Source organism: Pectobacterium zantedeschiae (assembly GCF_004137795.1).
Lineage (GTDB): Bacteria > Pseudomonadota > Gammaproteobacteria > Enterobacterales > Enterobacteriaceae > Pectobacterium > Pectobacterium zantedeschiae.
This window is the reverse complement of the sequence record NZ_NWTM01000001.1, coordinates 1840506-1898176: the sequence shown is the minus strand read 5'-3', so window position 1 is coordinate 1898176 and position 57671 is coordinate 1840506. Positions and strand designations below refer to the sequence as shown.

Here is a 57671-nt window from a genome sequence, read left to right as displayed (position 1 = left end):
GAATGCTCGGCATTGCTATTTCTTTTTGGGGTGTGGGAATTTTTTTCGGCCAGACCGAGTTTGCGAATAGTCGTAGTGTTGAGGTTTCCTACGCTGATATTGACGATGTTGTGACGGCTGCGGGTCAGTTAAGCCCGATGCAGTATGTCGATGTTGGGGTTCAGGTCTCAGGGCAAATTCAGAATATTGCTGTGACGGCGGGATCGATAGTCAAAAAGGGACAACTTGTCGCACAGATTGATCCGGCATTGCAAATCGCGACCGTTGAGGCGAATAGTGCGTTACTCGATAGTCAGCGAGCGGCTATTCGCCAGCAAATGGCACAATTAGAGTTGGCTCAACACCAGAATACCCGACAAAGGAAAATGCTGATTGAAGGGGCAACCAGCGAGCAAGATGTGCAGAGTAGCGAAGCTAACTTGCGGATTGCACAAGCACAGTTGGAAAGTCTCCAGGCTCAGGTGCGTCAAACGGAGTCGACGCTAAAAGGGGATAAAGTAAAACTGGGATATACCCAGATTTATGCGCCAATCGCGGGTACCGTTGTGTCATTACAGGCTCGGCCTGGGCAAACGCTTAATGCGGTACAGCAAACTCCCGTCATTATGCGGATTGCCGATCTGACAAAGATGACGGTATCCGTTCGTGTTTCTGAAGCGGATATTCCCCGTCTTCGTATCGGAATGCCCGTATATTTCAGTGTTCTTGGCTATCCGAAAGAGCGCTGGGAAGCCAAATTACAGCAGATCATGCCAGCCCCACAAGGAAGTCAGGATAGTACAATGAGTGGCGGAAACACTGGCGGTAATTCCATGATGGAAACAGTGTTTTACACCGTGCTTTTCGATATTGATAACGCAGACGGTCGCTTAATGTCACATATGAGCGCCCAGGTCTACCTTGTTGTGAATGCGGTGAAGCAGGCGATAAGTGTTCCGATCTCTGCATTAACGCTCCGCCCCGATGGTCATTTTCAGGTTGAGGTGCTTCCGCCAAAAGGCAGTCGCGCCAACGCAATTCCCCGTTTAGTCCAGGTCGGTATAAAAGGGCCTGTGCTGGCTCAAATTACTTCTGGGTTGGAGCTCGGTGAACATGTTTTGCTGCCCCCGTTGCCGCAAATTGTGGAAAGTCATCCCCTATGGTAAATCATCCTCCTCTAATCAGCTTATCTGGTGTTGGCAAACAGTATGGTGACGATGCTCGAGGTTACGTTAGCGTACTGCAAGATATCAACCTGACTATCAATGCCGGTGAGTTTGTTGCCCTGATTGGTCCATCTGGATCGGGGAAGTCTACACTCATGCACATCCTTGGTGCTTTAGACCGCGCAACTCAGGGCGTTTACCGCTTTGCCGGGCAGGATATTTCCCAGTTAAGCACTGACCAATTATCACAACTTCGCCGCACCGTTTTTGGTTTCGTATTCCAGCGTTACTTTCTTATTCCAGGGATTAGTGCGCAGGAAAATGTTGAGCTCCCTGCGGTCTATTCCGGCCTGGAAAAAAGGTTGCGTCATGAACATGCACAGACATTATTAGAACAGCTTTCGTTATTCGATCGCCTTGCCTACAAACCAGAGCAGCTTTCGGGGGGGCAACAACAGCGTGTGTCTATTGCCCGAGCACTGATAAACGGCGGGGAGGTGTTGCTAGCTGATGAACCGACAGGTGCGCTTGATAGTGCTAACGGTGAGTCGGTACTGGCGTTATTAGAGACGCTAGCAGCCTCGGGGAGAACCGTTATTTTAGTGACACATAACCCGGATGTGGCGAACCGCGCCCGCCGTGTTATCGAATTGCGCGATGGGCGCATCGTTTCTGATACCGTCCGTGCGGTTTCCTCTCCGGCGGTTGCAACACGCACGTATCAGCCTGTTACGGAGCGAGGGAAAACCGACCGTTATACATTATTGGGTCAGGCTTGGCGGACTCTGCTGTTCTCTCCATTGCGAAGTGCGTTGACGCTGTTGGGTATTGCCATCGGCATTGCTTCTATTCTCGTGATGCTCGGGATAGGAGAAGGGGCCCGACAAGAAATGTCAAAAACCTTATCGCGGCTGGGCAGTACGTTAATGACCGTCATTCCGCAGAGCATTGATGCCGATATGGTTGCGGGTCGTATCACTGATTCAGACATTGAGGCGCTCAAACGGTTACCAGATGTTGATGCGGTAGTTCCCATGCTGACAGGGCAAGCCACGGTGCGGCAGGGGGCATTTAATTTAAAAAGCTCCGTTATTGCTACGACTACTGAGGCGATGTCGGTCAACAACTGGGGGCTACGTGCAGGGACGTTTATCATGCCTTTGCACGAATATGCGAATATGTCGGTTACTGTGTTGGGGTCAGAGGTTGCTCAGCGCATCTTTCCGGCTGGAAATGTGGTTGGCCGCGACATTTTATTGAACAACATTCCATTCACGGTGGTAGGAATACTGGCTGAACAAGGCGGGGCCGATATGAACGGTAACCTTGATCAGGCGGTTATCGTGCCTTTTGGTGCGGGGCGTTTACGTGTAATCGGGCGTCAGAACATCGATAGCGTGACATTGAAGGCTCGCTCTTTACAAACGGTAAGAAGCGTGGAACGCGAGGTTAATGACCTGCTGACAGCGCGTCATCAGCGGCCTGATTTCACCATCATCAATCGAGCGGCTATTTTGCGTTCTCAGGAAGAGTCGATGGATATCATGACTGCCATGCTGGGTTCCATTGCGGCTATTTCATTGCTAGTGGGCGGAATTGGCGTGATGAACGTGATGTTAATGTCTGTCGCTGAACGTACACGGGAGATCGGTATTCGTCTTGCCGTGGGGGCTAGACAGCAGGATATTCAGTTCCAGTTTCTATGGGAAGCCGTCATTCTGGCGTTGAGTGGTGGCGTTGTAGGGTTACTGGCAGGATGCTTTCTTGCTCAAATTGTTCACACATTCGGTAAACCCGTACAACTGGGTTTTTTCCCTGCCTTGTTCTCCTTTTTTAGTGCAATTGCCACCGGGCTTCTGTTTGGCTACTTACCCGCTCGTAAAGCGGCACGGCTCGATCCCGTTATGGCCTTGAATCAGGAATGAAGGCGGTAACGAAAGTCAGCTATTTAGCCTCGGCGATGCTGTGTGCTGGTTGTACACTGCTGCCGATTCCTGATGATGCTGCCTCTGAGTTGCCAGATACCTGGTCAACTGATGCCGCTTCAGTACTGAAACCGCCTGCTAAGGCGTGGTGGAAGGCTTTTGGTAGTCAAGAACTGAACGCGTTGCTGGAAGGGGCATTGTTGGCCAATCGTAATCTCGATAATGTTCGCCAGAATATGGAGCAAGCCCGCATCCAATGGCAGAGTAGCCAGATGTCGAAAACGCCAGAAGTTAATAGTGCATTTTCTAAAAACCTTTCGGGTGTTTGGGGAGAGCATCAGCGCAACAAGAGTTATGGAACCAGCGTGTCGTTATCTTATTCTGCCGATGTGTGGGGAGCGAAACGCGCCGCATCTTATAGTAATGAAGCGCTGTGGCGAGCTGCATCCTATGATGTTGCTGCGACCGCATTAATGTTGCGATCGTCGGTGATTACCCAGTATTTAACGCTTCTCGGTATCCGTAATCAGATAACGTTGGCTGAGCAGAACCTAGCCATTAGCCGCAGGCTGCTTGCCTTGGTGGAAACGAAATACCGTGCTGGTGCTGTCGCGAGACTTGACCTTGCTCAGCAACAATCTTTTGTTGCGGGAATGGAGACCATGCTTTTGCAACTGCATCAACAATCTTTACTGGTGAGTAAAACGCTGGCGATGCTACTCGATAGAGCACCACAGGAACTCATGCCGCTCAGACAAAATATTGAGGATCTGCGTATCCCTGAGATTGGCACCGGTTTTCCTGCGGAGCTTATGAGCAAACGCCCTGACTTATTAAGTGCTGAAGCCAAATTGATTGCCGCAGGTGCCAATATTGATGCCGCACGAGCGGCGATGTTTCCTTCGGTTTCCCTATCGGCGACTTCCAGCCTGAGTGCTACGGCGCTAAATCAGTTATTTCGGTTAGCCCCAGGATGGGGGAGTGGTCTGGAGATCTCGTTACCAATTTGGGATCGAGCTGCACGTGTTGATAACCAGCGTCTCGCCTTAATTAACCGAAAAATGGCGGTTAACACTTACCGTGAAACGCTGTTGACTGCGTTTGGTGAAGTCGAAACTGCGCTACACACTATTCTTAATTTTCAGCAACAGCAGCACTGGCAAGATGCGCAATTGGCTGCGGCGCAGGACTCGTTGCGGCTTGCAGAAAGCCGCTATAGAGCGGGGGCCGATGACTTACCGCGCTTGTTAAACGCACAAAGTGTGTTTTATAGCACGGAGTTGGCATCCAGCACATTGTGGCAGCAGAGGCTGCAAGCCGCCAACGATCTTGCCGTAGCGCTTGGCGGCAGTGAATTGCAGGAGTGATTTTCTTTGTGCGGCGTCAGGCGGCAATTTCGTTTTTGGGTGAGTGGGTAAAATACCACTCGACTGTTTTCTTGATTAACTCTTCCGTCGCATCGACATAGTGTTGCGGTGACGTTCTGATTTCCTGTTCCAGAATCAGTGGAAGCTCGGTGCAACCTAAAATGATTTTCTCGACACCGGCCTGTAACAAGCGATCTTTTACTGGTGACAGCATGCTATAGGCCCCGGCAATATCACCGGATTTATAGGCGTAGATACTTTCCATTACCTGGTGTTGGTCTGCATCATCCGGCGTGTAGCATTCAATATTATCGACGCTCAGGTTGTCCTGATAAATTCTTGCTTTGACTGTCGCCGTCGTCGCTAATAACCCGACGCGTGTTGTATTGGCGTTCTTAATCGCCTGACAGGTCACATCAATAATGCTGATCATTTCCACGCGGCACTGTTGTTTTAATTCATTAAACCAATAATGTGCGGTATTACACGGGATAATGATGCACTCAGCGCCTGCATTTTCGAGAATTTTCATATATTGCAGCATCTTACCCAACGGTGAAGCGCTGTGCTGAAGAATGCACTGTGTTCTGTCAGGGATATCAGGAATAGAAACCGCAATCATTGGAATGTGGTCTTGATCCCGATACGCTGGTGTGTTTTTGATCAGTTTTTGCATCGCATCGACGGTGGCGCCCGGCCCCATACCACCAAGAATTCCCACGAGACTGTTCATGCTGTTAACCCTGTAGCATTATGAAATTAAAAGGATAATCGCATACTGTTGGGTAATGTGAATTGCTAAATTCCCATCTGCTATGTATGATTTGCATAACTATTGGCATCCCTATGCTTTTACTGGGTTTAACGACGTCCAGTGGGAAGAACCTTTGTTAGCGATGTAAAACGCGAGCATGGGGAACGAAAACATGATGCTGAGTATGTTGAGTGAAGGGTGATGCTGAACAATATCGAAACCAAGTGGCTCTATGACTTTATCGTGCTGGAAGAGCACCGGAGTTTTACGCTGGCTGCCGAGAAGCGGAATATCTCACAATCTTCATTTAGTCGGCGTATTCAGGCGCTGGAAGCGGCGGTCGGGTTTGATATTTTCGACCGCAGTGCGCTACCACTGCAATTAACCGAACAGGGGCGCGTGTTCCACGCCTATATCCGCAATACGCTGGACGATTTGGAGTATCAACTCAATAAGCTGCACGGCGGGGATAATTACAAAAATAAGATCACTATTGCCGCAGCACATTCGCTGTCAGTGTTTATCATGCCGGAGCTGTTAAAAGACGTGCCAGATCCGCAGGAAAAAATCTTCTATGTCGAATCGATCGATGTAGATGAAGCGGTGCTGAATCTTAAAGAAGGGCGCAGCGACTTCATTTTCTCATTTTACAATGAGGATCTGATGGGAGAACCCTTTATGCACGAGAAGATACTCGAATCCCGGCTTTATCCTGTCTGTGCGTGCGACAGTGCAGGAAAACCACTGTTTGATGTGAGCGCCTCATCGGTGCCGTTGCTCAATTATACCGAGACAAGCTACATGGGGCGTCAGGTCAGCCGTTACTTATCCAGCGTTGATAGCGATAAGTTCACCGTTAATTTTGTTTCTTCCATGAGCGACTTGCTCAAACGTATGACAAAGAAAGGGTATGGCATTGCCTGGCTGCCGGACTATTCGATTCAGGAAGAGTTGAAAAACAAAGAGCTGACAATCCTCAGTATGGAGAATGCCGTGATCCGCATGGGGGTTTATCTGTACCGCCTTGATGCGCGGCTGAATGTGGCTTCTGAGAAATTCTGGCGCTATATGAAAGGGCTGTCATCGACGTCTGGACTATAAACGTTGCGATAGCATGGATTGTGCTTACGAGAGACAAAAAAATAGCGGCCCGAAGGCCGCTATGATGAAACACTCATTTAGCATTAGCTATTTTGCGTTGCCTGCTGAGGTTCCTGATAGGCGACGACTTCGTCAACAGCGTCTTCCTCATCATCATCGCGGATGTCTTTTTCCAGACTGGCCACAACGGCGGTAGAGATACTGTTACCGATGACGTTAGTTGCAGTACGGCCCATATCCAGGAACTGGTCGATACCGATAATCAGCAGAATACCGGCTTCCGGCAGGCTGAACATTGGCAGCGTTGCCGCAACCACCACGATAGAAGCACGCGCTACGCCCGCCATCCCTTTACTGGTGATCATCAGCGTCAGCAGGATCAGGATTTGCTGGGTAATGCTTAGGTCGATGTTGTAAGCCTGTGCGATAAACAGAATCGCAAAGGACTGGTACATCATGGAACCATCAAGGTTGAACGAATAACCGAGTGGCAGCACAAAGCTGGTGACTTTTTTCGGTACGCCGAATTTGGTCAGTGCTTCCATGGTTTTCGGGTAAGCGGACTCGCTACTTGCGGTAGCGAAGGCCAGCATGGTCGGTTCACGAATCAGTTTCGCCAGAGTCATGATGGCTTTGCCCAGGAACAAATAGCCAACCAGGAACAGAACGCCCCACAGTACAGCCAGTCCGAGGTAGAACTCACCGATCAGTTTACCGAAGTCGTAAAGCAGTCCAAGACCTTGTGTGGTAATCGCGGAAGCGATTGCGGCAAACACAGCAATAGGTGCCAGTGCCATCACGTAGTCGGTCACGCGGAACATTACTTTGGTCAGTTCTTCGATCATGGAAATGATCGTGGTCGCGTGTTTGTTTTTACCTTTTACATAGGCAAGCGCGGAACCGAAGAACAGAGAGAAAACCAGAATTTGCAGGATTTCGTTGTTCGCCATCGCTTCTACGATACTTTTCGGGAAGATATGGCTGATGAAGCTCTTAAGCGTAAACCCGTCTGTATTCAGGCCAGTAGCTACCTGTTGTACAGGGATGTCGAGATTCATGCCTGAACCAGGCTGGAACAGGTTCGCGAAGAGCATACCGATAAGCAGAGAAATGAACGATGCGCTGACAAACCAGATCATGGCTTTCATACCGATACGGCCAACGGCAGAAGAGTTTCCTCCCATGCTTGCCAGGCCGGAAACCAGCGTAGCGAAGACCAGTGGCGCGATGATCATTTTAATCAGACGCAGGAAGATATCGGTAACCATGTTGAAATAAGATGCAACTTCTTTTGCTCGACTGCCATCAAGATACTGATGGCAGGCCCATCCGATTAATATCCCCAGGACGATAGCCAAGACTATCTGTACAAGTAACTTCTGCCTTTGCATATAAACCTCATGTTGATGAATTGATTCAGACAACACAATATTATTGCCGCGTGATGGCTGGTGGTTTCCCTGAATACACCAAACCCTCACCCGGACCTGTTATTGGGGTGTTGTGTCTGCCCGCCGATATTACAACGATTCTTGCTTTTTACATTTTTTTTCTGCGGATTGTTATGTAATTGTGATCTTTGTCATGCGAAAAATGCATATCCGTACCGCTTATAATGGTAAATAGGGATGTAGCGCGCAGTGCGAGAAAAAGGCATCATTTTCATTAACTGTTTATTAAACAATATGTTGATTTGATTTTTACAGAGCGAGAGAAGGTAGGGTAACGTGTTGAATTAGTGTTGCTAATGATGCGGTGGATTACATCAATAAAATACATGGTCAATTGATTAAAAACTAAGTAGTAATAAAGAAACAATCAACGAAAGAATGATATATAGCGCATTTCTTGATTACATTAGTTTTTTAATTATTTTAATAGTGACTTTTATTTATTGATAATTTTGTTTGGTAAAATCATATAAAATAAAGTGTAATTATTAATCAAATTGTTTCTTTTTTGTAATATTTACAGTGTTTCGGTTATTTAAAATGACGTCCATTGCTGCTTAACTTTCTGTTATCAGTTATTTAAAATAATGTTACTAATATCTTTCACTGGAAAGATTGCCGTTTACTCATGGTGTTCTGACCATGCCAAAACAGCCTTGCATCGAAAAGGATGAAACCACCACGTAAAAGAGTTCGTGGTGGTTCAGTGGGGCGCTATTGGTTAGCTGACGTTTTCTGCGGTGGTACGCAGGCGATCTTTCAACTGGCTATATTCCTGCTGTACATAGTTCTCTGCTGCCTGTTGATCGTCAATGGCTTCTAGCTTAACGGCGCAGTGTTTGTATTCAGGCGTTTTGGATACCGGATCGAGATGATCCAGTGTTAGCTCATTGCAGGCGCCGATCCACCACTGGTAAGTCATGTAGACAGCACCTTTATTGATACGCTCGCTGACGGCAACGCGAGAAATAACCTTACCGCGTCGTGATGAGATCCAGGCCAGTTGCTGATCGCGTATCCCTAAACGTTCAGCGTCATATGGGCTAACCTGCACATAGCCGGGTTCATCTGCCAGCGTTTGTAGGGCGGTGCAGTTGCCCGTCATGGAGCGGCAGGAATAGTGGCCAACTTCTCGCACGGTGCACAGTACCAGCGGGTAATCTTCATCGACCAGTTCCATCGGCGGCCGCCATTCGGCGGTTAACAGCAGACCTTTCCCACCGGGGCGATCGAAGTGATTGCCTGCGTACAGCCACGGGGTGCCGGGACTGTCTTCGGTCAGACATGGCCACGGCACATAGCCTAGCCCCGCCATTTTCTCGTAGGTTGCGCCGTAATACAGCGGGCATAGCTGTCGCAGTTCGTCCCAGATCTCCTGCGTATTGTTATAGTGCATCGGATAACCGAGTGCCGTCGCCATCAGGCTGATGATTTCCCAGTCGGGTTTGACATCGCCCTGGGGCTCTACGGCTTTATAAAAACGCTGGAATCCACGATCAGCAGCGGTATAGACCCCTTCGTGTTCGCCCCAGGATGTTGCCGGTAAAATAACATCGGCAATGGCAGCGGTTTTGGTCATGAAGATATCTTGTACGATCAGCAACTCCAGTTCGTTGAACGCATCGCGCAGCATCGACAGGTCCGGCTCGGTTTGCAGTGGATCTTCGCCCATCACGTAATTGGCTCTGATTTTCCCTTCTTTTATTTTGTGTGGGAGGTCGGTCAGCGAGTAGCCAATTTTGTCAGAGAGCTCAGGCACGCCCCAGGCATCGGCGAATTTCGCCAGCGTTGCCTTATCCGTGACGTTTTGATAACCGGGGAACATATTAGGCAACGCACCCATATCGCAGGCACCCTGCACATTGTTTTGCCCACGTACTGGCCCGACGCCAACGTTCGGACGTCCTAAATTACCGGTCAGCAAGGCTAAACCGGACAGACCTTTGACCACATCAACGCCTTGTCCCCACTGAGTCACGCCCATCCCCCACAGGATGGTGGCGGACGGCGCGGCGGCATATATCCGCATCGCGTCTCGGATCAATGTCGGTGATAAACCAGTAATGTCGGCGACATACTCGGGCGTGTATTTCGCGACGGTCTGGCGGAATTCCTCGAAGCCTTCGGTATGGCGGGCGACGTAAGCTTTATCGTAGTGACCTTCGTTAATCAGCACGTTAGCAAACGCGTTGACCAGCGCCATGTTGGAGCCGTTTTTCAACGGCAGCCACAGATCGGCGATGCGTGCGGTTTCAATATGGCGTGGGTCGCACACGATGATTTTTGCTCCGCGCGCTTTGGCCTTCAGGATCCGACGCGCCACGATGGGGTGCGAGTCTGCGGCGTTATAGCCAAAAATCAGGATACAATCGGTCTTTTCGATTTCGCAGATAGAGTTACTCATCGCGCCGTTGCCCAGCGTAACCTGTAGCCCGGCAACCGAAGGGCCGTGGCAGAGTCGGGCGCAGCAGTCGACGTTGTTATTGCCCGTTACCGCTCGAGCAAATTTCTGCATCACGTAGTTGGTTTCATTACCGGGACCGCGTGACGATCCCGTATGCATAATCGACTCAGCGCCGTATTTCTCTTTGATGGTTTTCAGTCGAGAGCTGGCGAAGCCGATGGCTTCATCCCAGGAGACTGCCTCAAAGGGCGCGCCTTTTTGACGGCGAATCAGCGGTTGTTTCAACCGAGGAGTGAGAATCTTGGTGTCGTTGAGAAAATCCCAGCCGTAGTAGCCTTTGAGACACAGCTCACCTTCGTTGGTGACGCCGTTTGCCCCTTCAGCACCAACCACTTTTCCGTTCTCTACCAGCAGGTTAATTTTGCAGCCTGACCCACAATACGGGCAGACGGTAAGCACTTTCTGCATGATTGTTCTCCAAAGCCAAATTTTGGATCGTAAGAACTGCAGGTGTGGATGCAGTTGTTTAACCTTCAATAATCGCCGATAAAGAAAATTAATTTACTGATCGTGGTCATGCTCAGCGCGTGACAAAGGGTCCTAACGCGGTGAAGGTAGGCGCTTTTTTCCATAGGATGTTTGTCTGAAAAATAACGCTGCGGCATATACATCCTCTTTACCCGTTAATGCCTATACTGTTTTTGACGATACTCATTTATGTGCCACCGACTAGGCTGATGTATTTATGCCTGTTGGCCGTTTAAAACAACGAGGACTGGCACCCCAGGGAAGATAACGCATTCTATTCGTTAATTTTTTAGGCATAACTTTCCATCCAATGGGTGATGATCAGGGAATTCCAGAACGTCTGTTAGATCGCGCGGGATAAAGGGCGCGATATGACGGGCGGCACCGTCATGAGCAAAAAAAGTAAATACTTTCCTGACCGCGTGGGCAGGCGGGAAATATTTGTTAACGTCGCGGAGTGCATTATGGAATTTCTAAAAAATGTCAGCATAAAAATGATGGTGCTGGTCATCGTGGCTTCCCTATTAGTGGCATGGGGAGTGGCATCCGGATTTAGTCTTTACTCGCTTTATCAGGTCACCAATTTGCTTGATAAAAGTGAGACTCAGCGCAAAACGTATTCCCATCTGGTTTATGGAGCCGATCAATATTTTCGGGCCGTAACGCGTATGGAAAGAACCATGGATTATTTACAGCGTAACGAGCCAGAAAACGCCAGGCAGACCTTGGAAATGGCACAGGTAGCGATAAAAAATACCAAGGATTCGCTAGAGAAATTCCAGACAGCGGAGCATGTTGGTGTCAATCAGGCAACGGTTGATGCAGTAAAAAATACCTGGAACACGCTGATCTCTTCTTCTATCGATCCGATGAATTCAGCATTGCAACGCAACGATCCTGAAGCATTCCGGCAAATTTTCCGATCCGTTTACCCTCCCATCAGTCTGACATTTGGCGACGATATTAAACGTTATTCGGATGGCATTACCGCCTCGTCATTAATTCCAACGGTGAATGAACATAATGATAAAAACCGTAATGCGCTTATTGTGGTTATGTTGATTGGGATTATTGTGCTGATTTTCACAGAGTATTATCTGAGAAATTATCTGGTGATACCGATTGCCGTACTTAAATCGCACCTGTCGCAGCTGACAGCAGGTCGTTTAGGCTGTGAACTGGCCGAGTTCGGCAAGAACTGTGCAGGGCGACTGATTCCCGATATCAAGAAGTTGCAGAAAAGTCTGCGTGATACGGTGACCGTCATCCGGCAGAGCACGACGGAAATCAATAACGGCACATCCAGTATTAAAGATGGCAACGATAATCTCTCTAGTCGCACAGAGCAGCAGGCTGCGGCATTGCAGGAAACAGCCGCCAGTATGGAAGAGATTAGCTCCACGGTACGACAAACTACCGATCATGTGCATCAGGTTCGCCAACTGGCAAAAGATGCTGCTGATATGGCGCAAAAAGGCGGAAATATCAGCACCAATGTGATGGCGACAATGGATGGCATCAGTGCCAGCTCCCGGCAAATTTCTGATATCACCTCGGTGATTAACGGCATTGCGTTCCAGACCAATATTCTGGCGCTGAATGCGGCGGTTGAGGCGGCGCGTGCAGGGGAACAAGGGCGAGGATTTGCCGTGGTGGCCGGTGAGGTTCGTACATTGGCGCAGCGTAGTGCGCAGGCGGCGAAAGAGATCGAGGCGCTGATTGCGGAATCCGTTTCACGGGTTGAAACCGGAGCCGGGCAGGTGAAGCAATCCGGTGAGGCGATGACGGCAATTATCACTTCCATTGCGCATGTGAACGATCTGATTGGTGAAATTGCGGCAGCAACGGATGAGCAAACGCGCGGTATTACGCAGATTAGCCAGGCTGTTCACGAGATGGATAGCGTCACACAGCAGAACGCGTCGCTGGTGATGCAATCGGCAGAAGCCGCCGCTCGTCTCGATGAACAAACGAGCGAACTGTCTGCCGTGGTGGACGTGTTTAATCTGGACTCGGATAGCGATCTGCAAACTGCCTTCTCTCGCCCGGCCGTTGCCGCTCCGACTCACCGCGCTGTCGGACAGGGCACCACACCGCTATTGTCGGTGCATGGCCGTCACGGTGAGGGATGGGAAAAATTCTGATTCGCATGGAGTTGAACACGCGATAGACGTTGAACGCATGCCGAGGTTGGGTACAAGGTCGTCAATGAGTCTGGTAATGAACAAGGCGGAAAGGAATCTGCCAGGTTCCTTTGGTGTCGGGTTACCGTGTGAAGGGCTGTTGAGTGATGAGCCAAAGATAGTGGTAGAAAGCGTTAACATAAATATGCCTAATGCTTTGGATTACAGGGGGAAAATGGCATTTTCTCTGTAAATCTGACTCTGCCAGTGTAAAGAAACATTATTTTAAGACGACTGTCTCTAGCGCTGGGCCGATTTTATTTAAATAATGGTATGTTTATTGCTTTGGTTTTATTGGGTATATTTTGCCGTTTTTGCGATCAAAAAACGGTATTTCTCTGCTGGATTAATAAATGGAGAGGTTCTTTTGGCAAAACCAAAGGTTGGAAATCTTTAGTTACATATAAAACCCTTTATTGCTTATGTTTTCGTGACGTAAATCAAGACAGATGGCGACTTCAAAGTGATAATAAGAATAAATATCATTTGTGCTTCATCACACGCTTATGTCTATCTGGCAAAAAACGCTTCTGTTGTTGTGTTGGCTATTTAGCTGTTCAGTGGCAGTTGCCGCGACCGATTACGCCTCATTCATTCAAGATATCGAAACCCGGCTGGATAAAACTGCTCAGCTCTATGAGAAGCAAAAGCCGGATGACGCCCGCACGGAAGTTCAAATGGCTTATTTTGAGGTATTTGAAAACCTCGAAGGCCCTATCCGCATCAATATTTCCGCGCAAAAAAGCTATCAGCTAGAAGCGACCTTCGGTGAAATTCGCCGCATGATTGGCGAAGGGAAACCACAGGCCGATGTGCAGGCAAAAATCTCATGGCTGAAGGGCGAACTGGATGCCGTTCTGCCGGTGCTGTCGGAAGGTCACAAGCTGGTTGCGCAGGAGCAGCACGGTGCCTATGACAACTCCGAGATCGCACCGTACTGGCAGCAGAGTTTTAAAATCATCGATGACCAGCTTGCGCTGGCCGTGACTGAATATCAGGCTGGCGATTACAAAAAGGCCAGCCAGAGCGTGCAGCAGGCGCACTATCAGGGTTTTAAAAACTCTGAAATGGAAATGTCGGTCAGACAGAATCGCTCGGCGCAGCAGGCCGCTTCCATTAATCAACAATTCTCCGCACTGATTACGTTAGCCAGCCAGCCCGATCAACTGACAGACGTTGCCTATCGGGTCACTACGCTGTTGCAGGATATCGAAGATGCCTTGCCGGGGTTGCCGACAACGCGCGATAGCCAGCAGGCGACGGCAACACCTGTCGCGAACGCCGATACCGGCGCAGTGCCAGATGCGAACTGGGCAAAAGTCTCCGACGATATCAATCGGGCCATTGCCGCCGCGATCGCACAATATCGTCAGGGCCAGGTTAAGCCTGCCATCATGGCGGTGCAAGACACCTATTTCGATCTGTTTGAAGCCACCGGCATGGAGAACAAAATTGGTTCTCGTGATGCGGCGTTCAAATCTACGCTGGAAGGGTATTTCACTCGTCTGGTAAGCCTGATGAATGCCAAACAGCCCGTTGAGCAACTGCAAGGGCAGGCCGATGCGTTGCAGCAGGAATTGGCGAAGGCGGTCACCATGTTGGGCGACGGCGGTGAAACGCACTGGAGCCTGTTGATATACAGCCTGCTGATTATTGTGCGTGAAGGGTTAGAAGCCTTACTGATTGTGGCAGCGATTGTGGCCTATCTGGTGAAAAACAATCAGCAGGACAAACTGCCGCTGATTCGCCAGTCGGTTTACGTTGCGCTGTTGTGCAGTGTGATTACCGCTGTCATTTTCCAACTTGTGTTCACCAATTCCGGTGCCAGTCGTGAACTGCTGGAAGGCATTACGATGCTGATTGCCGTAGTGATGCTGTTCTTCATGAGCTACTGGTTGTTATCCAAAGTGGAGGCACGGCACTGGAAGGCTTATTTGGAAGGCAAGCTGTCCCACTCGCTGAGTAGCGGTTCCATGATCGGGCTATGGTTAACCAGCTTTCTGGCCGTGTACCGCGAAGGCGCGGAGACGGTGTTGTTCTACTACGCGCTGGTGGGGGATGCCAACAATATGGCAGGGCACCTCTCCATTCTGGCTGGGTTTGCCATCGGCTGTGTGATCCTGCTGATCGCTTACTTTGTAATGCGTTACACCATCGTCAAATTACCGCTTAAGCCGTTCTTCATGTTTACCGGCTGCTTTATGTACCTGATGGCGTTTGTGTTTGCAGGCAAAGGCGTGTTGGAACTGATTGAAGGCAAACTGTTTGAGCCGACATTGCTGACCAGCGTGCCGGAAATCAGCTGGCTGGGTATTTATCCTTATGTGGAAACGCTGATTCCACAAGGGGTGTTGGTTGCCGCTGCATTACTGGCTCTATGGGTGATACGGCGCAGAGCGTCTGCCGTCTGATAAAAAGAGTATCTGACGGTAATGTAATACTGAAAGCAATAAGAGCAGAAAATAACCATAACAACCCCAATCGCCTAGCGACACAAGTGTGAGGGGAGACGACTGAGATGAGGATGGGTTTGATGAATATGCAAAAAAGTCTGATTGCAGGTGCCGTTATTGCTGGTATTTTCACCGCGCCTGCTGCATTGGCGTTTAAAGAATATCCAGCGGGTGAGCCTGTTTCCCTGAACGAAATGGAAATTGCAGCTGTTTATCTGCAACCTATCGATATGGAACCACGTGGCATGGGGCTGCCTGCGGCTAAAGCAGATATCCATCTGGAAGCGGATATTCACGCGGCTGAAGGCAACAAGAACGGTTTCGGTGCCGGTGAATGGATGCCGTTCCTGACAATTGCTTACACCCTTACCAACACCGATACCGGTGCCAAGCAGGAAGGAACCTTTATGCCAATGGTTGCCAGCGATGGCCCACACTATGGCGCGAACATCAAAATGATGGGCGTGGGCAACTATAAAGTGACTTACCACATCGATCCGCCATCAAAAGCGGGTATGCACCGTCACACCGATGGTGAAACAGGCGTTGGTCGCTGGTGGAAACCGTTTGATGTCAGCTTTGATTTCAAATATGTCGGCATAGAGTAAGGTCCTCTGTCCGCGATGCGCTGTCGCGGCCATGTTCACGCCTTTGTGAGTACATCGTTGTGCTCACAGAGGTGTAGATTTTTCGGTCAGCGTGCTGATGCCACCAAACATCACGCCCAACTGACGCGCCTGCAAAACGCAGCCAACGCACATGCAACTTGAAGTATGACGAGCATATGAGTTATTTCTTTATCACGACACTTCAATCCTTCCTGCCGATTGCACTATTGCTAGGGCTGAACTGGAGCCATCGTTCTACGCCGACGATCAGGCCGCTGGGCTGGATCACGCTGCTGGCGCTGTGTGCCGGTACGTTTATTGGCGTTCATTTTCCTAACGGGCAAACGTTTCTGCTTGGGTTTACAGCACTTCAAGCGCTTGCCTTGATTCTGTTTCTTGCCTGTCAGTGTTTTTCCCATCCGCGCTTTGGCTATCTGTGGCAGTCGCTGTTAGTCGGTGGTGCGGCGGTGCATTGGGGCAGCGATCCCAATCTGACTGCGTTGACGACCACACACGTGGTGAATACCGATCTGCTGCTGAATTTCAGCGCCGTGGTGCTGGCATTTGGCTGGCTGGTATTTTGTGCCGCGCTGTGCGGCATGATTGTGCACCGCATTCGTTTACTGCGTTGGCCGCTGCTAGTCTTGCTGGTCGCACTTCTGCTGTTGCCGATAAGCGGTAATCTACTGCTGCTACTGATGAAATTACAGGTGCTGGGGCTAACCAAGCCGCGCCTGAGTTACGTGGCTCACGTCACCAATAGCGCGTATTTATTGAATTACCTCAGTGCGCTAGTCATGGCGGTTTTAGCCGCCAGTTTGGTCTGGCCTCTGCTGTATGCACGCCGCCAGGTGCTGGCCGCGCATGAGGCGATTGAAAAACGTAAAGCGACGGCAGGCTATCGTAATCTGCGCCGTACGTTGCTGGCGACGGCAGCGGCGCTACTGGTTGTCGTCTTCGCTCAGCTCTATTGGGACAAGGTCGCGTCGCAGCCGCCTCGTCTGTCGGAAGCCCAGCCTGTAACGCTGGCGGCCGATGGCAAAGTACATATTCCTATTGAGCAGGTGCGCGATGGAAAACTGCACCGCTTCGTCTGGATTGCCGATGATGGCAAGGCCGTGCGCTTTTTCATCATTAACCGCTATCCCGATCGCCTGCGTCTGGGCGTGGTATTTGATGCCTGCTTGCTGTGCGGCGATCAGGGCTACGTGATGGAAGGCAATCAGGTGATTTGTGTCGCCTGCGGTGTGCATATTTTCATTCCTTCTATCGGGAAAGCGGGTGGCTGTAATCCGGTGCCGATTGAAGGGTGGAGCAACGACGATAATGAACTGGTGATTGGACGAGCCTCGCTGGCGGCTGGCACTAACTACTTCTCGACGGTGGTGTCGATGGAAGTGATCGATCCGGTTGATGGTTCGAAGCTGACCAACGTGAACGCAGAGCATAAATATCGCTACGGCGGTAAAACGTACTTCTTCTCGTCGGAAGCGAACTATAACCGCTTCCGCGAAAGTCCCGCGAAATTTGCCACGACCAAAGCGGCGGCTGGTGAACAGGCGGAGGAGGAATAATCATGCTGTGGCGACTGTTACGCCAGTCCTGGCGCAGGAATATTCGGCGCAAATCGCTGGCGGTGTTGACCGTATTTTTGGCGGCGGGATTGATCTCTGCATTGCTGGCGGTGTCCATCGATATTGGTGACAAGATGGCGCGTGAGCTGAAGTCCTACGGCGCGAATATTTTGATTGAACCCGCTGGTCAGGCTGCGCTACCCGCACTGTTTGGCGAGCGCAGTAATCCGCTGGAAGGGCAGGATTTTCTTGATGAAGCCGAGCTGCCGAACATCAAAGATATCTTCTGGCGCAATAATATTGTCGGTTTCGCGCCGCTGTTAAGCGGTGATGTCGAGATCAATGGTCAGCCGGTTGCCGTATTGGGCACCTTCTTTTCTCAGCCTGTCGCAGTGCCGGATGAAGAAGACTATCGCACCGGGCAAATGACAGTTAGCCCTTACTGGCAGGTTGCTGGGCAGTGGCCGCAGGAGCCGGTAACAGCGGAAAATGTGGCGCAAGCGCTGGTGGGAAAACAGCTGGCGACGCAAACGGGCTGGAAAGTGGGGGATAAACTCGCACTGCACGGCTCGAAAGGGGATGCGACGGTAGAAATTAGCGGCATTCTTAGCAGCGGCGGTGATGAAGAAAGCAGACTGGTGATGCCGCTGGCAACGGTGCAATCGCTGCTGGGACTGGCGGGTAAAATCCAGGCCATTCGCGTGTCTGCGCTCACCGTGCCGGAAAATGAACTATCGCGGCGGGCGCGTGAAAATCTGGAAGCGCTCAACGCCGAAGAATATGACCTCTGGTACTGCACGGCGTATGTGTCTTCGATTGCACACCAATTAGAAGAGGCGATTTCTGGTTCGGTCGTGCGTCCTATCTGGCAGGTGGCAGCCTCGGAAGGTGTGGTGATCGACAAGATCCAACTGCTATTGGCGGTGGTGACCTTTGCGGCGCTGGTGGCTTCTGCGATGGGGATCGCCTCGCTGATGACCAGCACCATCATGGAACGCGCCAAAGAAATCGGGCTGATGAAAGCACTGGGTGCTCGTCAGTGGCAAATCATGCTGCTGTTTTATCTGGAAGCGGCATTGAGCGGCTTGGCAGGCGGTATCGCGGGCTGTGTCGCAGGCTGGGGGCTGGCGAAAGCGATTGGCCTGATGCTGTTTGGCGTACCGTTAAGCTTCGCGTGGATCGTCATTCCCTGCGTATTGGTGATCTCAATGCTGATCGCCATCATCGGAACGTGGTTCCCGGCGCGCCGGATTGCCAAACTGTATCCGGTGGAGGTGCTGTATGGGCGCTAATAGCTGGATGAACAGCATGTTCTGGCGTTTGGTGTTCCGTGCGCTGCGACTCCGTATGCAGCGCGTCAGCGTGGTGTTTGCTGCACTGACGGTCGGAGCGGCGATTGTTACCGCGATGTCCGCCGTCTATTTCGATATCAACGCCAAGATGAGTCAGGAACTGCGTACCTTTGGTGCGAATTTTTACATTGGCCCGGCGCGTGGCAACACCATTCCACAAAGTACATTTCAGCCGATTCTCGACAATGCACCTTCTGGATTAATCAATGCCTCCAGCCCTTATCTGTATGGTATGGCGCGTACGGAACTTGAGAAAGTGGTGCTGATGGGCGTGTGGTTCGAATCGCTGCGCCAACTGGCACCGTACTGGCAGGTCACAGGCAACTGGATTGGCGTCAGCTTCGACGATCGTAATGCCATGATCGGGGTGAAGCTGGCGGAGCGGTTGAACGTTAAAGTCGGTGACAGTATTACGTTGGTGGACGACGGTGAGAAGCAGCGCTTGCAGATTAAAGGCATTGTGGAATCCGGCGATGCGACGGACAACATGCTGATCGTGAATCTGGATCTGGCGCAAAAGTGGTTGGATAAAGAAGGCGCGATCAGTAATGCCCTGCTGAGTGTCAGTAACGATCTGGGGCAGGTCGATCGTTTTGCGGCCCAACTCCAGCAGCAGTATCCGCAGTTGGAGATCCGCCCGATTCTGAAAGTGTCGGCGTCGGAAGGTCAGGTTCTGAATAAAATCAAAGGACTGATGGGGCTGGTCTCGGCGGTGATCCTCGTCTTGTCTTCACTGTGTGTGAATACCACGCTGATGGCGATTGTCGGTGAACGCGCACGCGAGTTTGCACTACAAAAAGCACTGGGCGCGAGTGGACGAGACATCATCCGGCAAATGCTGGCAGAAACCGGCATTATCGCGTTGGCGGCCGTGGTATGTGGTTCGCTGCTGGGTTATCTGTTGGCACAGGTGTTGGGGATGGCGGTATTCAACGCGACCATTTCACTGCGTTTGCCTGTGTTCCCGCTCACATTGGGGTTGTCTCTGCTGGTTGCGGCGGTTGCGGCAGTGGTTCCTACCCGGCGGGCGATTTATGTCGAACCGGCCAAAGTTTTGAAAGGAGAGTAGTGCGATGTCTGTAGAGGTAAATGCGCAGGAAATGGATAAGGCAGCGGAGGCGGTGATTGAAACTCGCCAGCTCTACAAACGCTTTGGTCAGGTTACCGCGCTGGAAGATATCAATATTCGCATCGCACGCGGCGAGTTTGTCGCCATTATGGGCGCGTCCGGTTCCGGTAAAACGACGCTGATGAACATCCTTACCTGTCTGGATACGGTGAGCGAAGGTCAGGTGCTACTGGATGGCGTCGATGCGGCTGCGCTCGACGAGGAAGGGCGGCGTCAGTTTCGTGCCGATAAGATTGGGCTGGTATTCCAGCAGTTTCACCTGATTCCGTTTTTGACCGCGCTGGAAAACGTGATGCTGGCGCAGCATTACCACAGCGTGGTGGATGAAGCAGCAGCGCAGCGCGTTCTTGAGCAGGTTGGGCTGGCGCATCGTATGGATCACTTGCCGAGCCAGCTTTCTGGCGGCGAACAGCAGCGCGTCTGTATCGCCCGCGCACTGGTGAATGAGCCTCCCGTGATTTTCGCTGATGAACCGACGGGAAATCTGGATGAAGAGAACGAACAGCGAGTGCTGGATCTGCTGAAAGATCTGCATCGGCAGGGGCGTACCATTGTCATGGTGACGCACAATCCTGAGTTGGGGCGGTTTGCTGACCGCATTATCCGCCTGCAACATGGTAAGTATTTCGGTGAAGAGGTCAATCATCATGAAATGGCGTAACGGTATTACCGCACTTTGCCTGCTAGGCGTAGTCGTGCTGGGCGGCTGCAAGGAAGAGCAGGTTAGCGTCGGGGCGCAAGCACCTGCGCTGGCAGCCTACGATCTGGCTGGACAGCAGGTGGATCTGTCGCGCTGGCAGGGGAAAAGCGTGTACCTGAATTTCTGGTCGTCGGGCTGCGGTGGCTGCATGGTCGAAATGGGGACGCTGGAGAAGCTGAGCAAGGAGTATGGCGATAAGGTCGTCGTCGTGGCGGTCAACACCGATCCTGATGGCGTAGATATCACTTCAATGCTGGCGCATCACAGTGTGACGTATCCGGTGGTGCGCGATCAGTTGGGCATTACCAAAGAGCGCTATCAGGTCAGCGGCACGCCAACGTCATTTATCATTGATACCAACGGTAAGGTGACCGATCAGCATCAAGGCGCAAGGGATGAAGCACAACTGACAGCGCTGTTTCAGAAACTGGCAAGCCGGACATAAAGGCCGGCTATTTTCACAGCATGTCAGGCGTGCTTTTACTCTGTCCGTGAAACCGGAATCTGAACCTCCACAACTACAGGTTCTGGTTTCACCCGCATGGCGTAGATTACACCGATAATCAGGCAAGCGATGCCGCAGAGTGTCAACAGCGGCGGCCAGGATTGCCGAATCATAAAGGCATAGGTTAGCCCCGCCAGCGTTTCAAATACAATCAGCGGCCCTACCAGTACAGTCGGTAGGCGTTGGCTTGCCTCGTTCCAGAATAGTGTGCCGATCCATGAACAAAATAGACCAATCGCAATCATCAGCGGGATGAAAACCTCAGGCCGTGGGCCGAACGGTTGCGTAAACGTCTCATCCGTCAGCGCCAGATGACTGCACACCAGAATATAACCCAACAGTGCCAGCGGCAGCGTGACTAAACCTTGTGCGGTAGCCCAGGTAAGTGGCGTATTGCTTTTGTGATCGCGCAGCCAGCGTGCGTTGCGCAGTGGATACCAGGTCCAACAAACGACCGCGCAAAACGCCATCGCAATGCCGCTGGCGTAGCGCCATAAATCGAATGTGGCTGTATTCCCCTTCATCTCGGCAATATTGACGCAGACCAGCCCGGCGGCAATCAGCAACAGCGAAGGAAGAAGCCGACGCCAGGCCACGCGGCCGTCATGCTTGCTGTACAACACATTGGCGGTGACGGAAATAACAACGGGTAGTGTGCCGATAATCATTGTTGATATCGGCGCCCCGGTGCGTTGAATCGCGCTGGCAAGCAGAAAGTAGTACAGCAGGTTGCCGATAACGGTGAGCTTCGTAGCTTCCAGCCAGTCGCTGCGGGTTAGCTTGCGCAGGCGGCGGCGATCGAGCCAGGCCAGCGGCAGAGCAATTAGCCCAAAAGCCAGATAGCGTCCTGTGGACTGCAATGCAGCAGAATAGTCCGGTACGAGCAGCGGCCCAACAAAAATCAGCCCCCACATTAGCCCGGCGGCAAGGGCAAATAAAACACCGATCAGCATGATAAACCCATTTGTTCACAATATTTCATCGTGCCAGTCTAGGGAGAGTCGGCGACGAATTATTGTAGGATATTGCTGTTTGTCATCGGTGGAGGTTGCGCTGAAAGCATTTGCGTTACAAAGACTCGCGCTGAACCGGATACACCTGCTTTTGATAGCGAATAGGCGTGATGCCATAGCGCTGAGCAAAGGTGCGAGTCAGGTGCGCCTGATCGGTTAGCCCAACGGCGACAGCAACATGGGCGGCTGCCATACCACGCGTCAGCATCTGTTTGGCCTCATATAGCCTAATAGCCATCAGCATCTGGTGCGGTGTCACGTGAAACTGAGCTTTGAACTGGCGCAGGAAGTGGTACGGGCTGAGGGAAACCAGCGCTGCCAGCTCTTTTAAGGTAATGGTGTGAGCGAAATTCTCCCGCAGATAGGCTTTCACCACATCAAACCGGTGCAGTGGTTCAATAATTTGGCGCTGTGCAATACGCGCATGAGGGCGGAAAAGCGTAATCAGCGACAGCAGCAGGCTTTCACTCGCCAAAGGATCGGTCGTCTGCCACATCGCTGCCAGCGTCATGGCCAGTTGACGTGCGGTTGTGGGATCGTGGCGTACGACGTCGGTAAACCACCAGCCTTTCTCGCCAGAGATGTTCTCCAGCACATCGGGTGGGATGTAGATCATGCGATAGCGCCAGCCGTCTTCCGTGGCAGATTCCCCTGTGTGTAATTCGTCAGGGTTCATCAAGACTAGCGAATCGACAGGCGCAATATGTTTGGCACCACGGTAGCGGAATCGCTCTGCACCGTCGTCAATGGTACCGATGCCAAACGCCTCATGCGTGTGCGGCTCAAAGGCATAGCGGCAGATATGCGCGTGATAAAGCTCTACGCCGGGCAGCGTCGGTATGTGTCGAAACTGAGCATAGTCTCTTTCATCGGTAAAGTGTTCCGGTACGCCCTGCATGCTGCCACCTTGTCGCTGATTCTGCCCGTTATCATAGCGCCAGCTTCAAGTAGAACGCTATCTTTAGGATGCGAGGAAATACTGGAAACGGGAATAACGTAGTGAAATAAATAGATCAGAAAAGCATAAATCATAGCGAAATGGTTGATTGTCACTGCGTGAGCCATAAAAATGAATTTATCTAACTTTTTGATTTTAATATTTATGTCTATTTCTTGTTAGGTAATCTATCCCGGCAGACATACCGTTAGTATAAAAAAATATAATCAACTCCATTTGCTTATTTGTTCTGCCTCTCATTACTTGGATCAATGTTGCTATCTGTAATAAAGAACAAGGGAGTGAAAGGTGAACTTTCAGCAACTGAAGATTATTCGTGAATCAGCACGGTGCAACTACAACCTGACCGAGGTAGCGAATACGCTGTTTACCTCTCAATCCGGCGTGAGCCGCCATATCCGCGAGCTGGAAGAAGAGCTGGGGATTGAAATTTTTATCCGTCGCGGTAAGCGCCTGTTAGGGATGACTGAACCGGGAAAAGAGCTACTGGTGGTGGCTGAGCGTATTCTGAATGATGCCAGCAACATTCGTCGGTTAGCGAATGTTTTCACCAATAACGACACTGGCCAACTGGTGATTGCGACCACGCATACGCAGGCGCGTTACAGCCTGCCGCCAGTGATTAAAGCCTTCCGCTCGCTGTATCCACAGGTACGTTTGGTATTGAATCAGGGCACGCCGGATGAAATCGTGGCGATGCTTCATTCTGGCGAAGCCGATATCGGTATTGCCAGTGAACAATTGATTAATGACTCCTCGTTGGCGGCATTTTCTTATTATCGCTGGCACCATTCGGTCATCGTGCCAGAGCACCATCCGCTGACGCAGGAGCCAGTTATTACGCTGGAAATGCTCAATGCGGAACCACTGATTACCTATCGTCAGGGCATTACGGGGCGTTCGCGCTTGGATCGTGCGTTCCAGGCCGTAGGTATGTCCCCGGATATTACGCTGAGCGCACAGGATTCAGATGTGATTAAAACCTACGTTGAGCTAGGACTCGGCGTTGGGATTGTCGCTGATATGTCATTCGACCCCGTGCGTGACAAAGGTCTGGTACGGTTGAATGCTGAGCACTTGTTTGAAGCTAACACAGTCTGGCTGGGGCTAAAAAAGGGCCAGTTACAGCGTAACTATGCCTGGAAATTTATTCAGTTGTGTAATACAGAACTGTCGCTGGATGATATTAAGGACAAGGTATTCTCTGATAGCGATGAAGCAGTGATTGATTACCAAATCTAAGTGACTACACATTTTCCTAACCTGATGCCCAGCCAGCGTTTTTTCTGACTGGGCTACTATTTTCCTTTCGATTTCATCGTGGTTTCTTATACTGCGATGCTCGCCGTTTTCTGTGTGCGATTCAGCATAAATATGGTTTATCGTGCCGACAATCTGCTTGATCTGAGCGTGGTGGAATAGTAGCATTCCTGCTATAACAACAACTTATATCTGTATTTTTGTTAAGCGATACAAATACTTGTGCGTTTTTATTGAATAATTATGTTAACGGTTTTTGTATCGCAGTAGAAAGATAACGATAGAAACTAATCAGATATTCTTACTAGTCAATCACCTCCACGTTGATTTTTCGGTTCGTATTGCGCCGGAGTCGCGCTAGCGCCATGTCTGTGATGGCGGGGAGTTTAAAACGGAAAATGACGATGAAAACACAAAAAATCAGCCTAGCCTGGCAAATCCTTATCGCGTTGGTTCTTGGTATTGCACTCGGTGCCGTGCTGCACGAACAGCAGGAAAGTCGCCAGTGGCTCATCAGTAATATTCTTAGCCCTGCGGGCGATATCTTTATCCGCCTGATTAAAATGATTGTCGTGCCCATTGTTATCGCCACTCTGGTTGTGGGGATTGCGGGGGTAGGCGATGCTAAAAAGCTCGGGCGTATCGGCTTTAAAACTATCCTCTATTTTGAAATCATCACGACGGTGGCGATTATCCTTGGCATCACGTTGGCCAATATCTTCCAACCGGGTCACGGTATTGATATGTCGACGCTGACCGCCGTTGATATTTCTCAGTATCAAAAGACCACCGAGCAGGTGCAGAGTGGTTCGCATAGTCTTGTGGGGACGGTGCTGTCGCTGATTCCGCCGAATATCTTCGCGGCGATGGCACACGGCGACATGCTGCCGATCATCTTCTTCTCGGTGCTGTTTGGTCTGGGACTATCTTCGTTGCCTAAAGAACATCGTGACCCTCTGCTGAGCGTCTTTCGCGGCGTGTCGGAAACCATGTTCAAAGTGACACACATGATCATGCGCTATGCGCCGGTTGGGGTATTTGCGCTGATTTCCGTTACGGTTGCCAACTTCGGTTTCGCTTCGCTGTGGCCGCTAGCCAAGCTGGTGATGCTGGTGTACGCCGCAATCTTCTTCTTTGCGCTGGTAGTGCTCGGTGCGGTCGCGCGACTGTGTAAGCTGCGAATCACGATGCTGATCCGTATTCTGAAAGATGAGCTGATTCTCGCGTACTCTACAGCGAGTTCAGAAACTGTGTTGCCGCGTATCATCGAAAAAATGGAAGCCTATGGCGCACCGAAGTCGATTACCAGCTTCGTCGTGCCGACGGGTTACTCCTTTAATCTTGATGGTTCTACTCTGTATCAGAGTATCGCGGCGATCTTTATCGCGCAGCTTTACGGTATCGAGCTGTCGATTGGGCAAGAAATCGTGCTGGTGCTGACGCTGATGTTGACCTCCAAAGGCATTGCTGGTGTACCGGGCGTGTCGTTTGTCGTGCTGCTCGCGACGCTGGGCAGCGTCGGTATTCCTCTGGAAGGTCTGGCGTTTATTGCGGGCGTAGACCGTATCCTTGACATGGCACGTACCGCGCTGAACGTGGTGGGAAATGCGCTGGCGGTGCTGGTGATTGCCAAATGGGAACATCAGTTTGACGAGAAGAAAGCGCAGGCCTACGAGCGCGAAATAAAGGGAATCAGTACACAACCTGCCCAGCAGGGATAATGCCAGAAAGAAAAAGAGAAACGGGTGCATCGGTTATTCGATGCACCCGTTTCCATTTTGAAGGTGACTATCAACTAGGCCGCGTGGCTGTCTATCACTTGGCTTTCCAGCGTTTGCGTGCGCCATAGCGCCTGTTGAATACGTTCGGCATCCGTTGCGAAAGGCAGGCGTGCAGCAATTTTCGGTGCGATTTTCACGTTCAGAGCGATGCTTTCAACTAACTGCGGACGTTCGTTCAGGCCGAGGGCGCTTAGCGTTATCGGGCTACCGTAGCGGCGTAGTTGGGTGAACAGTTCTTCGCGGTCAGCGTCGTTATCGTGTTCCAGAAAAGCCTGTGTCGCCAGACCAAAACCGACTTTCTCACCATGCAGCCAGTCATGCAGTTCTGGCAGGCGTGTCATGCTGTTGTGAATGGCATGCGCAACGCCAATGCGTGGCACCTCATCTTTCATGCTGTTCGCCACGCCAGCCAGTGCGATAACCGCATCGATCACGCTACGTAGGGCAGGTGTGACTAAGCCTTGTTCATTATCCGCGATGGCCTGTTCGCCGAGTGTATTAAAGGTTTCCACAGCCAGTCGTGCCGCCTGTGCTTTGAGCGCTAGCGCCAGTCCATTATCGCCGTGGCGCAGATACGGTTGAAATTCGTACCACTTCGCCAGCGCATCCACGATACCGGCTTTTAGATAACGGGAAGGACTGTGAGCGATGATTTCACTGTCTACCAGCACCCACACTGGTAAACGCGTCAGCGGAAAGGGGCCGTTGTGCGCACCGCTATCGCTGTAAATTACGCTGATTGGTGACCAGGCGGCGCAGGTAGCGGCAATGGTAGGTACGGCGATGACGGGGATTTGTCCCAGAATGTCGCCGACGGCTTTGGCGACATCGAGCACGCGCCCACCACCGATGCCTAAAATCAGTTCCGCGTTGAAGGCGCGCGCCTGTGCGGTCAGCGCTTCTATCGCGGGTTTGGTGCAATCACCCGGCAAGAATTCGACCTGATAGCGTAAACCGTGTTCATTAAGACTGTGTTCGACGGCATCCGACGTCGTTTTCCATGCCTGCGGGCTGGTAATAATGAGTACCGTGCTGGCGTAAGGAGCCGCATAGTCGCCGACAGAACGAATGACGCCATCACGATTCAGATAGGTTTGTGGTGCTTGTATTGCAATCATGTTCGCGATCTCTCATCTCTGTGGGAAAAGACAAATCAGTTGTAACAGCGATATCGAACACCGCAAAAGAACAATTCTGGCTATGAATGGGCAGATTTCGCATAACCAGAATGACGTTTAGCGCTGCATTCCCCAGCGTTTCACCGTGACCTTTTCGATGGTGGAAAACACCAGTCCTTCAACCAGCAGCCCGATAAGGATGACGGAAGCCAACCCGGCGAAAACACGATCGGTGTAAAGTTCGTTGCGGTTCTGGAAGATGTACCAACCCAAACCGCCATTGCCGCTCGACGCACCGAATACCAGCTCAGCGGCGATCAGGGTGCGCCAGGCAAATGCCCAGCCGATTTTCAGGCCGGAGATAATCGACGGCAGCGCAGCAGGTATCAGGATCGCGCTAATGTAGCGAAAGCCGGTTAGCCCATAGTTGCGGCCCGCCATACGCAGCGTTTCCGAGACGCCGAGAAAACCGGAGTAGGTGTTCAGCGCCATCGGCCACATCACGGAGTGGACGAGCACGAACACCAGACTCTTTTCTCCCAACCCAAACCACAGCAGTGCTAACGGCAGTAACGCAATCGCAGGGAGCGGATTGAACATGGAGGTCAATGTGCCTAAGAGATCGCGCCCGAAACGGGTGGATACCGCCAACGCGCTGAGCGCCAGCGCGAGCAGGCTACCGATGATATAACCTTTCAGCAGTGTGCCGAGTGAAACCACCATCTTATGCGGCAGTTCGCCGCTGGCGATATCGTCACGAAATGCCTGGAATGTTTGCAGGAAACTGGGCAGCATCAGGTCGTTATTTTGCCAGCGAGCGCCTATTTCCCACAGTAATAGCAGCCCAGCCAATAGCACTAGCTTGCGAATCCAGGTCTGATTCCACAGACGGGTTACCAGCGGCAGAGGTTGGGCGAGGGTAAAATCTTTCAGCGGTGCCAGTTCACGCTGATACTCGGGCCGCACGGGGGGTTGGATGCTCATAAGTTTTACCTTGCGTGGATGTGACGGGTGACGGCGCGTCGACATCGGTTGGAAAAAGAAGATGATGAATGCGCTGTGCCGTGCTCTGAAAGGCTTCACTGCCCTGATCGTTTAGCGCGAACTGATGGCAGTTGATTTCCGCCCGCACGCGACCCGGATGCGGTGAGAGCAGCAAAATTCGGCTGCCGACGATCAGCGCCTCCTCAATCGAGTGGGTGACAAACAGCAGCGTGAAGTGCACCTCTTCCCACAGCGCCAACAATTCCTCCTGCATTTTGCGGCGTGTCAGTGCATCCAATGCGGCGAACGGCTCATCCATGAGCAGCACTTTCGGTTGCATAGTCAGCGCCCGCGCGATGGCGACACGTTGCTTCATCCCACCGGATAAGGTATGCGGATAGGCATCGGCAAACTTCGTCAGCCCGACCTTATCGAGAAAATAACGGGCGCGCTCTTCTGCTTCGGCTCGCGTTGCCTGACGGCTGGCAACCAGCGGAAACAACGTATTTTCCAGCACGGTTTTCCACGGCGGTAGCTGGTCAAATTCTTGAAAGACCATGATGCGATCGGGGCCCGGACGACTGACACGCTGTCCGTCCAGGCGAATTTCTCCGTCTACCGGAGACAAAAAGCCGCCGATAGACTTGAGCAAGCTGGACTTGCCGCAGCCGGAAGGCCCTAATAGCACAAACCGTTCGGCGGGAAAGACGTCAAAACTTACATCATGGGTGGCGCGTACCAGACTGCGCCGCGTGCGGTATTCCAGCCCGACGCCATCTACCTGCAACAGCGGTTGGCCGACAGCGTCGTGAGAGTGGTTTGTCATGCTTGTTCTCCTGCGTAGCGACAACGATGGTCGTCGAATAGACCTGACACTGGCCGTTTAGCTACCCGGTTGGTCATGGATTTCAGCAAAGAAATAATCCTTCCAGGAGGCGGCTTTGTTTTTCAACACGCCAAGCTGTTGCAGCTTTTCGGCATAAACGTAGGTACGCTCTGGGGTGATGGTAAAATCGATCTCGGGATCGGCAACGATGCGTTTCACCAGCTCAGGATCCAGTTTCGATTTCTCTACCCGAATATAGGTGTCGGCCGCTGCGGTTTTATCTGCCTTGATGATTTGTGAGGCCTCTTTCAGGGCTTCATAGAAGGCGCGGTAGGTTTTCGGATTCTCATCATGGAATTTCTGTGTGGTGTACAGCACGTTGAACGTCGCCTGACCGCCCAATACGTCATAAGAGCTCAGAATTTTGTGCACATTGGCATGCTCCAGTGCCTGATATTGGAAAGGCGGGCTGGAGAAGTGAGCATTAATTTCGGAACCACCCGCGATAAGTGCCGCGCTGGCATCGGGATGCGGCAGGCTGACGGAAATCTTATCAAAGCGCTTGAAATCTTCTGTGCCATAGAGCTTCGCGGTTTCAATTTGCAGCGTGCGTGACTGGAAGCCGACGCCTGCGGCAGGTACGGCGATGCGATCTTTATCGCTCAGGTCGCGGATGGATTTCACCGCCGGGTTATTGCTGAGTAAATAGTTGGGCATGGAACCGAGCGAAGCGATGGCTTTTACATTTTGGCGACCCTGCGTGCGATCCCATACGGTGAGCATCGGAGGAACACCCGCGGAGGCCACATCCAATGCGCCGGACAGCAGCGCTTCGTTAATCGCCGTCGCGCCAGAAAGCGTACGCCAGTCTACTTTGATATCCAGCCCTTGCTGCTTACCGTGCTTTTCTATCAGATTCTGGTCACGCACCACATCCAGAATCAGATAACCGATGCCAAACTGCTGTGCAATGCTAATGGTGCCCTCCGCATTGGCACCAAATGCCGTTAACGTCAGACCGATCATGGCGGCAAGGCGTGTAAAACGCGTTGATTTTTTCGCGGGTAGTGGTGGTGAGTGATTCATCATCGTTGTCTCATTATTAATAGTAATTACGAACGGCAATAAAGTAGATCAGAACCATTATTTAATATTTCAATAAATAACGTGTAGTAAATGATGTATTAAAGAAGGCATCGTAATTTTCTTGGTGCGTTGTTGATAAAGTGTTTTTTGGAATAAGTTAGAATAAATGTGATTTTAATTAGCGATGCATAAGGGAAAACAAGTAAATAACCGCCTTAGCTAAATATTAGCTATAGATAGTCTTATTTTTCAGTTATGGATAAAAATCTGCGCGTTATAGTGGCGACAATATTAATTATTATTGTGGTATGCCGAGAAAAATATGCCTGTTTTTACTCATCATTATTTACGTGATTATTTACGCGACCGACTGACAGAGAATGATGTGGACGCGTCAATTGCAGAAATTGTCGCGGACAACCTCGTCGAATCCAGTCTGAAAGGCCATGACTCTCACGGCGTGAGTATGCTGCCACGCTATATTGACGCGATTCGAGAAGGTGGGCTTTCGCCTCACGCACGTGCAGAAAAAACGCTGGATTTCGGCCCGTTAATTTCGTTTGACGGTCAGCAGGGCTTTGGTCAAGTGGTGGCAAAGCAGGCGCTGGCTGAAGGCATTGCGCGTGCGCAAACGCATGGTCTGGCGGTGGTTAGTCTGGCAAATGCTCACCATCTGGGGCGCATCGGCGCATGGGCGGAACAGGCCGCAGAGGTCGGATTGGTGTCGCTGCACTTTGCCAACGTGTATACCAAGCCGGTAGTGCTGCCGTGGCAGGGCCAGCAGGCGCGTTTCGGGACGAACCCGTTCTGTGCGGGTATTCCGGTTGAACATGACGATCCGGTGATTCTGGATTTTGCTACCAGCGTGATTGCGGGTAACAAAGCCCGTATCGCGTGGAATGAGGGCAAATCCGTTGCGCCTGGTTGCATCGTTGATAACGAAGGTAACCCGACGGTGGATCCACGTTGGCTGATGGAACAACCGTTGGGTGCACTGCTACCGTTCGGAGAACATAAAGGGTCGGGGCTGTCGCTGGTGTGTTCCCTGCTTGGCGCGGCGCTGACTGGCGGGAAAACCGAACGTACGGCGAAAGGTGAGGGTAAGCAGATTATTAACAGCATGCTCTCGATTTTAATCGATCCGCAAAAATTAGGCGGTGCGGCAACCTATCAGCAGGAAATTCCGGCCTTATTGGAATGGGTGCGGCAATCCCGCGATGATAACGAATTATTACTGCCGGGCGATAAAGAAAAACAAACCTATCGTCAGCGCTTGGATAACGGCATTTTTGTCGATGATGTTAGTTGGGGGCAATTATCTTATTTAAATAACAAAGTGGCCTAATGAATTAATTAATAATTTATTAACTTATTTAACTGGTTATTTATCGAATACCATAGGGAAAAATAATGAAAAAAATATTGAGTTCGGTCGGTGTCGGTGGCTTGTTATTAATTACAACATCCGTACTGGCAGCGGAAAATAACGCTCTTGAAAAGCATCCTGATGAGGTTCGTGTGGCCTACAGCGGTGGTTCACAAGTATTAGTCTTAGCCAAAGCCGACGGTTCACTGCAAAAAGCATTGGGTACGCCAGTAAAGTGGGTGCAGTTTGCTTCTGGTGCTGATGCGCTGAATTATTTCGCCAGTAATGCGATAGATATCGCCAACTTTGGTTCCAGCCCCGCGACAGCGGGCATTGTCAGAAAACTGCCCGTAGAGATCGTCGGCGTATCTGGTGTGATCGCCACGTATGAGCGCCTGATTGCCAAGTCTGGCATCGCCACATTGAAAGATATCGAAGGTAAACGCGTCGCCTATCCGCCAAATTCCACGGCGCAGTACGCGTTGGAAGCGGCAATCGCGGTGAATAAACTCGATCGCAGCAAGATTACCCTTATTCCGCTACGTCCGGCAGAGATGGTCGCCGCATGGAAGCGTGGCGATATTGATGCTGGCTACGTCTGGGCGCCATTCGCGCAGGAACTGGAAGCCTCCGCCGGACATGCGATTTTCGCGACTAAAGATCTGCAAAAAGATGGCTATCTGATTTACAACAACTATGTGGTCAGAAAGGCCTTTGCCCAGCAGTACCCAGAAACGGTGGCGAGCTTCCTGCGGGTACATCAACAGAAAGTGAATGAGTTCCGTCAGGATCCGGAAAAAGCGGCGGCGATTGTGGCAAAAGAGGTCGGCGCACCTGTTACGACGGCAACCAATACGCTGTCAGGGCTGGAATATCCGACGCTGGAGCAGCAGGCGACGGCACAGTGGCTAGGTGACGGTAACAACACCGATCGCAGCGGCATCGGTCAGGCGGTCGCAAAGACGGCGCATTTTCTGGAGAGTATCGGCGAAGTTCGCCAGCGTGATATTCCTGCATCGTTCGCTGACTCTATTAATTCCTCTTATCTGAAGCAGGCTGCGAAAGGGAATTAACGGGTCGTGAAAAGAACGTCTTATGTGTTATTGAGCATCACGTCCGTGGCGCTGGTGCTCGCGTTGTGGCAGTTGGCGGGAGCGAGGCAGTGGGTGGATCCACTGCTGCTACCGCCGCTGTCGGATATCATGCTGACCGCTGGGGAGCTAGCACAGGACGGCTATCGGCAAGTGTCGCTGTGGGAACATATTGCCGTCAGTGTCGCTCGGGCGCTTAGCGCCTTCAGTGTTGCCATTATTCTTGGCGTCCCGCTTGGCCTGCTGATGGGGTTATCGGCTCCGATTGCTGCCATTTTTAATCCTTTTGTGCAGTTTCTCCGGCCATTGCCTAAAATCGCACTGATCCCGCTGGCTGTGGTCTGGCTGGGAATCGGCGAAGCATCCAAATTTTTCCTGATCTTTATCGCGACTTTTCTTAGCGTCGTGGTCGGTGCCAGTGCCGCTGTTGAGCGCGTGGAACGTTCCCGTATCCGCGTCGCACAAACGCTTGGTGCCAGTCGCCGACAGATCTTTTTCCACGTTGTTTTGCCCGATACGCTGCCGGAGCTATTCACCACGGTGCGACTGGCTATCGGTATCGGCTGGACGTCCCTGATCGCGGCAGAAATGGTCGCTGCCACGTCGGGTATTGGCTGGATGGTAATGAACGCCAGCGCTTATCTGCGTACCGATATCGTCATGTTGGGCATTTTGTTATTAGGCGGCATTGGTTATGCGCTTGATCTGCTATTGATCGGTGCGCAGCGCGTCTTCGTACCATGGGCGGGGAAATCATCATGACAGAACGTTCTCAGCCTGATGCGCCACATATTGTCGTGGAACGCGTAAGCCTCACGTTTCCGTCACAAAGTGGCCCTCTGACGGTACTGGATGACGTTTCTCTCCAGATCGCTAAAGGTGAATTCGTGGTGCTGCTAGGCCCTTCAGGCTGCGGTAAATCAACCATTCTCAACATGATCGCCGGTTTTGAAGCTGCCGATAAGGGGCGCGTGCTGTGCGGTGATGAACCTGTTCGTCGTCCGGGGCCCTCGCGCGGCATGGTATTTCAGCAGGCCAATTTATTTCCCTGGCTCACCGTGCTGGAAAACGTGACGTTTGGACCACGGATGCAGGGCGCGAATAAAGCCCAGCTTCAGCGTGAAGCGGAAAACTATTTGGCGCTGGTCGGGCTGGAAGGATTCCAGCAGCACTATCCCTGGCAGCTCTCTGGCGGAATGAAACAGCGGGTGGCGCTGGCACGGGCCTGGTTGCCGAACCCCGAGGTGTTACTGATGGACGAACCATTCGGTGCGCTGGATGCACAAACTCGTTTGATGATGCAGGAGCTATTGCTATCTGCCTGGCAGAAAACGGGTACCACGCTGTTATTTGTCACGCATGACGTAGATGAAGCGCTGTTTTTAGCCGATCGGGTATTGGTGATGTCTGCGCGTCCCGGTCGTATTGCGGAGGTGATCCCGCTGCCGTTTGGCCGTGAAAGAGAAATTGAAACCCTGGCACAGCATCCTGACTACGCCGCATTGAAGCAGCGTATTTTACATCGCGTTCGTGAAGAAGCGCGTCGTCACCTCAATCTGTAATCTGAATTTCAGGAGAATATTATGCATCTTGCTCGCTTTCCCCGTTTGTCACTGGGCCATTTTCCTACGCCGCTGGAGGCATTGCCGAACCTGTCTGCCTATCTGGGCGGACCGACGATTTATATCAAACGTGACGATGCCACAGGGCTGGCGACCGGTGGGAATAAAACCCGCAAGCTGGAATTCCTGTTAGCCGATGCGCAGCAACAGGGCGCGAATGTCATCATCACGCAGGGGGCGACACAGTCTAATCATGTACGGCAAACCATTGCGGCGGCGGCAAAACTGGGGTTGAAAACCAAAGTGCTGCTGGAAAAGCGGGTTGAGGACTACGGTGAGGACTACCAGCGCTCCGGTAATGTGCTGCTGGATAACCTGCTGGGCGGTGAAATTATCGATCATCTTCCTGCGGGTACGGATATGCAGCAGGCGATGGAAACGCTGGCAGAATCGCTGCGTAAAGAAGGATTTAAGCCTTATGTCATTCCTGGCGGCGGCTCCAGTCCGGTAGGGGCGCTGGGTTATGTCGCCTGCGCGGAAGAACTGCTGTTCCAGTCTAGCCAGCAGCGCCTGCGCATCGATCATATTGTGCATGCGACGGGCAGCACGGGTACGCAGGCGGGATTGGTTACCGGGCTGGCGGCAACACACAGCCAGATTCCGCTGCTAGGCATCAGTGTCAGAGCGCCCAAAGCAAAGCAGGAAGAGAATGTTTATGCGTTAGCGCAGCGCATCTGGCAACTGCTGGGCATTTCGGGCGAACTGCCACGCAACGCTGTGCAGGTAAACAGCGACTATGTTGGTAAAGGATACGGTATTCCAACCGAGGGAACGCTGGAGGCGCTCAGGCTGTTGGCTCAGTTGGAAGGAATTTTGCTCGATCCGGTCTATTCAGGGAAAGGGATGGCGGGACTGATCGATTTGATCCGTCAGGGACATTTTCGCGCCGATGAAAACATTGTCTTTATTCATACCGGCGGTTCGGCGGGGCTGTTTGGCTACCGTCAACTGTTCGAACAAACGGCGGAACAATGAGCACACCGCTGATTGGTGTGCTGGGCGGCATGGGGCCGCTGGCAACGGTCGATCTACTGCATAAAATCGTTGAGGAAACGCCTGCCAGCCGCGATCAGGATCATGTGCCGGTGATTACCTGGAATGTGCCGCAGATTCCCGATCGTCAGCAGGCGCTGGCAGGAACCGGTGAATCGCCGTTGCCGACGCTATTACATGTTGTCCGGCAGCTTAATCGCTTATCGGTCAGCCATATTGTGGTGCCGTGCAATACGGCGCACCACTGGTTTGACGCACTGGCTGAGGCAAGCCATGCGCCGCTGGTACATATTGCCGATGCCACGCTGCATGCTATCACACAGCCTGCGGAGGCAAAGAAAGCACCGCAAAAAATCGGTCTGATCGCGACCCACGGGACGCTAAAGGCCGGATGGTATCAGCAGCGTTTTGCTGCACAGTTAGGTGCTGAAACGGTGGTGCCGGACGAGCAGGAAATGAAGACACTCTTCGTGCCGGGGTGCTATGCGGTAAAACGCGGTGAACTCCAGCACGGCGGGCGCTTGCTTGAACAACTTGCGGCACAGCTTGTGGAGCGAGGGGCTGAACGTTTGGTGCTGGCCTGTACTGAAGTTCCACCTGCGCTAGAAGCGGTGTCGTCACGCTGGAGGGATATCAGCATCGATCCGACGCGAGCCTTGGCACAGGCCTGCGTTCGCATCTGGCAGCAGAGATAAAAAAAGCCGTCCATTGCTGGACGGCTTTTAGGTATAGAGAACCGAATTACAGGAAGCCGTACATCGCGGCGAACACCCAACCAAAGATACAGGAGGTTGTTACGCCAATGAGTCCTGGCAAAATAAAGCTGTGGTTGATAACGAAACGGCCGATTTTGGTGGTACCGGAGCGGTCAAACTGGATAGCAGCCAGATCGCTTGGGTAGGTCGGCAGAATGTAGTAACCATAGCAGGCTGGTGCAGATGCCACGATATATGCCGGATCCACGCCGATGGCCAGCGCAACCGGGACAATCGCCGCCAGTGCCGCCGCCTGCGAGTTAACGAACTTGGACACGATCAGCAGGATAATTGCGTAAGCCCATGGATAGACTTTTACCAACGACCCGAGCGTGGCTTTGATTTCTTCCAGATGCGCGCCGAACATGGTTTCCGCCATCCAGGCGATACCGTATACCGCGACGATGGCAATCATCCCTGAACGGAACACTTCATTCTTCGAGATTGATGATGGATTGGTTTTGGTCGCAATAATAATGATGGCGCCAGAAAGCAGCATAAACATCTGAATGACCAGCACCATCGACAGCGGCTTGCCAGCGAAAACTGGGCGCAGCTCTTCAACAGCACCGAGAATGGCTACCGCAGCGATCGTTGCCAGAAATATCCACATCGCGATCCAGTTGCTGCGTGGCAGTTTTCTGTCCAGTAGCGTAGCAGTATCGCCATACACGTACTGTTTGTTTTCTGGATCAGCGATGAATTTCTGGAAATCAGCATCCTTGTCCAGATCCTTACCACGGAACCAGCTGAAAATCCCTATCGCCAGAATACCCAGCAGGGTAGAGGGGATGGTAATAGACAGCAGATCGAGGAATCCCAGATGTTTACCCTGGAAGGTAAAATTAGCCAGCATGGCAACCAGTGAGACAACCGCCACGGAAACCGGGCTGGCAATAATCCCCATCTGTGCGCCGATTGAGCTGGCAGCCATTGGCCTTTCAGGACGAATATTATTCTTGATGGCGACATCATAAATAATGGGCAGTATGGTATACACCACGTGGCCTGTCCCACACAGAATAGTCAAAATACAGGTAACAAACGGCGCGATAATCGAAACGTATTTCGGGTTACGTCGCAGCATACGCTCCGCGAGTTGTAGCATGACATCCAGCCCGCCCGATGCCTGAAGCGTTGCCGATGCGGCTACCACAGCAATGATAACCAGCATGACGTCAACGGGCGGTTTACCCGGTTGCAGTTTAAAGATAAAGACCAGAATAACAAGTCCGACCCCGCCTAATAAACCCAGCGCGATCCCGCCTTTTCTTGCCCCATAAAAAAGGCAGATAAGGACAATGACTAATTGAATGATGAATTCCATAGTAGCCCCATTGCATTGCTTTATACCCGTCATACTTCAAGCTGCTTGTGCGTTGGCTGCCTTTACTCACCTCAGTCACTTACCTGAGTAAGCTCCTGAGGATTCGCTCAGTTGCCGCGTTACAAGGCTCATAAATGGGCCTTGCCCTAAAGGGCCAACGCTTTGCGTTGTTCAAAACGCTAACGTTTTGTCACACGCCTGAATTATTTAGGGTAATAAGATGAACTAATTAGTTAGAATTAAAATAAGTGAGTTTTTACTGCGGGTACTATATGGACGGGTTGTTATTTGTTTTCTTGATCTAAATCTATTAATTTTTATCTTTGTCCTATTTCCTGAAAATAAAAGATCTCGCTCGCAATAATCATCTTTTTGTGGTTTCTTTACTTTTTTAAGTATGACTTTAGTTTATTAATGATTAAGGGGGGCGTAAAGCATTACGGTTGTTAATGATTGATGGAGTGTTTTTAAAATTAATTAAATTCTTGTTCTTGTTTTGTTGTAGTTTGTGTTGCTTTATTTCTTGTTTTCGTTAACGGTCACCAAAAAAAATCATATCTTAATGCCAGCTAACCTACCTCTAATGGGGTATTTTCTCATATTTCCTTGTTTTTAAATGATTAGTTTAAAAATGAAATAATGAATCCCTTTTTGGTAATGAAGTCAACGCCAGACTAGGATGGGATTGTTTAAAAATAAAAATAGCGGCTACGTCATCGCTATTCACCTCAGGAATATAGCTAACTTATTTTCTGCTATGTTTGCATTAGATGCGAAGGGAGAGGACTCGTTATAGTGTTATTAGTTATTAATAGAAAATTTCTATAAATTTTTTAGAATATCTGAATGCCAATATTTTTTTCAAGGCTGAATATCGACCATATCAGCATGTAGTGATCAACTAAGATTTGTCACCGGTTTGGCGTTTTCCTGAACCGGTTGCTTGTATAGTGGCTACCTTGGCATAAACAGAAGATTAACATGCTACTCGTGTTTAACGCAGGGACAGCCATGAGTTTGTCATGGGACCACTATGGTGCAGTGGGTATACTTGCTTGTGTTTTTCAGCGAGAAAGCATGTTTTTTCCATTTAATTTTGCCTGATACAGCGCCAGATCACCGCGATGTAGAAAATCAATTGGCCTTTCGTCTTTGCGCCACTGGACGACCCCATAGCTAAGTGTCAGTTGGTGATCGTCAATGGGTGGCATACGGCTCATCGCTTGCTGTATCGCTATTGATGTTTGCCATGCCTCCTCTATTGAGGTTGATGGCAGTACAATAACGAATTCATCTCCCCCCCAACGAGCCAGACAGTCCTGTTCACGCAAACAACCCTGAATGCATGAAACGACGTTAATCAATGCCGCATCGCCTCGGATATGCCCATGCTTATCATTTATCAACTTGAAATCATCGACATCAATGAAAATCAAGGATAAGGAATGGCGAAAGCGAGCGGCTCGCTCTACTTGTTGCTCAAGGATTCTGTCCAGAGCGTAGCGGTTGGCGGTTTGCGTTAACGCATCGTGCTCTGCTAGTTCTCTATTTTTATCCAATTGTTTCTGCAACAGCTGATTTACTTTGGATAACTCTAAAGTGCGTTCTTCTATGAGTTCTTCCAGAGAATGATTTTTCCACTCCAGGGCGAACATCAACTGCTTAGCTGCATCAATATTGGTTTGCACCCCCAGCATTCGAGCCACTGAATTATCATCATTACGCACGATAATATGGGCACGATCTTCTATCCAGATATATTGGTCATTCTTGGAACGGCACCGGTATTCAATTCGGTATGGCTCATGCTGATTAATACACGATTCAAAATGAGCCATCACACGGGCATAGTCATCTGGATGGATAAGTTCTTCCCAGGTTTTAACCGTATTGGGAAGTGAGTTGAGAGGGTAGCCAAGCATTGTGTACCACCCTGGACTACGGTAGACATAGCCTGTATTCGCATCCCAGTCCCAAACACCATCACTAATCAATTCCAGCAAGGTTCGTACTTGTTGTTTACTCAACGGCAAATTTTTCGGGAGGGGGTCTGCACTCATCGATACAACCTCTAACTACACTGGCTAGGATAATCATGTAGGCATTATGTTACTCACTGTCGATAAATCGCAATCACAAACGCATACGCCAATACAGAGGTGTTGCTGGATGCGTTAAGCGTATCGATATATGAGCTAACGGCCTGCTTCAAAAGACAGTATGAGTCGACGTGGAGAAGGTCATGACAACGCCGTTGCAGAAAGTGTTTCCCCGCTTTTAACGCGTGAGAAGGTACAGAAAAAGATCTATGGAGCGCGAGAAGAATCCACCGCGGTATTGGCATACGTCGACGGAGCCGATAAATGGATATGAATAGCCGTATTCTGAACATTTCAGAAGTGTCTATAAACGTCATCTAGCTATGCACGAAATAGGTCGCTAACTGACGCAGCGTCTGCTCATCCAGCGTGCCAGCGTAGTAACGCAACTGTAGCCAGGCTGTTAGCCAGGTATAGCGAGCCTCAGTCAGATCGCGCCGTGCACCGTAAAGCTGTTGTTCGGCACTCAGCACGTCAAGGTTCACGCGTTCCCCACCCTGAACGCTCTTTTGGGTTGCAGTGACCAACGCCAGTGCCGATTTTTCCGCCAGTTCATAGGCGCGGATTTTCGCCTGACTGCTGGTGACCAAATTAAACTGGCGGCGTAATTCCGTCTGAATGGTTGCCGTCTGTTCATCTTTTTCCCGCGCGGCTTGCTGATAGCGCTCCTTTGCCTGACGCGTCGCCGCCGATACGCCACCACCAGCAAAAATCGGCACGCTGACGCGGATGCCAATCGAGCGCGTATCATATTTCTGGTTGTAGCTGTTTTCGGTATCTGACTGGGTGTTGCGGGTGCTGGCGACCAGTGTGACCTGCGGCAGGTGGCCTGCCCGGTTACGTTCAATGCTGTATTTCGCCACGGCCAGCGATTGATTCAGCGCCAGTAGTTGAGCGTTGTGATGTAACGCCAGTGATTGCCAGTGCTGATAGCCAGCAGGCTGAAGCGGCAGTGGTGTGAAGCGCGGGGTCAGCGCCGCAAGCTGCTCTACGCCAATTGGCATACCCAGCAACGTTTCCAGTTCGCGTAGGCTGATATCCAGATTGTCCTGTGCTTCGATGAGCTGTGCCTCAGTCAGATTGACCCGCGCCTCGGTTTCCAGCATATCGGTGCGGGTGCCTTCTCCCTGCTGGAAGAGGCGTTGATTCAACTGATATTGCTCACGATAAGCACGTTGCTGTGCCTGAACCAGCGTAATCTGCTCACGGCTAAATAGCACGTTGGTGTAGGCCTGAAATAGGCGTACCAGCAACTGCTGGCTGGCATCGCGCAGTTGTTCGTCTGCCAACACCGCACTAGCTTCACCTTGCTGATAGCGCGACCACGCCGCGTAGTCGATCAGCGGCTGTTGCAGGGAAAAACTGGAAGCGCGACTAGTGTAATCCCGCTCCGATTGTTGGCCACCTGTGGTGACCGTAGAATCGTTGCGGGACTGGTTATAGTCATAGGTGACTTTCGGCAGTAGTCCTGCGCGCCCGATGTTCTTCTCTTCGCTGTCGGCGTTACGTGCATGCACGGCAGCCTGGAAAGTTGGATCGTGTGTCAGCGCATGCTGCCAGGCTTCCATTAGCCCCATAGCCTGACTCGGTGCGCTGTATATTAGCGCGAGGAAGAAGGGGGCGGCATAAATGGGTACGGCATAGCAGGAGCGGAGCGCCGCGCGGTAAGCAGATGAAAGGCGCAGCATGGTTATTCCTCGGTCAACGCCAGATGCAGGCGATCGGAAAGTGGTTTGAACAGGTAGTTGAGCAGAGAGCGCTCACCGGTACGAATAAAGGCTTCTACTGGCATGCCGGGGCGAACGTCCAGCCCAGCGAGCTGCTGTTTACCTTGTTCATCGACGTGAATACGCAAGGCGTAATAAGGTTTTCCTGTCTGTTGCTCGACTAACTGGTCGGCACCGATGAGTGCGACAACGCCGGAAATACGCGGTGTAGTGCTTTGATTGAAAGCAGAAAACAGCAGCTCGACCGGTAGTCCGTTATTGACTCGGTCCACCAGCTCGATAGGCAGTTGTGCGTCAATTAATAACGGCTGCCCATCGGGAACGATCTCCATCAGCATCTGCCCGCTATTCACTACGCCGCCTTCGGTGTGCAGCGCCAACCCGACTACCGTTCCGCTAGCGGGAGCGCGAATGTGCGTGTGCTGAAGCTCATACTCCGCCGTTTTCAACCGCTGGGTGAGATCCTGAATGGAACGCTGTGTATCGGCGAGCTGGGCGCGCACGTCTTTTTGGTATTCGTTCTGGCTTTGCTGGATCTTTTGTTCCAGCTCGACAACCTGCTGCTGGAGTTGCACCTGATTATTGCGTTCCTGCGCAATCGCGCCTGCTAGCTGAGCGGCCTGTCGCTCGACGTCCAGCAGGCGATTACGGGCGATATAGCCTTCTTGCGCCAATGGGCGCAGCCCGCGTAACTGTTCATTGACGATCTGGAACTGTGTTTGACTGCTGGAAAGCAACGCCTGTGAACCTTGCGACTGGGCTTTTGCCCCGATGATGGCGGCTTGCATGGCGGCGCGCTCCTGTTGCAGCGCCGCACGACGGCTGATGAAGAGCTGCTGCTGGGCAATTTGAATTTGCTGTGTGACGGTGTTGTATTGATCTGTGGCGGCAGGGAAAAGGATCGTGTTCAGATCGTCGCGTTCCGCCAGCAGGCGTGCTTCACCTGCATGTGCTTCCTGCAATTGAGTGGCCAAATTATCGCGCTGTGCCTGAGCGGGCGTTTGATCCAGCGTGGCAAGGATTTGCCCGACCTGCACACGATCGCCGTCTCGCACGGCAAGCGAGGCGATGCGTCCGCTGCTGACGGGCTGTACTGCTTTACGGTTATCCGCGACGACGACCCGGCCGGACACCGCGACGCCTTTATCCAACGGTGCCATGCCAGCCCAGAGTAGCAGGCCACCAAAGCCAGCCAGAACTAGCCAAAGACCGTGCTTTAAATAGCGTCCGGCATCAGTATGTAACGGCATCGCGGCTACGTTATCCTCTACCGGATGCTGGGGGACTGTCGGCTGTGATGGGACTTTGCGTAACGCGGACATGGTTATCCTCTTCTTTCCATGATGCTTTCCTGACGACAGGTGTTCGTTGCCAATGTGCTGAGCCTTATTTATCCGGTGCGACACGGCGAGACGTCGGTGCGCTGTACACCATGCTAAGACCCGTTGAACCGGGCTCTTTTGGGCTAAACGCATTCGCGGCGTCAACCGCCTTAACGGGTTTGGTACTGACGGGTTTAGCCATCGGGTTGGTCATAGAGGCATTAGCGGGCTTGGCACGCTGTAGTTCTTTCAGCACCTGCTCTGTCGCGCCGAAATACTGGATCTGTCCGGCGCGTAGAACCAACAGTTTGTTTGCGCAGGACAGCAGGGCGGGTTTATGCGTGATCAGCACCTGTGTGCTTTGGGCTTCCTGCTGCGCGGCAATCGCTGCCAATAAGGCTTTCTCGCCGTCGTCATCCAGACTGGCATTCGGTTCATCCATCACGATCAGGCGTGGCTGGTTATAAATGGCTCTGGCGAGGGCGACGCGCTGCTTCTGGCCACCGGACAGCCCGGCACCGCCTTCACCCAGCAGTGTATCGTAGCCTTGTGGTAACCGTAGAATCATCTCGTGGACGCCTGCCGTGATGGCGGCGGCGACGATCTTCTCGGGATCTGGTTGAGTGAAGCGTGCGATATTTTCGGCAATCGTTCCGCTGAAAAGCTGCACATCCTGTGGCAAGTATCCGACGAAACGTCCTAAGTCACCTTTGTCCCATTGGTGCATGTCGGCACCGTCCAGCCTGACTTTGCCACCGAGTGCAGGCATGGCGGCAACTAGCAGGCGGGCGAGGGTGGATTTACCTGAACCAGAAGGGCCTAAGACGCCGAGTATATCGCCGGGAGCCAGTTCAAATGTGATGTTGGCGAGTATCGGAGTGCGGGTGTTGGGCGCGTTGGCGCTGAGCTGTTCCACCTGAAGTTTACCTTCTGGCGCAGGCAATGCCATGCCAGCAGGTCGAGCGGGGTGATTATCGAGCAGGATATTAAGACGTTGCCAGGCGAGACGCGCCTGCATCCACTGTTTCCAGACGCCAATGATCTGATCGATCGGGCTGAGTACGCGACCTACCAGAATGGAGCCCGCAATCATCATTCCGGGTGTGATATCGCCGTTGACGGCCAGCAGCGCGCCCAGGCCTAGCATCAGCGACTGAAGTGCCAGCCGAGTGCTCTTCGTCAGTGAGGTAATGTTGGCGCTCTTTTCGCTGGCAACATTCTGATAATAGAGAAAGGCTTTATGCTGCGTCAGCCAACGTTCGCGCATGGCGGGCAGCATCCCCATTGCTTCGATAGCATCGGCGTTGCGCAGGTTGGCATTGGCTTGTTGAGTCGCCTGAACGGTGTTTTGTGCGGCTAATGCCAAGGGTTCGCGCGTAAGTTTTTGATTCAGCCAGGCCAGTACAATCAGCACGATCGCCCCCGCCAGCGCCATGACGCCAAGCCAGGGATGAAGTAAGAAGATGACTAAGAGATAAACCGGAAACCACGGGGCATCAAAGAAGGCGAACAGTGCATTCCCAGTGGCAAACTGACGCAGGGCGGTAAGATCGTTTAAGGCTTGTCCGGCACCCGCAGTTCCGTTTTTGAGGTTACTTTCAAATGCCGCATTGTAGACACGCTGATTCAAACGCATATCCATCTGTGTACCGAGACGGATGACTACGGCGCTGCGTATCCATTCCAATAATCCCATCAATAAAAATAGAACCAGCATCATGATCGTCAGCATCGCTAGCGTCATCGTACTGCTGGACGGCAGTACGCGGTCATAGACCTGAAGCATATAAATGGCTGGAGCCAGCATCAGCAGGTTGATGACGGCGCTGAACAGGCCAATACCCCAGAACCCCTGACGATAGGCGGCCAGCGCGTCAATAATCTCCCTGCCTGATGAAGCTGGATAAGATGCGGGCATGGGATGTTCCTTCTTCAATAAAATCGCCATCGTTCTCACTGTGGTGTGCCCACACGCAGAAGAGGGAGGAAGTGGTTAGCCGTACCGCTATTGACGCGGTTTGCCAACGGTTATTACACTCAATAGACCGCCGCGGTGCCGTGCCCGCCATACTTCACGCTGCATCCCTGCAACGCGAATTATTTAGGGTATTACTCTCTCCGTACCGCGACGGTGTTCACTCAAACGGCTAAAAGCGTCATCTTTTAGCCGTTTTCTTATGCCGCCAGCAGATCGGCCGTTTCGGCGACGCCGACCACGTCAACCACGGTATCGGCAGAAAGTGCCGCATCGGAAGTCGCTGTTGCGAAGCTCAGACTATCCAGGCTGGCGTTAATATCGATACCCGCGTTAGCCAACGCATCCAGCAGTGGCTGCACCTGGCCGCTCATCAGGCCGTAAACCACTTCGTGTACCACACCCTCACGGCCACTATCCACGATGCTAGAGAGATCCAGACCACTAAAGGTGACTTGGGGTTCTTGAATCGCGTATTCGGTGCTGGTGCCACCGCTCAGGCCGTCACCAAAGGTTAGTGTGTCCAGTTGGCCGTACAGAACGTGGTTAGAGAATTGATATGTCAGGTTGCCTTCGGCAACGAAGGCAGAGGTGTCGTTATTTGGGCTGACCAGAGCATATTGTGTCCCGTTATTCCAGGAGGTGCCACCGTAGAAACCCCCAGAGTTGCTGTCGGTGACATTATTGTTGGTATGGTTTGCATCGCCGAATAAAGAGGACCACTCGGTCAGATACTGGGAGATAGAATAACTGGAAAACTCGGTGTCATACTGAATACTTAAACTCATGTTTTATTCCTCATTAATACTCTATCTGATGAACGGAGGTGTTTTACCCCCCCCTCTGTCGAACCGCTCATCGAAATGACTCGCGGCTGATTCACTCGCAGACAATTCCTGCGAAGAATGCTTAAAAGCGATATTCAATTCCACCTTGGATGGTTCTTCCTCTCCCCAGCGTGTATGAAATTGAATCGCCATAACTAACGATGTATGCGCGATTAGTAACGTTTTCTATCGCTCCACTGACCTTTAAATTATTCGTTACTTGATAGCTGGCATAGAGATCGAATAGGGTATATTTCGGCCAGTCGGCGACATAGAAATTGCCAGTACCTCCTGCTTGATTTACCGCCGAGCGATCCTGATAGCCGCGGTTGTAGCGGATTACTGCTCCAGCATCTAATTTACGATCAAACGCTCTTGTGCCAATAGTGAGACTTCCCCGATCGCTTGGCATATAGGATGACGAGCTAAAAACGGTGCCGTAGTTGCATTGGACGTAGTTGTTAACTTGATCATAGGGGGTGGCGTAGTAATTATTTCGTCCACCCTCGCGGATGACAACGCCGCCAAGCCAAGCTGGGTTTGAACAAAAATCATTTTGACCAATCATGCGGGTGTAGGTCAGATCGGCATAAAACCGACCCGTGTCGTAATTCAATTGATATTCAATGCCGCGGAAACGCGTTTTTACCAGATTATTGACATAGGCAGCGTTACCAGAACCTGCCCCAGTGTAGACACCCGGTTTAATTCGCCCGATTTCCATATTGATATAATTGCTTATCTTGGTATCAAAATATGACACCTTTCCAACCAGACGATCGGATTCTGTGAACAACTCGCTTGCCGTAACATTGAACCCTGTTTCCCACGCTGTGGATCGTTCTGGTTCCAGATAGGGATTGGGATATTGTGTTGATGATGAGTGCGCGCTGCCAGTGGTCAAGGTTTCCGTGATGGCGGGGGGACGCCATGACTTGCCATAATTACTGAACAATTCCAACCAGTTTATTCCCGGCTTAATCGCTATCGCGGCGGTAGGGGAAAACTTTCCGGTTTCGCTATCCACCTTCCAGAGGTGAGTATTCTTGACGGTTGAACAAAGCGTTAGACGATTTGCTGTGCAGGGGGCGTCCACTGTATATGGGAACTCGGTGATCTCCATTCCCGTGGTGCCACGCAGACGATAGCGGTCATAACGTAGGCCGCCTTCTAGTGTTAGGAAATCATCATAGCCGTAGGTCAGGTTGGCGAACAGACTAGCCAGAGAGCGATTACCATCAGGCGTAACGCCTGCCATCGATTCGCGCGTGGATTCACTGTTGGCCTTGTCGTAGAAAACGTCAATACCGTAGTTGGCGCTTAGCGTATGCTGGGCGGGTAAACTAAAGCGTGAGGTATTCTGTGCCTGTATGCCGTAAGTTCGCATGCGGCTGCGCGTCCAATAACTATTATTGATGCTGCTGCTGGTACTGTAGGTATCTGATTCATCCGTTGTGTCGACATAGTAGAGTTTTGCGCTAAAATCGATCCAGTCGAGATCGTCTGGGTTCAAGTGATAATCCAGTGCGCTGCTGCGTGACATGATGTTGCTAAATCCACTTTTTTTCCAACCCAGTTCGGGAAACGTGGTATTCGTCAACATACTGGGATTGGGCGAGTCTGTCTGGGTCTGCAAGTAACTTAACTGGATGCGTTGATTGGCGGGAAGGTTCCAACCTACTTTAGCCAGACGAGATCGCATCGTGTGGCCTGAGTCAGTGACTTTGCCATGTTTCAGTGATTCGCTGGCGCGAAGTGTGTTTTCGTCGCTTCCCGATGCGGTACGAATATCGCCAATTTTGCCTTTGTTTCCAGGCCAGTAGTCGCCCAGATGGCGCTCGCTGGCACCGACCAGAATGTCACCGCTTTCGTTACCTAGCGCGAGAACGCCACTGCCAATAAAATGCGTTCCGTTATCGCCGGTACTGGCATGCAGCTTCCCACCTAATTCTTTGCCCGGGGCTAGAAAGTCACTGGCGCTGACGGTGTTAAATGTCGCGATGCCACCAAATGCGCCAGCACCGCCCATGCCGCTTGTGGCACCTTTCACAATCGTGGCTCCAGAGAGTAATTCTGAATCGATATACATCTGGCCGTTGCGCTGTCCGTGACCGCTTTTTTGGAAGTTTTGCCGCATACCGTCAATGTTCATATTGACGCGGCCATAATCCTGTATGCCGCGAATGTTGACTGACAGAGCGGGGTCCTGCTGGCTGACGCTAGAGTAGACGCCAGCAGATTGTTCCAGCATATCGGCAGCGTGACGAGCAGGGCGGTTATCCATCTGCTCGCGTGAAATGATGCTGATGGCACGCGGCTGTTCGTAGATCCAGTCTCCCGGGTTGGCGACAGTAAATGCGCGAACGGTCATCACATCGTCTATTTTCACCGTATCGACGTTAGCTGAACGAGGGCGCAGAGTGATAACGCCGTTGTTGCCAATCTGAAAATCGACCGGATTGGTACCGATCAACTGGCGTAGTCCTTGCTCGGGAGTGAAACGTCCTTGAAGTGCGGCGGCCTGCATATTTTCCAGTTTTACGTCAGCAAAAAAGACCTGTAACCCCGCTTGTTCGGCGAAGCGTAGCAGTGCGCTACTTAAGGGTTGTGAACTGATGGAAAAGGCGGTGTTCTGGCGAGCGGCCTCCTGAACGTTGGTGGCCTGTGTCTCTGCTTGCGCATAGTGGAACGAACCCGGCAGCGAAAGCGCGATGCCGACGGCAAGAGAAAGTGGATTAAGTTGTAACAAACGGCTGTCTTGCTGTTGTGTTTTTTTAAACATTTTTCGCCTGGTCTGTCATCCGTTAAATCATCAATAAGCATTAATAAACAAAGGGATAATCAACCCTATTTTTCTTAATGAAAATGATAATAAAAATCATTACCTAAATATGAAGACGGCTGAGATGAAAGAACCCGTAAAAAAATATTTAAATTTTTTTCTCCAATGCGTTGCAGCCTTGTGAACGTAAGGGCGGTTTATGACAGATTGCCACTCCTGAGCAGTATTGCAGGAGTGGGAAAGGCAGGTGTCAGAAGGGGGTCAGTACAGAATCGTGACGCCGGGGAGTGAAACCGTTTTAGCACCCAATTCGGTGGTCATGGTTTGCAGCGCGCTATCCAGCTCGTTCAGCGAAAACATGCCACTAACCTGACGCTGGCGCAGCGCAGAGTTGGAGATGACGATAGTGCCGGATCGATACTGATTGATACGGGCGATCACAATAGCCAGTGGCTGTTGATCAAATATCAACAGGCCGCGCCGCCAGTCGCCGCGCTCGCGACTATTCCAGCCAGGGAGGCGTGTCATACCTTGTTCGGTATAGCGTGCCGCCTGTTGCTCATCAAGCCGCAGCGCTTGCCCGTTTGCCGTTACCTGAACGCTGTGTTCCACTACGCCGACGGTCGTTGTCTGCGATGCATTTTGCACAATGAACTGTGTACCCAACGCCTGTGTGGTGCCGGATGCGGCATCAACCAGAAAAGGGCGTTTTTCCTGTGCATTCGTCGGTGCGACAGTGAACCAGGCCGAACCTTGCAGCAGGGTGACTCGCCGTTCTTGCGGCGTGTAGGCTAGGGCAATGGCGCTGCCTGCATCCATATCAACCTGGCTGCCGTCGGGTAGTGTGACGTGTTTGACCTGGTGATCTGCATGATAATCCGAGCGTAGCATGATGATACCATCGGAAATCCACGTTGTGCCGAGACCGAAACCTAGCAGCAATAGGGCTGCAATTTTCCACTGGGTCACGCGATTGACGCGTCTGACAGGCAATATGGCTAACTGCTGTGGTTGCAGCCCCTGTTTTTGTAGAACTTGCTGTTGCTCGGCGTTGAGCGACCCAAGTTCATGCCAGAGCATCCCTGCCTGTTCTAACGCGTGGTGATGGCGCGGATCCTGTGCCAGCCAGCGCTGGAATGTCAGTTCCTGTACATCGTCCAGCGGCGCTTCGGCCAAACAGATGGCCCATCGTGCTGCCTGCTGATGAATCTCAGGAGGATAATCGTTCATGTTGTAGGCCTGGAGTATGTAGGGTCTCTAAATAAGTAGACGTCTGACGGCAATAAACCCGTAAATAATTTGTGATTATTTCATGACGGGCGATTCTCTTCATGAGGAGCGGATCGTCATCATGGCGTGCAGGGTCATGGCAAGATGTTTCTCGACAGTACTGAGGGAAACATCTAACTGATGAGCAATTTGCGCCTGCGTCATGTGTTCAAATCGGTGCAGATGAAATATTTGCTGTGTACGTTCAGGCAATGTCGCCAGTACGTTTGCCAAACGCTCCAGCTCCTGTTGGGCCATCGCCGCCTGATCGAGTTGGGGAGCAACATCCGGCAGGTATTCCAGTGTTGCATCCACATCGTCAACACACGTCGCCATCTGCCAACGTTGTTGGTGGCGGATATGGTCGAGCAGCAAATTATTGGCTGTCTTATAGAGATATGCTTTCTTGTCGTCTACATCATCCTGTTGTTCCAGCCGTTGCGCCAACCGTAAAAAACTCTCTTGCACCAGATCTGCCGCTGCCTGAGGGTCGCGCAGTTTATGATTGAGATAGCGTTCTAACCGCTCTGCATAGTGGTTGAACAGCATTCTGAGTTCAGACTCTGACATGCCAACGTCCCGTCAGGTGACCTTCCCGCCGCCTTTGCGGCAACAGACACCCTTTCCCTTGTCACGGCGCTATCCAGAGAGCAGCGCGGTACTGTCCGTTGACGTCGGTGGGGTAAGGCCCTGAATAATAAATATGATGTAATTGATAATTATTATCACATATGACGAATCGGAAAGCAGAGTTAAATCTTCTTCAGATTGGCGGATTTTCGCCGTCGACTACACTTATCTTGGTTGCCGTATTATTTGATTAAGAGGAATGACGATGACGACGAAGGACGATCCCAAAGAGGTGACGGTCAGCGAAGGGCTGGCAAAGGTGCATGAGGCGTCAGATCAATTGACGGAAGAAGAGATTGAAGCGCTTGCAGAGGAAGCCAGACAGGCCGCGACGCAGACGAAGAAAGCGTCGGGTAATACGCCCTGATGTGATACGACCTGTTGCATAACGGATTGACTATCAAACATAACGTGGCAGGTTTTTTGCACAGACATTTTGCAGATAGTGATGAAAAACACGATCGTTTTCTCTCTGTAAGGAAAATGTATGCATGACAAATTACTGATAGAAGGCAAGCTGGTCGCGGGAAACGGCGAGGCATTGCCGGTATTTAACCCCGCAACGGGGGAAAAAATTGCCGTGATTGCGCAGGCCGATCTGCACCAGGTTGATGCAGCCGTTCTGGCTGCGGAGTCCGCTTTTGCACACTGGGGACAGACCACGCCGAAAACGCGAGCGACGCTGCTGTTAAGGATTGCCGACGCCATCGAGGAAAATGCCGAGGCGTTTGCCGAACTTGAATCACTGAACTGCGGTAAGCCTTATCATGCGGCGCTGAATGATGAAGTGCCTGCGGTGGCGGATGTCTTTCGCTTTTTTGCCGGGGCGGCGCGCTGCCTGAGTGGGTCGGCAGCAGGAGAATATCTGGAAGGGCACACCTCCATGATACGGCGCGATCCGGTTGGCGTGGTGGCGTCCATCGCTCCGTGGAATTATCCGCTGATGATGGCGTCGTGGAAGCTGGCACCTGCGCTGGCCGCAGGAAACTGCGTGGTGCTGAAACCAGCGGAGCAAACCCCGCTGACAACATTCTATCTGGCGCACCTGCTGGCAGAGATACTCCCTGCTGGCGTGGTAAATATCGTGTTCGGGCGTGGTGCAGACATCGGTGATGCGCTGACAGGACATGAGAAAGTCAATATGGTGTCGCTGACCGGTTCGATTGCGACCGGCGCGCATATCCTTTCGCATACCGCCGCGAGCGTAAAACGCACGCATATGGAACTGGGCGGTAAAGCGCCAGTGATCGTATTCGACGATGCTGATATCGACCAGGTGGTTGATGGAATTCGCAGCTTTGGTTTCTATAACGCCGGGCAAGACTGTACCGCCGCCTGTCGGCTGTATGTGCAGCGTGCCATCTACGATGAGGTCGTGGAGGCATTAGGAAACGCCGTGGCGACCCTGAAAATGGGCGATCCACACGATGAAACGACCGAGCTGGGGCCGTTGATTACCGAGCCACAGCTTGAACGCGTGATTGGCTTTGTCGAACGCGCCAAAGCGCTGCCGCACATCACAGTCGTGACTGGTGGCGAGCGAGTGAAAGGGCAGGGATTCTACTTCCAGCCTACGGTGTTGGCGGGGGCAAAACAGGACGATGAAATCGTCCAGAAAGAAGTATTTGGTCCGGTGATATCCATCACTCCGTTCGACGATGAAGCGCAGGTGATTGGCTGGGCGAATGCCTCTCACTATGGGCTGGCTTCTTCGGTCTGGACGCGTGATATCGGGCGGGCGCACCGCCTGGCTGCGTGCCTTCAGTACGGATGTACCTGGGTAAACACCCACTTCATGCTGGTTAGCGAAATGCCGCACGGCGGGCAGAAGTTGTCCGGCTACGGTAAGGATATGTCGATGTATGGGCTGGAAGATTACACCATCGTGCGGCATATCATGATCCGACACTGAGGCTATTCACTCTGCCGCAGGAATCCTGTTTGTCCTGAAAGATAAATGGGGTAATGAGATAGCGAGTTTGTCCAACCTTGGCGCGCCCCAAGAGAGGGCGCGCTGGGCAAAAGCAGGGCAGCACGAGATGCGTTGATTACCTTCATACTGGCATCTACTCTGCCATTTGGTTATTAATTTCAAATCTTCGTATTTAGTTCAAATCATCTGCTGGATTTTTGGTTTAGATCGCGTTTTTATATTTTATTCTGATTTGGGGCAGGCGACTGGCGTGTTATGTGCATTAATTAAATTGGCATCACGTGATGTCCGTTTTCAAGGAGCGCATTTTGTCCAGATCAAACGCCCACCTTAACCCGCTAGAGTGTACTCAGCAGGCACTGCATTGGATTCATAGTGACACGCTATCCCACGATGACATGGCGGCACTGAATCGGGAAGTTTTGAGTTGTTTTCGTGAATACGTCAACCCGGGTTTTCTGGAGTACAGAAAATCTGTCACTACCGGCGGCGATTACGGTGCAGTCGAATGGCGCGCCAGCGGCCCGAATACGCTGATTGATACCCAAGGGAATGAATATCTGGACTGCCTGGGCGGTTACGGCATTTTTAACGTTGGGCATCGTAACCCTAATGTGATTGCCGCCGTTGAGAGCCAGCTTGCCAGACAACCGCTGCACAGTCAGGAACTGCTCGACCCGCTACGGGGACTGTTGGCAAAAACGCTGGCGGCGTTGACGCCGGGTAATCTGAAATACAGCTTCTTCTGCAATAGCGGAACGGAATCGGTTGAAGCTGCCCTGAAATTGGCTAAGGCTTACCAATCACCTCGCGGTAAATATACCTTTATCGCTGCGACTGGGGCGTTCCATGGGAAGTCGCTAGGAGCGCTTTCCGCCACCGCCAAACCTGCATTTCGTCGTCCTTTCATGCCGTTATTACCTGGCTTCCATCATGTTGCTTTTGGCGACATCAGCGCCATGCGTAAGCAGGTTCAGCAATGCCAGAAGACTGGTGATGATGTCGCGGCCATTATCCTTGAACCCATTCAGGGGGAAGGCGGCGTGATTGTGCCACCGGAAAATTACTTGCCTGCTGTCAGAGCATTATGCGATGAGGTTGGAGCATTGCTGATTCTGGATGAGGTACAAACTGGCATGGGGCGCACGGGCAAGATGTTCGCCTGTGAGCATTACGGCGTACAGCCTGACATTCTGTGTCTGGCGAAAGCGTTGGGCGGTGGTGTGATGCCGATTGGTGCAACGGTGGCAACGGAAGCCGTATTCTCCGTGTTGTTTGAAAATCCGTTCCTGCACACTACGACATTCGGCGGCAACCCTCTGGCCTGCGCGGCAGCGCTGGCGACGGTCAATGAACTGCTGACGAAAAATCTGCCAGAACAGGCAGCAATTCAAGGGGCGTTTTTGTTACAGGGCTTACAGCAACTGGCGGCCGAGTATCCTCAACTGATTATTGAAGCACGGGGAATGGGGCTGTTACAGGCTATCGAGTTCAGGAAAAACGAGATCGGGTATGCTTTCGCGAAAGAACTGTTCCAGCGTAATGTTCTGGTTGCGGGTACCCTGAATAATGCCAAATCAGTCAGGATTGAGCCACCGCTTACCATCACGCGCGAGCAATGTGCCCGGGTATTGAAGGAAGCGAAGGACGTGCTAAAAAAGCTCAATGGCACGATGCCTGACGAAAATAAAATGAAGGAATATGCGGTAGAGTGAAAAACGAGACGGAAACACGCAGCACCCGATTACCCTTATCCCGAAAGCCAGTCAGCCCTCACTGACTGGCTTTTTTTTATGTTACTGGCATTAAGTACTCTGCCTTTATGTTTAAAATCTAATTAATTCAGCAACGTTACGCTATATCGATCGCCCCACAACGTCATGATTTTGGCGTTATCGTGACGCATTCTTAACTATTAGCTTTCTAATTTATAAATTCGATTTAATGAACAAAGATCAGGCTTTTTTTATGATAGAAAAAATCGATCGAATAAAGGGAATTGAACGGTTTAATGATCGTTATTTTCGATCGATCTTCGATTTATGATAGTGTACAGTTATAGACTGTAGCGTCGCTCATCCCGACATGATGTTTATAAGTGTGCTTATATCAATTAAACGCGTCACTTATCAGCGTTGGGTGAGTGGATAGTGAGTGTTGAGCCTTTTCTTAATTACGACTCGATTTTAGTTACATAAGTAAATGATTTTAGTTACACGCGAAAATAGCGTGTCGTGTGAAACGACGGAATAAGGGGTTTTTAATTACTTTATCAAGTAAATAATTTAAATAAGCAAGCGTCGTCACATGCATGAAATATGAAAAATATATATGGCTAAATGAATTTCTTATGCCAGTGTTCTGCTGCATGCATAGAAAATAAGAAGTTTAGAGGAACCAGGGATCCTGTTGCAATAGCGATTCGCTTTACTGTTTTTTGTATTTTAAGTAGATAAATAGTAGCGAGTGTCTATTGGTTACGATGGGGTAAATATTGTAATAAAGTAAAGTTCTGGTGCTGACATGGATTTTTTAAAAAATATAAAAATTGGGAATAGACTTTCTATTGGGTTTGGTTTGTTAATCGTACTGACGCTGGTTTTGTCATCTGTTGGCTATTATTTTATGAAGGATATTGGCGCCGAAGTTGATGAGATCACTGAAGATAGAATGATGAAAGTCGATATGTTACGTGATATTCAAGATATACTGAATACGAATGTTCGTACTTTACGCGATATTATTCTTCTTCCTGCCGACAGAAACCAGGAAAAACAGGCTCTCAGGGCGGTCATAGTACAAACAACAAACTCGGCCAGTGAAATATATAAAAAACTCGACGCGAGCATCACCTCGCAAAAGGCGCGGGAGCTGTTTAACCAACTTATCGATATCAGAAAACAGTATAGTTTGAGCATTAATAAAGCAATTGACTATGCGATGGAAGAACAGGATGCGCTGGCTACCGAATTGGTGTTTGGCGATATAGCCAATATCCAGTCACTTTACTTTGCCAAGCTCAATGAGTTGACTGAATTACAAGTATCATTCGTTGATCATGCTAAGCAGGTGACAAAAGAATATATCAACGATGCGTTGTTGTGGATGTTAGTGCTATCCGTTTTCTCCACGGTTTTAGGATGCTTTACTGCCTGGCTATTAACCCGAAGTGTCACGGCTCCGTTATCTATTGCGCTTTCTTCTGCGAAGCGTATCAGCGAGGGCGATTTGAGTGGTTCTATTGTCGTCAATAGCCGTGATGAGACGGGGTTACTATTGGAGGCAATGCAGGAAATGCAAGCTGCGCTGACGCGGATGGTTGTGGGTGTCAGGAACAATGCAGAGAGTGTCGCCACGGCCAGCATGCAGATTGCTCAGGGTAATGCTGATTTATCGTCACGGACTGAAGAGCAGGCGAGTGCGCTGGAAGAAACCTCCTCGACCATGACGCAATTAGGTATGACAGTAAAAAATAATGCTGACAACGCGCTTCAGGCGAACGTACTAGCTAAAAATGCCACTACCGTGGCGCAGCAAGGGGGGGATGTTGTCAATGAGGTCGTGGACACGATGCGCGCGATCAATGAAAGTTCGCGTAGCATTGCGGATATCATTAATGTCATCGACAGTATTGCTTTTCAGACGAATATTCTGGCGCTCAACGCTGCTGTTGAGGCTGCGCGTGCTGGTGAACAAGGTCGTGGTTTTGCTGTTGTGGCAGGAGAAGTTCGTAATTTGGCACAGCGCAGTGCCGAAGCGGCTAAAGAAATTAAAAATCTGATTACAGCCAGCGTTGAACGTATCGAACTTGGTTCTGTTTTGGTTAATAAAGCCGGTGACACAATGCAACAGGTGGTGATGTCTATTCGCCAGTTGAGCGATACGGTATCAGAGATCAGCTCTGCAAGTGCCGAACAGTCGACTGGGGTTGAACAGGTTGGCATCGCTGTTAGCCAAATGGATCAGACTACGCAGCAGAATGCCGCGTTGGTGGAAGAGTCTGCCGCTGCCGCACAAAGCCTCAAGGAGCAAGCGGATCAGCTTGTTAGGGAAGTCTCCGTATTTAGAATTACGGGTCATAAGCCCGCGATCTTGAAGCCTGCAACTCAGGCGCTCTCACTTGTGGCGATGCTCCCTGTTGCTACTCGAGCTCCAACTCAGCGAGCGTCAGACTGGACTAATTTTTAAAATATTATGACAGCCAACATATCAGGGATGTATTAAAAGCCAGCGAGCATAACAACAAGAATCTATCTTGGTAGAGATTGCATGAGCCTTTTTGCCAGTCAGCATATGCTGACTGGCTTTTTGCCTGTGTATAGCGTGTTTCTGTGTGTTCGCTACGGTGTACCGCTGTTATGCGTGTTTATGAGCGATCAGCACATTTAACGGTGCCATGGGAAATGCCTGATGACGTCGAGTTTCGACAGAGGTAAAACCCGCCTCCAATAGCCACTGTGCCAGTTGTCCTTCCTGCGTGACATGGCGACCACTCATTTGCATTGGCAGATAGAATGGTAGAACCGGCGCGGCATCGTCGGCCTTCTCGGCAATCTCTGCCTGTGCCAGAACCAGCGTACCTTCCGGCGTTAGCGCGTTGTGAAGCGTGGCTAACATGGTGGGAATATCCTCGACAAAATGCAGGAATGAGGAACTCCAGATCAGATCGTATTTTTCGCTGGGAAACGCGCCGCTCTGTGCTGATAGCCGTGCGGATAACCCGGCGGTGTCGATATTGCGCTGCGCTACGGCGGCGGTTTGCGGTAGGTCATAAACCGTGCCGGAGATCTGAGCGTGGCGCAACGCCAGCGTAATCGCCACCCAGCCAGGCCCACCGCCCAGATCGAGAACGTGCCTGATTTGTGGGAAATCCGGCAGGCTGGAGAGCAATTGATCGGCAAGGTCTGCGGTTATCGATCGCTGCTCTTGTGCGATTTGCTGCTCTGCCGCATTGGCCCACGCGGCATCGCGGGGTAACTCTCTTAACTGCGCAGGCAACGGCTGGTGCATTCCGTCGCCAAGTCCCTGACCAAATTGGCGCAGGCTGGTGAGGCGAAAACGCCAGGCGTCGCCGAGAAAACGCGAGCTGCTGCGACAAAGTACGGTGGCGCTGGTGGATGCGGTGCGATAACCGTCATGATGGCGCGTTAAAAGCTGCATACTCCATAGGATCTCAAGCAGAAATCCGGTTTTCTCCGGCTGCCAACCCAATGCTTCCGCCAGTTGTTCCGGCGCGGTGATATCTTCCAGCCGGTCAAAAATCTGCTGTTCCAGCGCCAGATGTAACGCGTCAGCTTGCACGCTGCTGGCAGCAAGCTGCCATAATGTCTCTAGTGGGTTCATAAGCGGTTTTTCTCATTGATGGTCAGTCGATAGGGAATATGCTATCTATAAATGAGAATGGTTATTATGTTCATTGTTATGCGAGACGGCGTTTTTCATATGCGAAACGGCGAGGGAAGGTGATGCAAAGACAGCGACAGAAGCGAAGTGAAAAGCCAGCAGGCGATCGGTGCTGTGCGAGTGAGGCTGACATCTCAGGCTCACGCCGTACGTTGCCAGATGGCATCGGTGAATGTTGGTCGGATTTCAGCCGAATTGATGCCGATCTGTCGTTGGCCCGTTCGCAATATCGCCCACATCGTGCTTTGGTGGAAGAAACACACAGCCCACATTCACAGCCAATGCTGGTCATGACGTTTGCGTTGGCTGGGGAATCTGCCTATTACGATAGCGGCGGTTCACAGG

44 protein-coding genes (2 of these 44 cut by a window edge) are annotated in these 57671 nt (G+C 51.4%); 25 read left to right on the top strand and 19 right to left on the bottom strand.

Annotated elements, in window-relative coordinates:
- The 3 genes in view from CLR69_RS08655 to CLR69_RS08645 are tightly spaced (each overlapping or abutting the next) and all read left to right on the top strand, a layout consistent with a single transcriptional unit that may run on beyond the window.
- A protein-coding gene (locus CLR69_RS08655; RefSeq protein WP_129713298.1) for an efflux RND transporter periplasmic adaptor subunit crosses the window boundary here: on the top strand, positions 1 to 1145 show its 3' portion. The gene continues 61 nt to the left of window position 1, outside the view; the window shows 1145 of its 1206 coding nt (coding positions 62-1206); the start codon falls outside the window, past its left edge; its stop codon occupies positions 1143 to 1145.
- Complete coding sequence (locus CLR69_RS08650) at positions 1139 to 3070, top strand: ABC transporter permease (protein ID WP_129703907.1); 1932 nt, start codon at positions 1139 to 1141, stop codon at positions 3068 to 3070. Before CLR69_RS08655 ends, CLR69_RS08650 begins: the two co-directional genes overlap by 7 nt.
- Complete coding sequence (locus CLR69_RS08645) at positions 3067 to 4437, top strand: efflux transporter outer membrane subunit (RefSeq protein ID WP_129703909.1); 1371 nt, start codon at positions 3067 to 3069, stop codon at positions 4435 to 4437. The genes CLR69_RS08650 and CLR69_RS08645 overlap by 4 nt, the downstream gene beginning before the upstream one ends.
- Before the next feature lie 16 nt (positions 4438 to 4453).
- Here the strand turns inward: CLR69_RS08645 and cuyB (CLR69_RS08640) are convergent, their stop codons facing one another.
- On the bottom strand, positions 4454 to 5170 hold the full coding sequence (gene cuyB, locus CLR69_RS08640) for a cysteate racemase (protein WP_129713297.1): 717 nt from the start codon (positions 5168 to 5170) through the stop codon (positions 4454 to 4456).
- Positions 5171 to 5392: 222 nt separating this feature from the next.
- Between cuyB (CLR69_RS08640) and hypT the strand changes: the two genes are divergently transcribed.
- A complete protein-coding gene (gene hypT / locus CLR69_RS08635) occupies positions 5393 to 6292 on the top strand; it encodes a hypochlorite stress DNA-binding transcriptional regulator HypT (protein WP_129703913.1) in 900 nt (299 codons plus the stop codon).
- A gap of 83 nt (positions 6293 to 6375) precedes the next feature.
- Here hypT and CLR69_RS08630 read toward each other — a convergent pair whose 3' ends face one another.
- On the bottom strand, positions 6376 to 7683 hold the full coding sequence (locus CLR69_RS08630; RefSeq protein ID WP_129703915.1) for a dicarboxylate/amino acid:cation symporter: 1308 nt from the start codon (positions 7681 to 7683) through the stop codon (positions 6376 to 6378).
- A 781-nt stretch (positions 7684 to 8464) separates the two neighbouring features.
- Positions 8465 to 10615: a formate dehydrogenase subunit alpha gene (gene fdhF, locus CLR69_RS08625; RefSeq protein ID WP_129713296.1), complete on the bottom strand. Its 2151-nt coding sequence runs from the start codon at positions 10613 to 10615 to the stop codon at positions 8465 to 8467.
- A 524-nt stretch (positions 10616 to 11139) separates the two neighbouring features.
- Between fdhF and CLR69_RS08620 the strand changes: the two genes are divergently transcribed.
- The 8 genes from CLR69_RS08620 (at position 11140) to CLR69_RS08585 (ending at position 21119) form a co-directional block, all read left to right on the top strand.
- Positions 11140 to 12819, top strand: coding sequence for a methyl-accepting chemotaxis protein (locus CLR69_RS08620; protein WP_129713295.1), 1680 nt, complete (start codon positions 11140 to 11142; stop codon positions 12817 to 12819).
- 545 nt (positions 12820 to 13364) lie between these two features.
- The gene (locus tag CLR69_RS08615; RefSeq protein WP_129713294.1) at positions 13365 to 15269 is read left to right on the top strand and encodes an FTR1 family iron permease; all 1905 of its coding nucleotides are present in this window, start codon (positions 13365 to 13367) and stop codon (positions 15267 to 15269) included.
- Positions 15270 to 15391: 122 nt separating this feature from the next.
- Complete coding sequence (locus tag CLR69_RS08610) at positions 15392 to 15919, top strand: iron transporter (protein WP_048259467.1); 528 nt, start codon at positions 15392 to 15394, stop codon at positions 15917 to 15919.
- Between the two features lie 176 nt (positions 15920 to 16095).
- The gene (locus CLR69_RS08605) at positions 16096 to 17493 is read left to right on the top strand and encodes a Fe-S-containing protein (RefSeq protein WP_129713293.1); all 1398 of its coding nucleotides are present in this window, start codon (positions 16096 to 16098) and stop codon (positions 17491 to 17493) included.
- Positions 17494 to 17495: 2 nt separating this feature from the next.
- The gene (locus tag CLR69_RS08600; RefSeq protein WP_129703924.1) at positions 17496 to 18785 is read left to right on the top strand and encodes an ABC transporter permease; all 1290 of its coding nucleotides are present in this window, start codon (positions 17496 to 17498) and stop codon (positions 18783 to 18785) included.
- Positions 18775 to 19914 carry an FtsX-like permease family protein gene (locus CLR69_RS08595; RefSeq protein ID WP_165346010.1) on the top strand — a complete coding sequence of 380 codons (1140 nt, stop codon included), beginning with the start codon at positions 18775 to 18777 and terminating at the stop codon, positions 19912 to 19914. Before CLR69_RS08600 ends, CLR69_RS08595 begins: the two co-directional genes overlap by 11 nt.
- A 4-nt stretch (positions 19915 to 19918) precedes the next feature.
- Positions 19919 to 20635, top strand: coding sequence for an ABC transporter ATP-binding protein (locus CLR69_RS08590; RefSeq protein ID WP_129713292.1), 717 nt, complete (start codon positions 19919 to 19921; stop codon positions 20633 to 20635).
- Positions 20622 to 21119 (top strand): TlpA family protein disulfide reductase, encoded by a 498-nt coding sequence (locus CLR69_RS08585; RefSeq protein ID WP_129713291.1) that lies wholly within the window; start codon positions 20622 to 20624, stop codon positions 21117 to 21119. The genes CLR69_RS08590 and CLR69_RS08585 overlap by 14 nt, the downstream gene beginning before the upstream one ends.
- A 35-nt stretch (positions 21120 to 21154) precedes the next feature.
- On the opposite strand, the gene CLR69_RS08580 is transcribed toward CLR69_RS08585, so the two are convergent.
- Positions 21155 to 22132, bottom strand: a complete 978-nt coding sequence (locus CLR69_RS08580; protein ID WP_129713290.1) for a DMT family transporter — start codon at positions 22130 to 22132, stop codon at positions 21155 to 21157.
- A gap of 115 nt (positions 22133 to 22247) precedes the next feature.
- Positions 22248 to 23090, bottom strand: a complete 843-nt coding sequence (locus CLR69_RS08575) for an AraC family transcriptional regulator (protein WP_129713289.1) — start codon at positions 23088 to 23090, stop codon at positions 22248 to 22250.
- Between the two features lie 348 nt (positions 23091 to 23438).
- Here CLR69_RS08575 and cbl point away from each other — a divergent pair, with 348 nt between their 5' ends.
- Together cbl and gltP are read left to right on the top strand one after the other, a co-directional pair.
- Positions 23439 to 24392 carry an HTH-type transcriptional regulator Cbl gene (cbl, locus tag CLR69_RS08570; protein ID WP_129703935.1) on the top strand — a complete coding sequence of 318 codons (954 nt, stop codon included), beginning with the start codon at positions 23439 to 23441 and terminating at the stop codon, positions 24390 to 24392.
- Positions 24393 to 24814: 422 nt separating this feature from the next.
- Entirely contained in the window at positions 24815 to 26131 is a 1317-nt protein-coding gene (gltP, locus tag CLR69_RS08565; RefSeq protein WP_129703937.1) for a glutamate/aspartate:proton symporter GltP, read from the top strand.
- 74 nt (positions 26132 to 26205) lie between these two features.
- On the opposite strand, the gene CLR69_RS08560 is transcribed toward gltP, so the two are convergent.
- The 4 genes from CLR69_RS08560 to CLR69_RS08545 form a co-directional block, all read right to left on the bottom strand.
- Positions 26206 to 27309, bottom strand: a complete 1104-nt coding sequence (locus CLR69_RS08560; RefSeq protein WP_129713288.1) for an iron-containing alcohol dehydrogenase family protein — start codon at positions 27307 to 27309, stop codon at positions 26206 to 26208.
- Between the two features lie 117 nt (positions 27310 to 27426).
- On the bottom strand, positions 27427 to 28293 hold the full coding sequence (locus tag CLR69_RS08555) for an ABC transporter permease (protein WP_129703944.1): 867 nt from the start codon (positions 28291 to 28293) through the stop codon (positions 27427 to 27429).
- Entirely contained in the window at positions 28253 to 29119 is an 867-nt protein-coding gene (locus CLR69_RS08550; RefSeq protein ID WP_129713287.1) for an ABC transporter ATP-binding protein, read from the bottom strand. The genes CLR69_RS08555 and CLR69_RS08550 overlap by 41 nt, the downstream gene beginning before the upstream one ends.
- Before the next feature lie 57 nt (positions 29120 to 29176).
- A complete protein-coding gene (locus tag CLR69_RS08545) occupies positions 29177 to 30205 on the bottom strand; it encodes an ABC transporter substrate-binding protein (RefSeq protein ID WP_129713383.1) in 1029 nt (342 codons plus the stop codon).
- 322 nt (positions 30206 to 30527) lie between these two features.
- Between CLR69_RS08545 and CLR69_RS08540 the strand changes: the two genes are divergently transcribed.
- The 6 genes from CLR69_RS08540 (at position 30528) to cuyB (CLR69_RS08515) (ending at position 35972) form a co-directional block, all read left to right on the top strand.
- Positions 30528 to 31550: a malate/lactate/ureidoglycolate dehydrogenase gene (locus tag CLR69_RS08540; protein ID WP_129713286.1), complete on the top strand. Its 1023-nt coding sequence runs from the start codon at positions 30528 to 30530 to the stop codon at positions 31548 to 31550.
- A gap of 65 nt (positions 31551 to 31615) precedes the next feature.
- The gene (locus CLR69_RS08535) at positions 31616 to 32644 is read left to right on the top strand and encodes a taurine ABC transporter substrate-binding protein (protein ID WP_129713285.1); all 1029 of its coding nucleotides are present in this window, start codon (positions 31616 to 31618) and stop codon (positions 32642 to 32644) included.
- A 6-nt stretch (positions 32645 to 32650) separates the two neighbouring features.
- Positions 32651 to 33424 (top strand): ABC transporter permease, encoded by a 774-nt coding sequence (locus CLR69_RS08530; RefSeq protein WP_129713284.1) that lies wholly within the window; start codon positions 32651 to 32653, stop codon positions 33422 to 33424.
- Positions 33421 to 34224 (top strand): ABC transporter ATP-binding protein, encoded by an 804-nt coding sequence (locus CLR69_RS08525; RefSeq protein WP_129713283.1) that lies wholly within the window; start codon positions 33421 to 33423, stop codon positions 34222 to 34224. The genes CLR69_RS08530 and CLR69_RS08525 overlap by 4 nt, the downstream gene beginning before the upstream one ends.
- A 21-nt stretch (positions 34225 to 34245) precedes the next feature.
- Entirely contained in the window at positions 34246 to 35259 is a 1014-nt protein-coding gene (cuyA, locus tag CLR69_RS08520) for a D-cysteate sulfo-lyase (protein WP_129713282.1), read from the top strand.
- A complete protein-coding gene (cuyB, locus tag CLR69_RS08515; RefSeq protein WP_129713281.1) occupies positions 35256 to 35972 on the top strand; it encodes a cysteate racemase in 717 nt (238 codons plus the stop codon). Before cuyA ends, cuyB (CLR69_RS08515) begins: the two co-directional genes overlap by 4 nt.
- 46 nt (positions 35973 to 36018) lie before the next feature.
- On the opposite strand, the gene CLR69_RS08510 is transcribed toward cuyB (CLR69_RS08515), so the two are convergent.
- From CLR69_RS08510 to CLR69_RS08470, 9 genes are all read right to left on the bottom strand, one after another.
- Complete coding sequence (locus CLR69_RS08510; protein ID WP_129703960.1) at positions 36019 to 37359, bottom strand: anaerobic C4-dicarboxylate transporter; 1341 nt, start codon at positions 37357 to 37359, stop codon at positions 36019 to 36021.
- 1064 nt (positions 37360 to 38423) lie between these two features.
- Positions 38424 to 39419, bottom strand: coding sequence for a sensor domain-containing diguanylate cyclase (locus CLR69_RS08505; RefSeq protein ID WP_129713280.1), 996 nt, complete (start codon positions 39417 to 39419; stop codon positions 38424 to 38426).
- Positions 39420 to 39775: 356 nt separating this feature from the next.
- The gene (locus CLR69_RS08500) at positions 39776 to 41146 is read right to left on the bottom strand and encodes a TolC family outer membrane protein (RefSeq protein WP_129713279.1); all 1371 of its coding nucleotides are present in this window, start codon (positions 41144 to 41146) and stop codon (positions 39776 to 39778) included.
- Positions 41147 to 41148: 2 nt separating this feature from the next.
- Positions 41149 to 42507, bottom strand: coding sequence for an HlyD family type I secretion periplasmic adaptor subunit (locus CLR69_RS08495; protein ID WP_129713278.1), 1359 nt, complete (start codon positions 42505 to 42507; stop codon positions 41149 to 41151).
- Between the two features lie 64 nt (positions 42508 to 42571).
- A complete protein-coding gene (locus tag CLR69_RS08490) occupies positions 42572 to 44425 on the bottom strand; it encodes a type I secretion system permease/ATPase (RefSeq protein ID WP_129713277.1) in 1854 nt (617 codons plus the stop codon).
- 257 nt (positions 44426 to 44682) lie between these two features.
- On the bottom strand, positions 44683 to 45270 hold the full coding sequence (locus tag CLR69_RS08485; RefSeq protein WP_129703969.1) for a heme acquisition protein HasA: 588 nt from the start codon (positions 45268 to 45270) through the stop codon (positions 44683 to 44685).
- 121 nt (positions 45271 to 45391) lie between these two features.
- The gene (locus tag CLR69_RS08480; RefSeq protein ID WP_129713276.1) at positions 45392 to 48091 is read right to left on the bottom strand and encodes a TonB-dependent receptor; all 2700 of its coding nucleotides are present in this window, start codon (positions 48089 to 48091) and stop codon (positions 45392 to 45394) included.
- A gap of 261 nt (positions 48092 to 48352) precedes the next feature.
- The gene (locus tag CLR69_RS08475; RefSeq protein WP_129713275.1) at positions 48353 to 49321 is read right to left on the bottom strand and encodes a FecR family protein; all 969 of its coding nucleotides are present in this window, start codon (positions 49319 to 49321) and stop codon (positions 48353 to 48355) included.
- A gap of 99 nt (positions 49322 to 49420) precedes the next feature.
- Entirely contained in the window at positions 49421 to 49930 is a 510-nt protein-coding gene (locus CLR69_RS08470; protein ID WP_129713274.1) for an RNA polymerase sigma factor, read from the bottom strand.
- A 265-nt stretch (positions 49931 to 50195) separates the two neighbouring features.
- On the opposite strand from CLR69_RS08470, the gene CLR69_RS22865 reads away from it, so the two are divergent.
- The 4 genes from CLR69_RS22865 to CLR69_RS08455 all read left to right on the top strand — a co-directional run bounded on the left by CLR69_RS22865 (position 50196) and on the right by CLR69_RS08455 (position 56111).
- Positions 50196 to 50357 carry a hypothetical protein gene (locus tag CLR69_RS22865; RefSeq protein ID WP_165324946.1) on the top strand — a complete coding sequence of 54 codons (162 nt, stop codon included), beginning with the start codon at positions 50196 to 50198 and terminating at the stop codon, positions 50355 to 50357.
- A gap of 120 nt (positions 50358 to 50477) precedes the next feature.
- A complete protein-coding gene (gene patD, locus CLR69_RS08465; RefSeq protein WP_129713273.1) occupies positions 50478 to 51902 on the top strand; it encodes an aminobutyraldehyde dehydrogenase in 1425 nt (474 codons plus the stop codon).
- A gap of 329 nt (positions 51903 to 52231) precedes the next feature.
- On the top strand, positions 52232 to 53638 hold the full coding sequence (ygjG, locus tag CLR69_RS08460; RefSeq protein WP_197730539.1) for a putrescine aminotransferase: 1407 nt from the start codon (positions 52232 to 52234) through the stop codon (positions 53636 to 53638).
- Between the two features lie 808 nt (positions 53639 to 54446).
- Positions 54447 to 56111 carry a methyl-accepting chemotaxis protein gene (locus CLR69_RS08455; RefSeq protein WP_129713272.1) on the top strand — a complete coding sequence of 555 codons (1665 nt, stop codon included), beginning with the start codon at positions 54447 to 54449 and terminating at the stop codon, positions 56109 to 56111.
- 168 nt (positions 56112 to 56279) lie between these two features.
- On the opposite strand, the gene CLR69_RS08450 is transcribed toward CLR69_RS08455, so the two are convergent.
- Complete coding sequence (locus CLR69_RS08450) at positions 56280 to 57266, bottom strand: class I SAM-dependent methyltransferase (RefSeq protein WP_129713271.1); 987 nt, start codon at positions 57264 to 57266, stop codon at positions 56280 to 56282.
- Positions 57267 to 57388: 122 nt separating this feature from the next.
- Between CLR69_RS08450 and CLR69_RS08445 the strand changes: the two genes are divergently transcribed.
- Positions 57389 to 57671: the 5' portion of an AraC family transcriptional regulator gene (locus CLR69_RS08445; protein ID WP_129713270.1), read on the top strand. The gene runs 653 nt beyond the window's last position; 283 of the gene's 936 nt are visible here — the first part of the coding sequence; the start codon lies at positions 57389 to 57391; its stop codon lies beyond the right edge, outside the window.

Coding starts and splice junctions, on each gene's coding strand:
- CLR69_RS08650 (WP_129703907.1), top strand. CDS start 1,139: ATGGTAAATCATCCTCCTCTAATCAGCTTATCTGGTGTTGGCAAACAG.
- CLR69_RS08645 (WP_129703909.1), top strand. CDS start 3,067: ATGAAGGCGGTAACGAAAGTCAGCTATTTAGCCTCGGCGATGCTGTGT.
- cuyB (WP_129713297.1), bottom strand. CDS start 5,170: ATGAACAGTCTCGTGGGAATTCTTGGTGGTATGGGGCCGGGCGCCACC.
- hypT (WP_129703913.1), top strand. CDS start 5,393: ATGCTGAACAATATCGAAACCAAGTGGCTCTATGACTTTATCGTGCTG.
- CLR69_RS08630 (WP_129703915.1), bottom strand. CDS start 7,683: ATGCAAAGGCAGAAGTTACTTGTACAGATAGTCTTGGCTATCGTCCTG.
- fdhF (WP_129713296.1), bottom strand. CDS start 10,615: ATGCAGAAAGTGCTTACCGTCTGCCCGTATTGTGGGTCAGGCTGCAAA.
- CLR69_RS08620 (WP_129713295.1), top strand. CDS start 11,140: ATGGAATTTCTAAAAAATGTCAGCATAAAAATGATGGTGCTGGTCATC.
- CLR69_RS08615 (WP_129713294.1), top strand. CDS start 13,365: ATGTCTATCTGGCAAAAAACGCTTCTGTTGTTGTGTTGGCTATTTAGC.
- CLR69_RS08610 (WP_048259467.1), top strand. CDS start 15,392: ATGAATATGCAAAAAAGTCTGATTGCAGGTGCCGTTATTGCTGGTATT.
- CLR69_RS08605 (WP_129713293.1), top strand. CDS start 16,096: ATGAGTTATTTCTTTATCACGACACTTCAATCCTTCCTGCCGATTGCA.
- CLR69_RS08600 (WP_129703924.1), top strand. CDS start 17,496: ATGCTGTGGCGACTGTTACGCCAGTCCTGGCGCAGGAATATTCGGCGC.
- CLR69_RS08595 (WP_165346010.1), top strand. CDS start 18,775: ATGGGCGCTAATAGCTGGATGAACAGCATGTTCTGGCGTTTGGTGTTC.
- CLR69_RS08590 (WP_129713292.1), top strand. CDS start 19,919: ATGTCTGTAGAGGTAAATGCGCAGGAAATGGATAAGGCAGCGGAGGCG.
- CLR69_RS08585 (WP_129713291.1), top strand. CDS start 20,622: ATGAAATGGCGTAACGGTATTACCGCACTTTGCCTGCTAGGCGTAGTC.
- CLR69_RS08580 (WP_129713290.1), bottom strand. CDS start 22,132: ATGCTGATCGGTGTTTTATTTGCCCTTGCCGCCGGGCTAATGTGGGGG.
- CLR69_RS08575 (WP_129713289.1), bottom strand. CDS start 23,090: ATGCAGGGCGTACCGGAACACTTTACCGATGAAAGAGACTATGCTCAG.
- gltP (WP_129703937.1), top strand. CDS start 24,815: ATGAAAACACAAAAAATCAGCCTAGCCTGGCAAATCCTTATCGCGTTG.
- CLR69_RS08560 (WP_129713288.1), bottom strand. CDS start 27,309: ATGATTGCAATACAAGCACCACAAACCTATCTGAATCGTGATGGCGTC.
- CLR69_RS08555 (WP_129703944.1), bottom strand. CDS start 28,293: ATGAGCATCCAACCCCCCGTGCGGCCCGAGTATCAGCGTGAACTGGCA.
- CLR69_RS08550 (WP_129713287.1), bottom strand. CDS start 29,119: ATGACAAACCACTCTCACGACGCTGTCGGCCAACCGCTGTTGCAGGTA.
- CLR69_RS08545 (WP_129713383.1), bottom strand. CDS start 30,205: ATGAATCACTCACCACCACTACCCGCGAAAAAATCAACGCGTTTTACA.
- CLR69_RS08540 (WP_129713286.1), top strand. CDS start 30,528: ATGCCTGTTTTTACTCATCATTATTTACGTGATTATTTACGCGACCGA.
- CLR69_RS08535 (WP_129713285.1), top strand. CDS start 31,616: ATGAAAAAAATATTGAGTTCGGTCGGTGTCGGTGGCTTGTTATTAATT.
- CLR69_RS08525 (WP_129713283.1), top strand. CDS start 33,421: ATGACAGAACGTTCTCAGCCTGATGCGCCACATATTGTCGTGGAACGC.
- cuyA (WP_129713282.1), top strand. CDS start 34,246: ATGCATCTTGCTCGCTTTCCCCGTTTGTCACTGGGCCATTTTCCTACG.
- cuyB (WP_129713281.1), top strand. CDS start 35,256: ATGAGCACACCGCTGATTGGTGTGCTGGGCGGCATGGGGCCGCTGGCA.
- CLR69_RS08510 (WP_129703960.1), bottom strand. CDS start 37,359: ATGGAATTCATCATTCAATTAGTCATTGTCCTTATCTGCCTTTTTTAT.
- CLR69_RS08505 (WP_129713280.1), bottom strand. CDS start 39,419: ATGAGTGCAGACCCCCTCCCGAAAAATTTGCCGTTGAGTAAACAACAA.
- CLR69_RS08500 (WP_129713279.1), bottom strand. CDS start 41,146: ATGCTGCGCCTTTCATCTGCTTACCGCGCGGCGCTCCGCTCCTGCTAT.
- CLR69_RS08495 (WP_129713278.1), bottom strand. CDS start 42,507: ATGTCCGCGTTACGCAAAGTCCCATCACAGCCGACAGTCCCCCAGCAT.
- CLR69_RS08490 (WP_129713277.1), bottom strand. CDS start 44,425: ATGCCCGCATCTTATCCAGCTTCATCAGGCAGGGAGATTATTGACGCG.
- CLR69_RS08485 (WP_129703969.1), bottom strand. CDS start 45,270: ATGAGTTTAAGTATTCAGTATGACACCGAGTTTTCCAGTTATTCTATC.
- CLR69_RS08480 (WP_129713276.1), bottom strand. CDS start 48,091: ATGTTTAAAAAAACACAACAGCAAGACAGCCGTTTGTTACAACTTAAT.
- CLR69_RS08475 (WP_129713275.1), bottom strand. CDS start 49,321: ATGAACGATTATCCTCCTGAGATTCATCAGCAGGCAGCACGATGGGCC.
- CLR69_RS08470 (WP_129713274.1), bottom strand. CDS start 49,930: ATGTCAGAGTCTGAACTCAGAATGCTGTTCAACCACTATGCAGAGCGG.
- CLR69_RS22865 (WP_165324946.1), top strand. CDS start 50,196: ATGACGACGAAGGACGATCCCAAAGAGGTGACGGTCAGCGAAGGGCTG.
- patD (WP_129713273.1), top strand. CDS start 50,478: ATGCATGACAAATTACTGATAGAAGGCAAGCTGGTCGCGGGAAACGGC.
- CLR69_RS08455 (WP_129713272.1), top strand. CDS start 54,447: ATGGATTTTTTAAAAAATATAAAAATTGGGAATAGACTTTCTATTGGG.
- CLR69_RS08450 (WP_129713271.1), bottom strand. CDS start 57,266: ATGAACCCACTAGAGACATTATGGCAGCTTGCTGCCAGCAGCGTGCAA.